The 57,671-nt window shown below is 41.5% G+C and carries 48 protein-coding genes, 1 tRNA gene, 1 other RNA gene and 1 pseudogene; 25 read left to right on the forward strand and 26 right to left on the reverse strand.

The genetic code is table 11. The annotated features are described in order from the left end of the window. Positions 1-12: 12 nt before the first annotated feature. On the reverse strand, positions 13-177 hold the full coding sequence (locus DW103_RS09235; RefSeq protein WP_233545655.1) for a histidine phosphatase family protein: 165 nt from the start codon (positions 175-177) through the stop codon (positions 13-15). A gap of 326 nt (positions 178-503) precedes the next feature. Here DW103_RS09235 and DW103_RS09240 point away from each other — a divergent pair, with 326 nt between their 5' ends. Next, positions 504-1,385: an alpha/beta hydrolase gene (locus tag DW103_RS09240; RefSeq protein ID WP_122275392.1), complete on the forward strand. Its 882-nt coding sequence runs from the start codon at positions 504-506 to the stop codon at positions 1,383-1,385. A 58-nt stretch (positions 1,386-1,443) separates the two neighbouring features. Then, positions 1,444-1,843: a transfer-messenger RNA gene (ssrA, locus tag DW103_RS09245) on the forward strand. A gap of 115 nt (positions 1,844-1,958) precedes the next feature. Here ssrA and DW103_RS09250 read toward each other — a convergent pair. Both DW103_RS09250 and DW103_RS09255 read right to left on the reverse strand, forming a co-directional pair. Continuing rightward, a complete protein-coding gene (locus DW103_RS09250; RefSeq protein WP_122275394.1) occupies positions 1,959-3,329 on the reverse strand; it encodes a DUF4270 domain-containing protein in 1,371 nt (456 codons plus the stop codon). Positions 3,330-3,339: 10 nt separating this feature from the next. Then, positions 3,340-4,158 (reverse strand): glycogen/starch synthase, encoded by an 819-nt coding sequence (locus DW103_RS09255; RefSeq protein WP_122275396.1) that lies wholly within the window; start codon positions 4,156-4,158, stop codon positions 3,340-3,342. Positions 4,159-4,257: 99 nt separating this feature from the next. Here DW103_RS09255 and panC point away from each other — a divergent pair, with 99 nt between their 5' ends. The 7 genes from panC (at position 4,258) to DW103_RS09290 (ending at position 10,640) form a co-directional block, all read left to right on the forward strand. Further along, positions 4,258-5,103 (forward strand): pantoate--beta-alanine ligase, encoded by an 846-nt coding sequence (panC, locus tag DW103_RS09260; RefSeq protein ID WP_122275398.1) that lies wholly within the window; start codon positions 4,258-4,260, stop codon positions 5,101-5,103. Positions 5,104-5,166: 63 nt separating this feature from the next. Then, on the forward strand, positions 5,167-5,517 hold the full coding sequence (panD, locus tag DW103_RS09265; RefSeq protein ID WP_122275400.1) for an aspartate 1-decarboxylase: 351 nt from the start codon (positions 5,167-5,169) through the stop codon (positions 5,515-5,517). 104 nt (positions 5,518-5,621) lie between these two features. Then, the gene (locus DW103_RS09270; RefSeq protein WP_122275535.1) at positions 5,622-6,944 is read left to right on the forward strand and encodes an MATE family efflux transporter; all 1,323 of its coding nucleotides are present in this window, start codon (positions 5,622-5,624) and stop codon (positions 6,942-6,944) included. A 108-nt stretch (positions 6,945-7,052) separates the two neighbouring features. Beyond that, the gene (gene ffh, locus DW103_RS09275) at positions 7,053-8,378 is read left to right on the forward strand and encodes a signal recognition particle protein (RefSeq protein ID WP_122275402.1); all 1,326 of its coding nucleotides are present in this window, start codon (positions 7,053-7,055) and stop codon (positions 8,376-8,378) included. 16 nt (positions 8,379-8,394) lie between these two features. Next, positions 8,395-9,291: a bifunctional methylenetetrahydrofolate dehydrogenase/methenyltetrahydrofolate cyclohydrolase FolD gene (folD, locus tag DW103_RS09280; RefSeq protein WP_122275404.1), complete on the forward strand. Its 897-nt coding sequence runs from the start codon at positions 8,395-8,397 to the stop codon at positions 9,289-9,291. Between the two features lie 25 nt (positions 9,292-9,316). After that, complete coding sequence (locus DW103_RS09285) at positions 9,317-10,468, forward strand: CapA family protein (protein ID WP_233545656.1); 1,152 nt, start codon at positions 9,317-9,319, stop codon at positions 10,466-10,468. Between the two features lie 96 nt (positions 10,469-10,564). Next, positions 10,565-10,640, forward strand: a tRNA-His gene (locus DW103_RS09290). Positions 10,641-10,760: 120 nt separating this feature from the next. Here DW103_RS09290 and bioD read toward each other — a convergent pair. The 13 genes from bioD to DW103_RS09355 form a co-directional block, all read right to left on the reverse strand. After that, a complete protein-coding gene (bioD, locus tag DW103_RS09295; RefSeq protein WP_122275406.1) occupies positions 10,761-11,441 on the reverse strand; it encodes a dethiobiotin synthase in 681 nt (226 codons plus the stop codon). 6 nt (positions 11,442-11,447) lie between these two features. Next, positions 11,448-12,221 (reverse strand): malonyl-ACP O-methyltransferase BioC, encoded by a 774-nt coding sequence (gene bioC, locus DW103_RS09300; RefSeq protein ID WP_233545657.1) that lies wholly within the window; start codon positions 12,219-12,221, stop codon positions 11,448-11,450. After that, a complete protein-coding gene (locus tag DW103_RS09305) occupies positions 12,200-12,856 on the reverse strand; it encodes a DUF452 family protein (protein ID WP_122275410.1) in 657 nt (218 codons plus the stop codon). Before DW103_RS09305 ends, bioC begins: the two co-directional genes overlap by 22 nt. 10 nt (positions 12,857-12,866) lie before the next feature. After that, a complete protein-coding gene (locus tag DW103_RS09310) occupies positions 12,867-14,006 on the reverse strand; it encodes an 8-amino-7-oxononanoate synthase (protein ID WP_122275412.1) in 1,140 nt (379 codons plus the stop codon). Continuing rightward, entirely contained in the window at positions 14,003-15,283 is a 1,281-nt protein-coding gene (gene bioA / locus DW103_RS09315) for an adenosylmethionine--8-amino-7-oxononanoate transaminase (protein ID WP_122275414.1), read from the reverse strand. Before bioA ends, DW103_RS09310 begins: the two co-directional genes overlap by 4 nt. Beyond that, on the reverse strand, positions 15,280-16,260 hold the full coding sequence (gene bioB / locus DW103_RS09320; RefSeq protein ID WP_122275416.1) for a biotin synthase BioB: 981 nt from the start codon (positions 16,258-16,260) through the stop codon (positions 15,280-15,282). Before bioB ends, bioA begins: the two co-directional genes overlap by 4 nt. Before the next feature lie 21 nt (positions 16,261-16,281). Beyond that, complete coding sequence (locus tag DW103_RS09325; RefSeq protein ID WP_122275418.1) at positions 16,282-16,671, reverse strand: hypothetical protein; 390 nt, start codon at positions 16,669-16,671, stop codon at positions 16,282-16,284. A 5-nt stretch (positions 16,672-16,676) separates the two neighbouring features. Then, entirely contained in the window at positions 16,677-18,203 is a 1,527-nt protein-coding gene (locus DW103_RS09330; protein ID WP_122275420.1) for a peptide MFS transporter, read from the reverse strand. Positions 18,204-18,230: 27 nt separating this feature from the next. Continuing rightward, a complete protein-coding gene (locus tag DW103_RS09335) occupies positions 18,231-19,298 on the reverse strand; it encodes a DUF4831 family protein (protein WP_122275422.1) in 1,068 nt (355 codons plus the stop codon). Between the two features lie 224 nt (positions 19,299-19,522). Continuing rightward, positions 19,523-19,888, reverse strand: coding sequence for a DUF3244 domain-containing protein (locus DW103_RS09340; protein WP_122275424.1), 366 nt, complete (start codon positions 19,886-19,888; stop codon positions 19,523-19,525). Between the two features lie 118 nt (positions 19,889-20,006). Next, positions 20,007-21,734 (reverse strand): tetratricopeptide repeat protein, encoded by a 1,728-nt coding sequence (locus tag DW103_RS09345; protein WP_233545658.1) that lies wholly within the window; start codon positions 21,732-21,734, stop codon positions 20,007-20,009. A gap of 194 nt (positions 21,735-21,928) precedes the next feature. Continuing rightward, positions 21,929-23,260: a PAS domain-containing sensor histidine kinase gene (locus DW103_RS09350; protein ID WP_122275426.1), complete on the reverse strand. Its 1,332-nt coding sequence runs from the start codon at positions 23,258-23,260 to the stop codon at positions 21,929-21,931. Beyond that, positions 23,257-24,624 (reverse strand): sigma-54 dependent transcriptional regulator, encoded by a 1,368-nt coding sequence (locus DW103_RS09355; protein ID WP_122275428.1) that lies wholly within the window; start codon positions 24,622-24,624, stop codon positions 23,257-23,259. The genes DW103_RS09350 and DW103_RS09355 overlap by 4 nt, the downstream gene beginning before the upstream one ends. Positions 24,625-24,887: 263 nt before the next feature. On the opposite strand from DW103_RS09355, the gene DW103_RS09360 reads away from it, so the two are divergent. The 3 genes from DW103_RS09360 to DW103_RS09370 are packed head-to-tail and all read left to right on the forward strand — an operon-like array spanning position 24,888 to position 30,419. Then, complete coding sequence (locus DW103_RS09360; RefSeq protein ID WP_122275430.1) at positions 24,888-27,272, forward strand: ABC transporter permease; 2,385 nt, start codon at positions 24,888-24,890, stop codon at positions 27,270-27,272. A 28-nt stretch (positions 27,273-27,300) separates the two neighbouring features. Further along, entirely contained in the window at positions 27,301-29,712 is a 2,412-nt protein-coding gene (locus DW103_RS09365) for an ABC transporter permease (protein WP_122275432.1), read from the forward strand. 29 nt (positions 29,713-29,741) lie between these two features. Continuing rightward, positions 29,742-30,419: an ABC transporter ATP-binding protein gene (locus DW103_RS09370; protein WP_122275434.1), complete on the forward strand. Its 678-nt coding sequence runs from the start codon at positions 29,742-29,744 to the stop codon at positions 30,417-30,419. 219 nt (positions 30,420-30,638) lie between these two features. Here the strand turns inward: DW103_RS09370 and DW103_RS09375 are convergent, their stop codons facing one another. After that, positions 30,639-32,150, reverse strand: a complete 1,512-nt coding sequence (locus tag DW103_RS09375; protein WP_122275436.1) for an NAD(P)H-hydrate dehydratase — start codon at positions 32,148-32,150, stop codon at positions 30,639-30,641. Positions 32,151-32,329: 179 nt separating this feature from the next. On the opposite strand from DW103_RS09375, the gene hpt reads away from it, so the two are divergent. From hpt to rny, 9 genes are all read left to right on the forward strand, one after another. Further along, the gene (hpt, locus tag DW103_RS09380; protein ID WP_122275541.1) at positions 32,330-32,869 is read left to right on the forward strand and encodes a hypoxanthine phosphoribosyltransferase; all 540 of its coding nucleotides are present in this window, start codon (positions 32,330-32,332) and stop codon (positions 32,867-32,869) included. 106 nt (positions 32,870-32,975) lie between these two features. Then, positions 32,976-33,548, forward strand: coding sequence for an adenylate kinase (locus tag DW103_RS09385; protein ID WP_122275438.1), 573 nt, complete (start codon positions 32,976-32,978; stop codon positions 33,546-33,548). A 74-nt stretch (positions 33,549-33,622) separates the two neighbouring features. Then, entirely contained in the window at positions 33,623-34,780 is a 1,158-nt protein-coding gene (gene obgE / locus DW103_RS09390; RefSeq protein WP_122275440.1) for a GTPase ObgE, read from the forward strand. Next, positions 34,737-35,579, forward strand: coding sequence for a peptidoglycan editing factor PgeF (pgeF, locus tag DW103_RS09395; RefSeq protein WP_199653000.1), 843 nt, complete (start codon positions 34,737-34,739; stop codon positions 35,577-35,579). Before obgE ends, pgeF begins: the two co-directional genes overlap by 44 nt. Before the next feature lie 6 nt (positions 35,580-35,585). Then, a complete protein-coding gene (locus DW103_RS09400; RefSeq protein ID WP_122275444.1) occupies positions 35,586-36,278 on the forward strand; it encodes a B3/4 domain-containing protein in 693 nt (230 codons plus the stop codon). Between the two features lie 130 nt (positions 36,279-36,408). Then, complete coding sequence (locus DW103_RS09405; protein WP_122275446.1) at positions 36,409-36,609, forward strand: winged helix-turn-helix domain-containing protein; 201 nt, start codon at positions 36,409-36,411, stop codon at positions 36,607-36,609. A gap of 146 nt (positions 36,610-36,755) precedes the next feature. Further along, a complete protein-coding gene (locus DW103_RS09410; protein ID WP_122275448.1) occupies positions 36,756-37,049 on the forward strand; it encodes a hypothetical protein in 294 nt (97 codons plus the stop codon). Positions 37,050-37,054: 5 nt separating this feature from the next. Next, entirely contained in the window at positions 37,055-37,351 is a 297-nt protein-coding gene (locus DW103_RS09415; protein WP_122275450.1) for a cell division protein ZapA, read from the forward strand. Between the two features lie 113 nt (positions 37,352-37,464). Further along, entirely contained in the window at positions 37,465-38,997 is a 1,533-nt protein-coding gene (gene rny, locus DW103_RS09420) for a ribonuclease Y (protein WP_199653002.1), read from the forward strand. Positions 38,998-39,103: 106 nt separating this feature from the next. On the opposite strand, the gene DW103_RS09425 is transcribed toward rny, so the two are convergent. The 6 genes from DW103_RS09425 to DW103_RS09450 all read right to left on the reverse strand — a co-directional run bounded on the left by DW103_RS09425 (position 39,104) and on the right by DW103_RS09450 (position 50,470). Continuing rightward, complete coding sequence (locus DW103_RS09425) at positions 39,104-41,134, reverse strand: beta-L-arabinofuranosidase domain-containing protein (RefSeq protein WP_122275454.1); 2,031 nt, start codon at positions 41,132-41,134, stop codon at positions 39,104-39,106. 61 nt (positions 41,135-41,195) lie between these two features. Then, a complete protein-coding gene (locus DW103_RS09430) occupies positions 41,196-44,468 on the reverse strand; it encodes a glycosyl hydrolase (RefSeq protein WP_122275456.1) in 3,273 nt (1,090 codons plus the stop codon). Positions 44,469-44,640: 172 nt separating this feature from the next. Beyond that, a complete protein-coding gene (locus DW103_RS09435) occupies positions 44,641-48,024 on the reverse strand; it encodes a glycoside hydrolase family 2 TIM barrel-domain containing protein (protein ID WP_122275458.1) in 3,384 nt (1,127 codons plus the stop codon). A 105-nt stretch (positions 48,025-48,129) separates the two neighbouring features. Next, the gene (locus DW103_RS09440; protein ID WP_122275460.1) at positions 48,130-48,684 is read right to left on the reverse strand and encodes a DUF3332 domain-containing protein; all 555 of its coding nucleotides are present in this window, start codon (positions 48,682-48,684) and stop codon (positions 48,130-48,132) included. A gap of 154 nt (positions 48,685-48,838) precedes the next feature. Beyond that, the gene (locus DW103_RS09445) at positions 48,839-49,591 is read right to left on the reverse strand and encodes a NigD-like protein (RefSeq protein WP_122275462.1); all 753 of its coding nucleotides are present in this window, start codon (positions 49,589-49,591) and stop codon (positions 48,839-48,841) included. Positions 49,592-50,035: 444 nt separating this feature from the next. After that, positions 50,036-50,470, reverse strand: coding sequence for a DUF6078 family protein (locus DW103_RS09450; protein ID WP_122275464.1), 435 nt, complete (start codon positions 50,468-50,470; stop codon positions 50,036-50,038). 378 nt (positions 50,471-50,848) lie between these two features. Here DW103_RS09450 and DW103_RS09455 point away from each other — a divergent pair, with 378 nt between their 5' ends. After that, positions 50,849-52,447 carry an ABC-F family ATP-binding cassette domain-containing protein gene (locus DW103_RS09455; RefSeq protein WP_122275466.1) on the forward strand — a complete coding sequence of 533 codons (1,599 nt, stop codon included), beginning with the start codon at positions 50,849-50,851 and terminating at the stop codon, positions 52,445-52,447. Between the two features lie 24 nt (positions 52,448-52,471). Here DW103_RS09455 and DW103_RS09460 read toward each other — a convergent pair whose 3' ends face one another. The 3 genes and pseudogenes from DW103_RS09460 to DW103_RS09470 all read right to left on the reverse strand — a co-directional run bounded on the left by DW103_RS09460 (position 52,472) and on the right by DW103_RS09470 (position 53,743). Continuing rightward, on the reverse strand, positions 52,472-52,747 hold the full coding sequence (locus DW103_RS09460; protein WP_122275543.1) for a zinc ribbon domain-containing protein: 276 nt from the start codon (positions 52,745-52,747) through the stop codon (positions 52,472-52,474). A gap of 39 nt (positions 52,748-52,786) precedes the next feature. Then, a pseudogene (locus DW103_RS09465) lies at positions 52,787-53,155 on the reverse strand (pyridoxamine 5'-phosphate oxidase family protein); the annotation flags it as partial. 75 nt (positions 53,156-53,230) lie between these two features. Beyond that, positions 53,231-53,743 carry a DUF6125 family protein gene (locus DW103_RS09470; RefSeq protein ID WP_122275468.1) on the reverse strand — a complete coding sequence of 171 codons (513 nt, stop codon included), beginning with the start codon at positions 53,741-53,743 and terminating at the stop codon, positions 53,231-53,233. Between the two features lie 727 nt (positions 53,744-54,470). Between DW103_RS09470 and DW103_RS09475 the strand changes: the two genes are divergently transcribed. From DW103_RS09475 to DW103_RS09485, 3 genes are all read left to right on the forward strand, one after another. Next, complete coding sequence (locus DW103_RS09475) at positions 54,471-54,764, forward strand: helix-turn-helix domain-containing protein (protein ID WP_122275545.1); 294 nt, start codon at positions 54,471-54,473, stop codon at positions 54,762-54,764. Continuing rightward, on the forward strand, positions 54,754-56,286 hold the full coding sequence (locus tag DW103_RS09480) for a type II toxin-antitoxin system HipA family toxin (protein WP_122275470.1): 1,533 nt from the start codon (positions 54,754-54,756) through the stop codon (positions 56,284-56,286). Before DW103_RS09475 ends, DW103_RS09480 begins: the two co-directional genes overlap by 11 nt. Before the next feature lie 126 nt (positions 56,287-56,412). Next, positions 56,413-57,450, forward strand: coding sequence for an AAA family ATPase (locus DW103_RS09485; protein WP_122275472.1), 1,038 nt, complete (start codon positions 56,413-56,415; stop codon positions 57,448-57,450). Positions 57,451-57,671 lie beyond the last annotated feature (221 nt).

A 57,671-nucleotide genomic window follows, 5' to 3' on the forward strand; every position in this document is an offset into this window, starting at 1 on the left:
GGGGATTTTATTCTAAAAGTCTAATTTAATAATCTCTCCATATGAAGGAATGTTGTTGAATGCTTCTTTCAAGCTATATGCTCCGGCATAGACACGTGCACAAGTCAATACGCCACCATGGGCAAAAACACAGACTTTTTGATAATGGCTATTTCTTACTTCATCCAGAAGCGACATCTTTGGTGGCTATGCTGATTATTCCACATAGGATGGAATTGTTTTTTCTATAGGTCTTTTTAGAGAATAAAAGCTTCTGTAGGTTTTCTCGCTTAATTATATTGGAATAATCAAATAAGATATATATCTTCGTTACCAAAATATGGTGATATTGGAAGGTCGTAAGTCTGGAAAGAGGACCTTTTCTTGTAATCATGACAGGGTGTAAGTACTATGATAAGTTCTATGCCAAAGAAGGAAATTATTTTTATGGCTAAACGTGTTTACAGTCCGAATTTCCCTGGAACGAAATGATACGTATAATTATTCATTAAACGATGTGTTGTATGATAAGAAAATGGAAACTCCTTTTTGTTGGAGTAAGTTGTTTGATGGGGACAGCTATGGCACAAGAAAATCCCATTCTCCTTTTTCCTAAAGGGGCACCTGGCGAAACAGTTAAGCTAATTGAAAAAGCCGACTCAGATGGTGGGAAGACTGGAGGTGAAACTGTTTTACGCATAACAAATGTCAGTGAGCCAACCATCACGATTTATCCTGCTCCGGACGAATCGGCTGGTGGTGCCGCAATGGTTGTTTGCCCTGGTGGTGGTTATAATATCTTAGCTTATGATTTGGAAGGTGATGAAGTATGCGAATGGCTCAATAACCTTGGTATTACAGCTGTTTTGCTGAAATATCGTGTTCCTCGCCGTGAAGGACGTGAGAAGCATGAAGCTCCTTTGCAGGATGTGCAACGTGCTATTGGTTATGTTCGTGCAAATGCTGAAAAACTGAATATTGACCCTCAACGTATAGGTGTTATGGGATTTTCAGCGGGTGGGCATCTTTCAGCTATGGCCAGTAATAACTTCGAGAAACGTGCTTATCCAACAGTAGATGCTGCAGATAAAGTGAGTTGCCGGCCTGATTTTTGTTTGCTGGTTTATCCTGCTTATCTTGATGGGGAGAATTTTCAACTTGCACCGGAATTGAAAGTAACTTCAGCCACTCCGCCTACTTTATTGATCCAGGCTGAAGATGACGATGCGTATATTAATAGTAGTCTTTTTTATTATTATGCTTTAAAAGAAGCTGGAGTTCCGGCTTGGATGCATTTATATAGTAAAGGAGGTCATGGTTATGGTTTGCGTGATACCGGTGCTGCCGTTAATGAATGGCCGGATCGTGCTGAAGACTGGTTTCGTGAAATAGGTGTGATTGAATAAAAAAATAAAAGGAGTATGAAGAAGCTTAATTTTTTGTATCTTTGTACCCACGAATCATGGGGCTGACCGGTTTTGACAGCGGGCAGAAGTGGTTTGTAAGCATGTAGTGCGTGGTCGGCTTGCACTTAAATCTCAGACGGCAAACAATTAACTGGCGAAAACAATTACGCTCTCGCTGCTTAATCGAAGTATAGTAGATTGAAGCTTAATCCCTGCAAAAGTTGCGGGGACGTGACATCACCCGGATGCTGTGGCTCCGAAGCGTTCCGATCAGGTGGTGCAGCAATATCGGAGATAGTCTGAAACAAGCCTCGGGTTTTAGGCGAAACTTTAGAGGATAAGGTTTAAGTGGGTGGCTTCGGTCTTGCTTAATCCCGACAATGAAGGCGAAGATAAACATGTAGAAAGCAGATTAGTTCCTCGTTTGGACGAGAGTTCGAATCTCTCCAGCTCCACAAAAGAACAGGTTATCAATTGATAATCTGTTCTTTTTTTATTGTGTAATATCAAATATAATAAAACCGGGGTGGAATGCCCCGGTTTATTAATATAGTTTCTATCTAAATGCTGTCTTTATTTGTACTTGATAGTTACAATTCTCATTTCCATAGCTTCTTTATCAATACGCAATTTAACTCCTGACGGTTTCAAGTAGTTATTGATGGCTGTCGTATAAGAGCTTGTCTGTCCCCAATAATTCGAACTTTCTCCTTTTCTGCGTTCTACTGGAATTACACTGATTCTCAAGTCCGTGCCAGGAGCTTTCTCCAAATGGTTTTTAAGCATATTGGATATGTTTCCAAATGAATAAGTACGTGTTGATGCTACATAATCTCCACGAAAAGAGGTAATATTGTTTTCAATCATATTATTCTTAAAGAAAGTATCAACAGAGTCACTTGGAAGTATCAATATATTAGCGGGAGCCTCAAAAGCATATACCCAATTTTCTTGCGGAAGTGCTTTTAATGTAAGAGACATAGTGCTGAGAATACGATCTTCAACAAGAGGTGCTAATTCTTTAGCCGGAATAGTCAACTCAGTATAAACACCAGCCGGACTCTTGAGATAAGCAATACTATCGTTAGGTTTCAGTAAATCATCCATGTCCGTATTCTTAAAGCGATTCAACTGAATAACTTCAGTCGTTACACTGAAATATTCACTGGCTTTGACAATAGAGTCCTGACCGGCAGAGCCTTCTACTGTGTATTTATAATAGATAGACATTCCGGATGCGTCTATGTTTAAAATATTCCCCGTACCAAATGTGTTTGTAACATAAATACCGGGAAAGAACTGGTTGAATGCATTCTGGTCTTTAAAAGAAGCCGGGTTATTGATAGTTTCCTCGTAGAAACGTTGCCCTAATTCTTTCGGCATTCGGATTCTGACACTTGGCTGGAATACGTAGACATTATTTATCTTTTCATATCTGACTGAGTCAGGTACAGTCATATCGAAAGAAGTATAAGTCTGTGTACCCAATGTCGTCTGCATATCGCAATATTTCAGCGGATCTACGTTTGTATAAAAATCTCTTGGCAGTGCTTCGGTGATTTTATATAATTGTACGCGCATCGGTGTTAATGAGTCACCTGTCCAGCTACTGTACAGAATCTTAAAATCTACCGAGTCGATTTTCCCATCAAGAGGAGTATGTTTAAACGTGAATCCTTCGGGGCAATAGAATTGGCAGAGGTAGTCTGATTTCAAATTACCGTATAGAGGATCGTATATTTCACCCAGTGAACCGTAAGTTGTTCTAGCATAAACAGAATCGGTCTTTAGGGTTCTGGCTTTCATATAAAATGTATCGGCACGGACATTAACTCCGTCTGTATCAGGCATGGTATTGATTCCTACCTGTGTCAATTCATCATTACACCCGCTCAGAATAGATATTCCGAGACTCAGGCCAAGTACAAAAAGCTTGATTTTCATTTCTCTAAATTTATTTTGAACCTAATACGACATCGTAAAACTTATTAAATTCGTCCATATAAACATCCGGCGATTGGTAAGGTAAGAACGGTGTGTTCTTTTTAGTTGCAATATAATCCAGTATATCCTGATTAATTGTTTCACTGCCTTGTATGACACCATCAGCAAAATCGACGGCTAATTTGGTTAGTCCTATAAAGCTGGTATCAGCTTTTATACCTTTCAAATCGCTGTCTTTGGCTCCATCCATCTTTAACTTACCGGCAAATTCTTTTCGAAACGGAGTTTTAAAATCGTCGTTATAAATAGAATAGACAATTTTAGCATTACGCAAACAAGGGTCGTCTGCATACATTCGCTTGATATAAAGAGCTGTTAACGCTGACATCCATCCATGACAATGAATCACATCCGGTATCCAACGTAATTTCTTTACTGTTTCCAATACGCCGCGGACATAGAAAATAGAACGATCATCATTATCTTCGTATTCGTTCCCTTCTTCATCGCTAATACAGTGTTTTCTCTGGAAAAAATCTTCATTATCGATGAAATACACTTGCATGCGTGCCGCCTGAATGGATGCTACCTTAATGATAAGCGGATGATCTGTGTCGTCAATAATAAGATTCATGCCGGAAAGACGGATTACTTCGTGTAATTGATTACGTCGTTCGTTGATGCTTCCGAATTTTGGCATAAATGTTCTGATTTCTCGACCACGCTCTTGTATGCCTTGCGGCAAATTTCTGCATATCGTTGCAATCTCAGATTCGGGAAGGTAGGGTGTTATTTCTTGGGCTATAAACAAGATTTTTTTTGCATCCATTCTGTAAATTAGTTTTATAAAGACGCTACAAAGATAATAAATTTCTTTCATTTACGGTAATTATTTAGTTGCTTTGCACCGTCAATAAGCATCTAAGGGATGAAAATAGTAAATAGCATTAAGGAATTGAAGCGTTATCTTGCTGAAGAAAAGCAGAATAACAAGCAAATAGGCTTAGTCCCCACTATGGGAGCACTACACGAAGGACATTTGAGCCTGGTAAAACGTTGTGTGTCGGAAAACGATGTCTGTGTAGTCAGTATCTTTGTGAATCCGACTCAGTTTAATGATAAAAATGATTTGGCTACGTATCCGCGCACGTTGGAAAAAGATTGTGCATTGTTGGAACCTGCTGGTTGTACCTATGTATTTGCCCCTACGGAACAGGAAATGTATCCGGAACCGGATACTCGTACTTTTGATTTCGGTATCGTTTCGGCTGTTATGGAAGGTGCACGGCGTCCCGGTCATTTTAATGGAGTAGCTCAGATTGTAAGTAAGCTTTTTTATGCGGTAGAGCCGGACAATGCTTATTTCGGTGAAAAAGATTTTCAGCAAATTGCTGTTATTCGTGCAATGGTAAAACAATTGAATATACCGGTTAGAATCAAGGATTGTCCGATTTTGAGGGAAGCTGACGGCTTGGCTCTTAGTAGCCGGAATGTTCGTTTGACCCCAGAGCAACGTCAAAAAGCACCTTTGATTGCTCGTACGTTGAAAGAAAGTACTAACTTTGTCCCCGAAAAGAGTGTACAGGAGGTGATAGATTATGTTGTGAATACAATAAATTCTGATTCTGTCATGCGTGTCGAATATTTTGAAATCGTGGATGGCAACACAATGGAGTCTATTCGTGATTGGTCGGATACCGCTTACCCGGTAGGTTGTATTACTGTTTATTGTGGAGAAGTTCGTTTGATAGACAATATAAAGTATAACAGATAAACTATGAATTATGGATTGTGAGTTATTCTCAACCTATTCATAATTATAAATTTATAATATCGTATGTTTATAGAAGTAGTAAAATCAAAGATTCATCGTGTTACGGTAACAGAGGCCAATCTGAATTATATCGGCAGTATTACTGTGGACGAGGATTTACTTGATGCCGCAAACCTTATTGCTAACGAAAAGGTCGCTATTGTGAATAACAATAACGGTGAACGTTTTGAAACCTATATCATTAAAGGGAAACGGGGCTCCGGTGTAGTCTGTTTAAATGGTGCAGCTGCGCGTAAGGTTCAGCCTGGTGATATAATCATCATTATGTCGTATGCGTTGATGGATTTTGAAGAGGCTAAAACATTTAAGCCCTCTGTTGTGTTTCCTGATACGGCGACGAATAAACTGATATGAAGCATCGATAGCTCAGAAATCTAATAGAATAGAAGTTGAAAAGCTCGTCAGATGTGGCGGGCTTTTTTTCATTGTCACTTACCTGTCTGTAAAGAATGATATTTATGTATACAAACAAGCAAATCTGGAATGTAAGTTATCCTATTTTTTTGAGTCTTTTGGCTCAAAATATTATAAACGTGACTGATACGGCTTTTCTGGGAAGGGTCGGCGAAGTAGAGTTGGGTGCTTCTGCAATGGGAGGGCTTTATTATATTTGTGCTTTTACAATAGCTTTCGGATTTAGTACCGGTTCTCAGATTGTGATAGCTCGCCGTAACGGGGAACAAAGTTATAAGGATGTGGGCCCTGTGATGATTCAAGGGGTAGTGTTTTTGTTGGTACTGGCTGCTGTACTATTTGTCTTTTCCCGTTTTTTTGCAGGCGATATTATGAGACTCTTGATTTCTTCGGATGCTATTTTGAATGCTACAGAAGAATTTTTAGATTGGCGTGTATTTGGCTTTTTCTTTTCGTTCATGAGTGTGATGTTCCGCGCTTTATTTATTGGAATAACACGGACGAAAGTGCTGACTTTGAATGCGATTGTGATGGCTTTGACAAATGTGTTGCTGGATTATCTGTTGATATTCGGGCATGCTGGATTTCCGGAAATGGGAATTAAGGGTGCTGCCATCGCTTCGGTAATTGCAGAAGCTGTCTCGATAGTTTTTTATCTGGTTTATACACGTTTGACAGTGGATATAAAGAAATATGCGCTGAACCAACTGCGCTCGTTTGATTTGAAGTTATTGAAACGGGTTTTGGACATCTCTGTTTTTACGATGTTGCAGTATTTTATCTCGTTGAGCACATATTTTATGTTGTTTGTGGCTGTTGAACATTTGGGGCAGCGGGAACTGGCAATCGCCAACATCGTACGAAGTGTTTATATTGTAATGTTGATACCGATAAATTCGTTATCTACAGCAACCAATACGTTTGTGAGTAATAGTATCGGTGCCGGTCATAAGGAACAAGTAATCCCGATTATCCGGCGGATAGTTTGGATTTCCATGAGCATAATGGTTGTATTTGTGTTGTTGCTCTGTTTGGCACCAGCCTCTATTTTGTCGGTTTATACGAATGATACTTCTTTGATACAGGCTTCTATCCCCTCTCTTTATGTTATTTCAGGGGCATTATTGATAGGGGCGGCTGCCAATATTGTATTTAATGGTGTGACTGGAACCGGGAATACCCGTGCGGCATTTACGATGGAACTGGTTACATTGGTATTTTATACTCTTTTTATATATATCGCAGGAATGCGTTTACACATGCCGGTTGCTATATGTTTCCTGACGGAGATTGTTTATTATACTGGATTATTGGTTTCCAGTATTATTTATTTGAAGAAGGCTTCTTGGCAAAATAAAAAGATTTGAGTAACTATTGGTTATGTAAAATAGCTTGATAGGCAAATATTCATCTCTTTTTTGTACATTTGCACCTTATTAAAAAAGTAGAAGATAAAATAAATACACATACGAATTATGTTTGAGAATTTAAGCGAAAGGTTAGACAGGTCGTTTAAACTGTTGAAAGGCGAAGGTAAGATTACCGAAATCAATGTGGCGGAAACATTGAAAGATGTACGAAAAGCATTACTGGATGCCGATGTAAACTATAAAGTGGCTAAAAACTTTACCGACACGGTGAAGGAAAAGGCTTTAGGACAAAATGTGCTTACTTCTGTTAAACCCAGCCAGCTGATGGTTAAGATTGTTCACGACGAACTTGCCAGCTTGATGGGGGGTACAGCGATAGAGTTGGAATTGAAAGGCGCTCCGGCAATCATCTTGATGTCTGGTTTGCAAGGTTCCGGTAAGACAACATTCTCCGGTAAACTGGCTAATCTGCTGAAAACAAAGAAAAATAAAAAACCGATGCTGGCAGCTTGCGACGTTTACCGTCCGGCAGCTATCGAGCAGTTGCGTGTAGTCGGTGAACAAGTAGGTGTTCCTGTCTACATGGAACTGGAAAATAAAAATCCGGTGGAGATTGCCATGAATGCTATCCGCGAAGCACGTGTCAAAGGTTGCGATGTCCTGATTGTCGATACTGCCGGCCGTCTGGCTATCGACGAGCAGATGATGAAGGAAATCGCAGCAATCAAGAGTGCGATTCAGCCGGATGAAACGTTGTTTGTCGTAGACGCGATGACAGGTCAGGATGCCGTAAATACGGCAAAGGAGTTTAATGAACGTCTGAACTTTGATGGTGTTGTTCTGACAAAACTGGATGGTGATACTCGCGGTGGTGCCGCTCTTTCTATCCGTACGGTTGTAGACAAACCGATTAAGTTTGTCGGTACGGGAGAAAAGATGGATGCACTGGATGTTTTCCATCCGGAACGTATGGCCGACCGTATTTTAGGCATGGGCGATATTGTTTCGTTGGTAGAACGTGCACAGGAACAATACGATGAAGAAGAAGCGAAACGTCTACAAAAGAAAATTGCCAAGAACCAGTTCGACTTCAACGACTTCATTTCCCAGATACAGCAAATCAAGAAGATGGGTAACCTGAAAGAGTTGGCCTCTATGATACCAGGCGTAGGAAAAGCCCTGAAGGATGTGGATATCGATGATAATGCATTCAAAAGTATTGAAGCTATCATCTATTCAATGACTCCGGTAGAACGTTCTAATCCGGCTATACTGAATGGCTCGCGTCGTCAGCGTATAGCTAAGGGAAGTGGTACAACCATTCAAGAAGTAAATAAACTTATCAAGCAGTTTGACGAAACACGTAAGATGATGCGTATGTTGACGGCTGCAAAACCGGGAAGTAAGAAATTCCCTTCATTCAAAAGATAAACCAGGGAGGAAAGATATGGAAGAACAACAGTATCAATTATTGGACGGAAAAGCTGTTTCTGCCCAGATGAAGAAAGAAATGGCTGAAGAGGTGGCACAGATTAAAGCTGCGGGTGGTAAAATTCCTCATCTGGCTGCTATTTTGGTCGGCCACGATGGTGGTAGCGAAACTTATGTTGCCAGCAAAGTAAAAACTTGTAACGAAATTGGTTTCAAATCCACTTTGATTCGTTATGAAGACGATGTTACAGAGGAAGAACTTCTTCGTAAAGTAGATGAACTGAACAATGATGCGGATGTAGATGGCTTTATTGTACAGCTCCCGCTTCCGAAGCATATCTCCGAACAGAAAATTATTGAAGCAATCGATTACCGGAAAGATGTGGATGGTTTCCACCCGATTAACGTAGGACGTATGTCTATTGGCCTTCCTTGTTTTGTTTCGGCTACTCCTGCCGGTATTCTCGAATTGTTAAAACGTTATGAAATTCCGACACGCGGTAAGCATTGTGTCGTATTGGGACGTAGTAATATCGTGGGTAAGCCAATGGCTACTTTGATGATGCAGAAATCTTATCCGGGCGATTGTACGGTAACTGTATGTCATAGCCGTTCTGAAAACTTGAAAGAAATGTGCTTGAGTGCAGATATCATTATTGTAGCTTTAGGAGTTCCCGAATTCCTGAAAGCAGATATGGTGAAGAAAGGTGCTGTAATTGTGGATGTCGGAACAACCCGTATGCCGAGCAGCGTAACCAAAAGTGGCTTTAAGTTGACTGGCGATGTGAAATTTGATGAAGTTGCACCGAAGTGTTCTTATATAACTCCTGTTCCGGGGGGAGTAGGTCCGATGACAATTATTTCATTGATGCGGAATACTCTTTTAGCCGGAAAGAAAGCTATTTATAAATAAGAACCCGTTAATAATATAGAGACATATGCCAATGTGCCAGTCTTGGAAATATACATTCTTCAGAAACTTAATGCATAATCCGATTGGCAGATTGGCATTTTGTTTGGTAGGACTATTATTGTCCGCCTCTTTGTCCGCTCAGGGTAATGATACGTTGACAATCCTTTTTGCCGGTGATGCTATTATGCATCAGACCCAAATTGATAATACCCGCCGGGGAGACACTTTTGACTTGAGCGGCTATTTTCCTCTTCTTGAGCGTGAAATAAAAGCTGCTGATATTTCTGTTGTAAATATGGAGGTTCCTTTGGGGGGGAAGCCTTACAGTGGTTATCCGGTTTTCAGTGCTCCTACTGATTTTGCTGTTGCTTTGCAAAGAGCAGGGTTTAATTTTTTTCTTTTGGCTAACAATCATTGTCTCGATAAAAGGACGAATGGTCTTGTCCGTACCATTCAGATATTAGACTCGCTTGGTATCCGCCATACCGGTACTTATCTCGACCAAGCTCATCGCGCTCATACTTATCCGATGTTACTGCGTAAGAATGGTTTTCGTATAATCATGCTGAATTACACATACAGTACCAACGGGTTTCAGGTAGAAGCCCCTCGGATTGTGAACTATATTGATAAGAAACAGATGGAGATTGATATTGCTGAAGCTAAACTTTTTAATCCCGATTTTATTATTGCGAATATGCATTGGGGGGTGGAATACAACCAATTACCTTCCGCCGAACAACGAGATTTAGCTGATTGGCTGATAGAACAGGGCGTGGATTTGGTAATGGGGGGTCATCCACATGTCATTCAACCGATGGAAATCAGGAAAGACAAAGATGGGACACCTACTCACCTTGTTGTCTATTCATTGGGGAATTTAGTTTCGAATATGAGTTTGATAAATACGGATGGAGGGGCTTTGCTTAAGGTTACTTTGGCACGGAAAGGCTTGAAAAGATATATTGTTTCGGCAGAATACGCCCTTGTTTTTAACGAGCGGTATCAAAATGATCGGGGCAAAAAGGATATGCATATTCTTCCTGCTCCTAGACCGGTTGACGGAACGGGTAATATATTGCCAGTTCATAACCCTGTTTGGGAACGCTTTTTGAAAAGCTCCCGCTCTTTATTGCAAAAGCATAATATAGGGGTGGAAGAATATTTTATAGAATAGTATTGTATAAAAATGTGTGCAAAATATTTGCAAGATAAAAGAAAATATCTATCTTTGCACCGTCTTAAAGAAAACGATATTCGATAAGGCTTACATGGTGAATGTAGCTCAGTTGGTTAGAGCATTGGATTGTGGTTCCAAGGGTCGTGGGTTCGAACCCCATCTTTCACCCTAAAAAAGGTCATCTAAGTAATTGGATGACCTTTTTTAGTATACAGTATTGAACATAAGTTCCTTGAATACAGCAATAGTGAAGTGCAACCTTTTGACTTTTAAAGTCAAAAAATCGTTATTATAATAAGCATTGGATGTCAATACATGTCGTATGCTTTTCGGAAATTTCCGGCAGTAAGATGATGCCTGTGTCCGGAAAATCTTTTTTCAGGTATTGAGTCAGATACTCCATTGTATTGACTGTAATCAATTCATCTGTAGGAGGATAAAGATTATAAATAATAGCTTTTACCTGTATGCCGTACTGTTTGCAAGCATACAGGCTGAGCAATGTATGGTTGATACTTCCTAATTCCCCGGAAGTAACAAGTAAAACCGGATAAGTTTGTTCCCGAATGTAATCGATGGTAAGGGAGTTGAAATCGTTCGGAACCATCAGCCCTCCGGCTCCTTCCAATAAGATGTATTCGTATTTTTCCTGTAATTGACGGGTGGCCTTGCTGATAACGGAGAGGTCGATGGTACGCCCGTCTTTTTCAGCAGCCATATGCGGGGAGCAAGGATAGGTAAAAATGTAGGGACAAGTCAATCCGGCTTTATCCTCTTCCGTAAATGGAATACCTTGAAGTTTGCGGTGCATCTCAATATCTTCCGAAACTTCTTCGCATCCGGTTTGTATCATCTTTTGGGTGATAACCTTTTTCCCATTTTCAGCCAATGCACGTGCCAGAATACCAGTTGCAAAAGTCTTTCCGATATTTGTATCGATACCGGTGATAAATAATACTTTACTTTTCATATTTGTTTATTTTTTTATTGCCAGCATATAAAGCGGGCGATAGGTGAGTTTTACTTGTTTTTTGCCGGTTGAGAATAACAATGTATAACGGTTGCAAAACTCTTCCTGCATGCCACGTGTCCAAGTATTTCCTCCGGTAGCTGTCACACCTGTTGCTTTCAGATGCCTTAAAACATCCAGCGGACCGGTAAAGGTGAGTACTATTTCCTCTTCTTCACAGTGAAGTAGACGGAAATCGGAAGAAAGCCATTCCTGTATTTTTGTGGCGGGGGGATAGTCGAGTCCTCTATTTGTCAGTTCCCTTATTTCGTACAGGTTTCCAGGTGCAAAAGTACTGAACAGGAGTGTTCCTTGCGGGACCAACAATCCGGCAAGTTTACGATAGAATGTTTCCGGCTGTTTTATCCACTGAAAGACGGAGGCCGAGGCTATTAAATCGAACTTACCTGCAAAAGTAATTTGTTCGGCATCGCCGATAATAAAAGTCGGAAACTGCTCCGGGAAAAGTTTATTTACCGGTTTTTTACAAACTTCGCACAAATCGTTTAAGGTCCAGTCACGGATACGGCAGGAACTTTTCAGACAGCTTGTGAACCCTCCCGTACCACAACCGATTTCCAAGGCCCGGTCATAATGAGTGCCGGTGTAGCGAGGAAGCAGGGAAATCAGTTTCCGGCTGATACGATGTTGAGCATCAGCATTTTTGTCGTAACTGGATAATGCACGTGTGAAGCAGTTACGGATACGTTCGGTTTCTATCATTCCCATATTTCGTTCCATTGTTTCCATAGATAAAAAGGATAATGCGGTGCATTTATTTCTTTTACCGGACAGCGTCCGGACCAATACCTTTTCAGATTTTCAGAAGGAAAGATACGGTCCGAAACCGAGAGAATAGCCTGTGTCCAAAAGTCGGATACCGGAGTTCTGGAAAGAATTTCCTGATACAAATATTGCAGTTCTTTCCGGATTTCTTCCAAAGGGCGGGCCGGATATTTTTCATGTATGCGAAGTATTTCCCTGCTTCCGTACATTCGGCGGTTAAAGCGAGACATCCCTTCTTCCGTTACATTTTCCAGTGTCCCCCGGAAAGTGGCTTCCGGAATGCCTTCCAAGTCATGGACAGGAGAGGGAGTCCCGTTGATTGCAATTGCTCGGGCCGGTGTGAAAAGTTTTTCTTTTTCAGTCAGCAATACGGAAGCTACCCATACTCCTAACGACCAGGCTATCAGGTCGATTTCCTGATATGTACCTGTCTGTTCCTTGAATTCCAAGCCTCTGTAATCATAACAAATCCACAAATCATAGTCTTTTCCCGGTTGGATAGTCCGGAACCATTCGGGAGAAGCGGACCATCCGGCAAAGAAAAGAATTAATTTGCGGTTATTGTTGTTTACCAATTTATAGATTTTCATTCTTTTGTTTTTAAAGTAGCATGATTAATTCGTTTATTTCTTCGTCTGTAATATTGGCTGTCAGCGAGAAACGTATTCGGGAAGTCCCTTTTGGAACTGTTGGAGGGCGTACCGGCAGGCAATAAAATCCTTTTCGTTGTAGTTCGAGCGCCTTTTGAATACATGCTTCGTTTTCTCCGATAATAAAGGGAATGATATGGCTATTGCTGATTTCTCCACCTTTCCCGTTCAGCTTTTCAGAAAGCTTACGGCTTTTCCGGAAAAGTTGCCGACGTTCTGACGAAAAGTCTGGCAGCTTTTCGAAAAGAAACCGACTCCATGCTATTTGAACCGGCGGTAAGGCGGTACTGAAAATGAGCGGACGCATGGTATTAATCAGGTAATCCCGGATTACCCGGCTGCACAACAGGTAGGCTCCCATTGATGCCAATGCTTTTCCGAAAGTTCCGACCAGCAGGTCGATGTCGCCGATACAATGCTGTTCTTCTGCAATACCTAATCCGTCAGACCCATAAACGCCAATGGCATGAGCTTCATCCACATAGAGTAAAGTGTCTTTGTATTTCTTTTTCAGAGCGACTAAATGCGGGAGGTCTGCAACGTCCCCATCCATACTGAATACGCTCTCTGTTACGATAATAACCTGTTCATATTGTCCGGATGCTTTTGCCAATAGTCGTTCCAGTTGCTCATAATCATTATGCTTGTAACGGGTAAAAGGCGCCCCGCTTAGCAGAATACCGTCTATGATGCTGGCATGGACTAGTTTATCTGCGATAATCAGTGTCTGTTTGTCGGCAAGAGCCGGAAGAATACCGGTATTTGCATGGTAACCGCTGTTGAATAATAGCGCACTTTCTCGTCCGAAACGTTCCGATATAAGTTTCTCCAAGTCCTTGTAAATAGCAAAATTACCGGTGAGAAGACGGGAGGAGGAGGAGGAAAACGGCAAGTCTGTATCGGCCAATTGCTCCATAAAAGTTGCTCGTAAATCCTGACGGGTTGCCAATCCCAGATAGTCGTTCGAGGATAGGTTGAGCATTCGGTGTCCCTCTTTTTCTATCCATTTCCCGGAATGGGTGACTTCCGGAAATTGGCGGAAATTGCCGTTTATTTTCAGTTCTTCTAATAAGCAGGTATAGTCTTTCATCTTTCTTTCAGTATTTTGAGCAAGCTACCGGTTAATTTTGAAAGTTCTTGCGAGGTGATGATAAATGGGGGCATCAGATAAACCAGACGGCCGAATGGACGAACCCAGATACCCTCTTCTACAAAACGTTTTTGGAGAAAAGCCATCCGGACTGGTTCTTTCATTTCGATAACTCCGATAGCTCCTAAAACCCGTACTTCTTTTACTGTCTCGAAAGTGGTAGCCGGAGCCAGCTCTTCGGACAATTGTTTTTCAATTTTCTTCACCTTTTCTTGCCATCCGCTTTCCAGAAGCAGGGAGACGGACGCCGAGGCGATTGCACAAGCTAACGGGTTTCCCATAAAAGTAGGGCCGTGCATAAAACAACCGGCTTCACCGGAACAGATTATATCGGCAATTCGGGTATGCGTGATTGTTGCGGAAAGTGTCAGGTAGCCTCCGGTCAAGGCTTTGCCGATACACATAATATCGGGGATTGTTCCGGTATGTTCCCAGGCAAAGAGCTTTCCTGTACGTCCGAATCCGGTTGCAATTTCATCGAAAATCAATAAAACATGATACCGATTGCACAGTTCGCGTGCCCGGACCAGAAAGTCCGGTGAGTAGAAATACATGCCACCGGCTCCCTGAACTATTGGCTCCAATATCAAGGCTGCTATTTCATCCGCCTGTTTTTCTAATAACTCATGGAGTGGTATTATGGCTTCTTCCTTCCATTCTTCTCCGAATTTGACGGAGGGCTGAGGTATGAAATATTGTACCGGAAGGCTACCGGAGAATATTCCGTGCATCCCGGTTTCAGGGTCACATACCGACATGGCATGCCAGGTATCTCCGTGGTAGCCGCTACGGATGGTTGCGAATTTACATTTCTTCGGCTTTTTCTGCGACTGCCAATACTGGATAGCCATTTTCAGGGCTACTTCTACGGCCACGGAACCACTGTCGGCAAAGAATATTTTCTCCATGCCGGGAGGAAGGAGCGGGAGCAGTTTGACTGCCAGTTCTACTGCCGGTTCGTGTGTGAAACCGCCGAACATGATATGGCTCATTTTGTTTAATTGTTCCTTTGCCGCTGCATTTAATACCGGATGGTTGTATCCATGTACGGCTGCCCACCAGGACGACATGCCGTCAATCAACTTACGTCCGTCTTTTAATGTGATGGTGACACCTTCGGCATTGGCTACCGGATACACCGGAAGCGGGTCGATTGTTGATGTATAAGGATGCCAGATATGCTCCCTGTCGTATTGTAAAAGTTCTGTTGTTGTCATTTTTCCCAATCTGTATTTTCCGTTAATGAATATCCTTCCGAGGTGAATAGTATTTTATCTTCGGCTACACGGCTGCCGATTGTAGTCAGCAAATCACCGATAATAGCAGAATTGATACCGATATATAAGGCTTTTTGTTGAGCCGTTTCGCTTAGTTGGGCACGACCGCCTGAGAAACGCAAAAAAGCGTTCGGGTTGATAAAGCGGAACAGGGCGATTGTTGTTAAAAACTCTTCTTCCGAAAGTGGGGGTGTTTCACTTAAAGGTGTACCGGGAATGGGTTGCAGCAGGTTTAACGGGATGGAGAGTATGCCTTCTTTTTGTAGGAACAAAGCCATTTCAATCCGTTGTTCCATGGTTTCCCCCATACCGATAATACCGCCGGAACAGATACGGAAACCGATTTCGCGTGCGGTCCGGATGGTTTGTACCTTTTCTTCCGTTGTATGAGTGGTACAGAGTGTGCGGAAATAGGAGGGAGCGGTTTCTATATTGCAATGGTAATTTTCCACTCCGCTGTCGTAAAGTGCTTGTAGTTGTTTCCGGTCGAGCAGGCCCATTGAAGCACAACATTTGATACCACATGCTTGCTTGATGCCGCGTATGATTTCTGTTATTTCCGTCATATCTTGGTTCGACACCTTTTTTCCGCTGGTTACTAAGGCAAAACGGCCGATGCCTTGTTGATAGTTGTGCTTTGCATGGCGGATACATTCTTCGGCAGGAAGTAACGGATAAAGTGTCACATTGGTGTTATAGTGGCCTGATTGTGCACACCATTTACAATTCTCACTGCAATTTCCGCTTTTGGCATTGATTATCGAACAGGTGTCAAACTTATTTCCCATAAAATGTCGGGTGATTTCATGGGCTGCTTTGTATAAAGCCTCCTTGTCCGATGTATAAGCTAGTTTTCTTGCTTGTTCTTCAGTAATTAATTCTCCGGCAAGAACCTGTTGTTTAAGTGTTTCAACCATTTTTTGAATTATATTATGCTGTTAAAATGAAAAAGCGGAAGGACTCAGCATTATACTGAATCCTTCCGCTTTTTCGGAGATATTATTTTTATATATGTATAGATGTGCGGCTACAACCGGCTGTTGAACGGTCGGAATAAGCCATGATGCGGACAATAGGGGGTGCGGAATATCCGTATTTAGCCAATTGTCGGGCTTCGCTTCCTCTTCGCATTCGTCCTTTTCTCCCTGTTCGGATAGTAGGACGCGTGCATGTGTCGAGCCATTTTTTATCTGGAACCGTTCGGACACATTTGCCGACAGGTTCCCGATGGTTACAGCCTGTTTTATGCTGATAAAAGCAGCATACTTCTTCCGGCTCCATCTTTTAAAACGGAGTACAACCGGTTTGTATGTATACTGCTTTTTCATTTATTTTATGCTACTTTTTCCAGTTTCTTCATGACTGAGAATATGAATATAGCAGAAACCAAACATACTCCGACCAATACTCCCCATACAATCCATAGAGGCATATCACCCCAAATCCATGCTGCTACGGCCGTCAAGTAATTACCGATAGCAGTAGCCACAAACCATCCTCCCATCATCATACCTTTATATTTTGGAGGAGCTACTTTGGAAACAAAAGAAATACCCATCGGTGAAAGCAATAATTCTCCGAATGTCAGCACTAGGTAGGTTGAAACTAACCAGTTTGGGGAAACGAAAGAGGCACTTCCGGCCTTGACAGCTTCTGCTTGTGCATCTGGAGTTAGCAAACCAAATGATGAAAACATCATTATAATAAAACCGCAAGCTGCGACTAACATTCCAATACCAATTTTGCGGGGAGCGGATGGCTCTTTTCCTTTTCGTGCCAAAGCTCCAAAGATAGCCATGGATACAGGGGTTAAAGCTACTACAAAGAAAGGATTAAATTGTTGAAAAATAGGAGCGTTGATTGCTATGGAATTATCAAGTGTTGTATATCGATATCCTAAAAAGGCAAGTGCAAGTAGTATTACGATACCTCCAATAGCTTTTCCTTTACCGGATACAGATTGGAATAGTGAGAAAGAACCGTAAACGATAAAGATGATGGCTACCAGATTCCAAACATCAAACATCATACTCTCTAAGCCGCTAGAACTTTTTGCAGTGAATTCATCAGCGAAATAGGTTAGCGTTAGTCCGTTCTGGTGGAAAGCCATCCAAAAAAAGATAACAACAGCAAATACTAAGCATAGTGCAACAATACGGTCTTTTGTTTCGCGTGAAGAAAGCTCTTCTACTGCAACTGTTGTTTTATTGTCATTGGTCAGTTTTGTATTTCCTTCAACGTGTTTGAATGTGCGACGAAAACTATAATAAATAACCATTGAAACAATCAGCGATATACAGGCCACGGCAAATGCAAAATGATAAGAGTCATTTACGCTTACACCGAATCGAGTTTGTGCATATTCCATAATTGTGACAGCAGCTGTAGGAGCAAATAATGCTCCGATATTGATTGCCATGTAAAAAATACTAAATGCGGAATTACGCTTGGATGCATATTCAGGTGTATCGTATAAGTTACCTACCATTACTTGCAAATTCCCTTTAAAAAGCCCTGTACCTGTACTTATCACAAATAATGCTAAAAACATACAAGCCAAGGCAATCGTTCCGCTACCTAATGGTAACGCAAGCAATACATAGCCAAAGAACATGGCAATAATACCTATGGTGACCATCTTTCCATATCCGAATTTATCAGCCAAGATACCGCCAATGAATGGTAAAAAATAGACAAAGGCTAAGAAGGTAGAGTAAATAGTACCTGCAAAACCTGGAGATAAGCCAAAATTCGCTTTTAAGAAAAGCACAAAAATCGCGAGCATGGTATAATAACCGAAACGCTCGCCGGTATTCGCTAAGGCTAACGCATATAAACCTTTAGGTTGTCCTTCAAACATAAAAATTAGAATAATATAGATTAGTAATTATTGAATTATCTGCTTTATAGCACCTGTCTCAGGATAGAATAAAACTTTCACCGGTGCTTTCTTATCTTCAAACATCACAGGGGCCAGTCCTTCACGTGAACCGAATTGTGTAATTTGGACTTCTCCTTTATAGAGTGATTTCTTATTCATGCTGATTTCGATACTAGCTTTCCCCGGAACATTATAGACAATGCCTTTCATCATTTTTTCTTTCTTTTCGGCTTCTTTCGGGTCCAGCTCAGGCGCGCGTTCTGTAGCTTTCAGGTCCATATAAACCGGAGCACCACCCAAATCATCGGCGTCAACTATTCCCAATTGGTCGGAGAAGCGGAACAGAACTTCTTTTTCGAGATTGTCAAAGGGCACGAGTGAGACCTCATAATCGCTTGTTTCTTTAGTTTTTACACCAACGAAAAGATTGGTTAATGCTTTTTCCTGTTCTTCCAGTTGTTGGATAACAAGTTTCATTGCTTCACCGTCGGGAGGAAGATTATCCGCTTCACCGGTAAGTATGTTCAATCGACTTTCACGGATACGATAGATTTGTTTTGCGGCAACTTCCGCTTGTTTGGCAGTGGAACCGGCCATCAATAATTCTTCGGAGAATACGGATGCGTCTGTTGCCTTAGCTGGAGCTTGTCCCTTTTTTCTGGCGGCTTCGGTGGCCGACTCTTCCGGAGTATATTCTGCATTAATGGAACAAAGCAATCCCTCTTCTGTCAAATAAGCATAAGGAGCTACCGTACCACCTTTGAATTCAACGATGTACGTGTTGTCTGTATCGGGTATTCCTTTGTTATCAAGTGTGATTTTACCTAACTCATAATATACTTTATCTTCTGTGATAACGTCTTTCACGCCCAGATACTTTTCAGCGTATTTATAGTAGGGACCTGCTTTACAAGTAACTTTGGTTACTTCAGCATTGATTATTAGAGACGTTTTAGGAAGAGAGTAAGTAATGCCGAAATTATTAGCTTTGACGGCATTTTTCTTTACAACTTTTGTCTGAGCCAAGATTGGAAGGCTGAGCAGCAGACTTGCTATAATGATTAAATTCTTCATATTCTATATTTAGGTTTAATCTACTAAATGATTGCACAAAACTATGAAATATTTTGTTAGAAACCAACCGGAAACTACTCTTTTACCTAAGTAAGAACAAAGAAGATAATAAAAACAGCAATCCATAGGTGATGGAAAAGGAGATCGAGATATTTGGGTCTGGTTAAATCATCACCCAGGATTGCTCTCTCTGGTCACGTATACAAATTCGCGTACCTAATTAACTATTCTATAGTAAAGATACCTGTTAAATATCCTAACGCGTGAGTAAATGTTAATGTGTAGTTCCCATTTTCCACATTACTCAATGTGATTGGATAGTTAGCAGCTGTAGCAGAAGATATAGTTTCGTTATAAATAACTTGACCTGTTTGATTGTCTGTTATCTGAACTGTCAGGTCAGCTAGAGGATTAATAAAATGAACTGTTAAAACATTTCCTTCAATGGATGCCTTAGGGGGTGCGGGTACAAAAGAACGTACATCTTGTGTACTCCATTGTCCTTTTGTTAACACATAGTCTGCAAAAATCATTTGTGAGCAAAACATGCCACACATAACTAAAATTAAAGTACAAGTAAAATGTCTCATAATATTAAATAAAAAGTTTATACTAAAAAGTCAAAATTGAGATTTCGACAAAGGTAGTATTCCTCTTACCCTTTGTGAGACATTTTTTGTTGACAATTTGTTGACAATTTATAAGTATCTAAAAATCAGCTATAAATTTGTCGAAATTCTCAGTGCTTTCAGGCTCATTTGTGAATTTCTTATATAATCTGCGGCGACATTGAGAAACCCCTGAAACTGAAATGTGCATGATAGAAGATATTTTTTTGCAGGGAACTTTCATTTTTACGAGATAGCAGATGCGTATTTCATCAATAGTGATTTTATTGTATTCTTTGATAAGTCGGCTGGTGAAACCGGAATAGGTGGAATCTATCAAATTTTGAAGTTCAACCCATTCTCCAGATGTTAATTGAATGTTTTCTTCTCGATGTATTCTTAAATAGAGATTTGAGTTCTGGAAATCTTTTTCCAATACTTGAATAACTCCCTGTTTTTGGATGATTTGTATGTTTTCTATTTCGAGCATGGCTTTCCTTGCCTCGAATAGTTGTTTGGTGACTTCATCTTTTTGAACTTGTTCTGAGGAAAGATTTTTCTCTAGTTGAGCTATTTGTCGTTTATTGTCCTCAATGTATTGTTGACTTCTTTTGTATTGTTGTCCTTTTACTTCTAATTGCCGTTTCTTTCTCTTTTGTTCTCTTTTAAAAAAGATGATACAGATGATAAATATTATTACAGAAAAAATTGTTATTTGATAAATAAGAATCTTTCTTTCAGAAGCTTTTTTCTCATACATGTTTCTCTCTTTAGCTATACGTTGATAGTCAAACATGCTTTGAGTTATTCGGATATTTTCAAAATGAGAACAATTAATTATAGAGTCTCGTAGTGCTTCATGTTGTTCTGAGAATTTTGCATAATCAATGTATTTTTCTTCTTTTAGGGAGATTTGTGCTAGTCGGCGGAAACTCGCGGACTTTGTATAAATATTTTCACTTTGAGAACTTAATGCTAAATAGTATTTGGCTGAGTCTAATTCTCCCTTTTCTATCAGAATGCGTCCTTTGGAAAGGTAAATAGGAAGTAATGTGTTTTTTATGTTTGTTAATTTTTCCGCGTTGTTTATATACTTTTCTGCTTCAATGAAGTTGTTCTTATCATAATATAAGTTTCCAAGATCTACTAAAATAGAGGATATGTTTATTGGTACGGAGTATTTTATTGCTTTTTTATAATATAAAATGGCACTATCTAATTGTTGGGTTTGTGAGAATGTGCGTGCAATATTTCGATATATAAATGAAATATTTAAGGAATCCGGCATTTGCTCTTGTTCTGCACAACGTAGTGCCTGTTTATACATTGGCAAAGCCATGTCGTTAATATCCTGATAAGCATATAAGGTTCCTAAATTACTATAGATTTTAACAAGCAAATGATTATTCTTTGAATTTTCACCTAATTCCAAAGCCTTCAGATAGCATTCTTGAGCCTGCAACGCATCCTGCAAATCGGTGTTCACGCGTCCCATGCTGTAATAGGCAAGCATGGCGTATTCATGCTCTTTATGTTTTTCAAAATACTTTGTTGCAATTTGTATCAATGAATCCGATTGGTGAGTCACATAGTTTTTATCCTGAGCAAGAGTCAGTAACAAACAATAAAGAGCATGTTCTCTTTCTGATAATTTGTCTGGATTTTCAATTCCTTCCAGTATTATGAGTGAACTATCAGGTTTTTGTTCCATCAACTGTTCGGCCAAAGTTAGTTCCGGGGTTGTATGAAGATGAGCACAACAAGAAAGTATGATTAATATAAATACGATACTTACTTGTAATATAATTTGTTGTAAATGTCTTTTCATTTCTATCTCCTTATAATTGTACGAATATACTTATTTTTGAGAAGAATAGATAAACTTTCACTTAAAAAGTGAGTGTTTTTACTTTATTCGCGATATGCCAGTCTGTTTTAATATATATATAAATTTAGGCTGGAATAGCGGAGAAATGGAAAATCAAACGCTAAACAATAATTTTATTCATTCTCTCTTGTCGCTCAATGAAAGGTTAATATAAAACGGCTCCCTTTACCCATTTCTGAAGTTGCGGTTAAACTTCCTTTGTGCATGTGCATAATTTGTCGGGAAAGGCTTAATCCGATTCCTGAGCCGGCCGGTTTTGTCGTAAAAAATGGGACAAAGATACGTTCCAATACATCTGATGGAATGCCTGAGCCATTGTCGCTCACCTGTATGAAGGTACGGCCTTCCGAATTAATGCCGGCACTCAGTTCGATGGAGGGATAAAGAGTCTCTGATGTCGCTTCCTTTGCGTTTTTGATTAAGTTAATCAAAACTTGTTCTATTTGCCCTTTGTCGGCAATCACTTGCAGATGAACGGATATCGGCAAAACTCTCAATCCTTCAGCTTCCGTTTTCATTAATTGCAGCACACTATCGAGTAAATCCGATACAGGAATCACTTGCAGCACAGGACTGGGTATGCCTATTACTTTCCGGTAGTTTTCCACAAAACGTAATAATCCATTACTTCTCCGATGAATTGTTTCGAGCGCTTGTTGTGTCTCTTCTTTTTCCTCTTCTTCCTTATTTTCCATGTTTTTTCCTGTCCGGTAATTATCTTTCAATAATTCGGAAAGTGAAACGATTGGGGTCATCGAATTCATGATTTCATGGGTAAGTACGCGGATTAGTTTCTGCCAGGCCTCCGTCTCTTTATTTTCCAATACGGTGCGAATGTTTTTCATGCTGACTACTGTAAGCGTTTTACCTAATACGGCAAATGACATAGCCGACAATGCCAGTTGGAAACATTCATCTCCCCGCACAACTTGCAGGATGGAAATATCGCCGGGGTGCAAAGACCTTAGCCGGGCAGGCAATTCAGGATGAAAATCGACTAAATCATCAATCATCTTAGGCGCTTGTAATCCGGTTTGGAAACGGGCAGCCAAGTTCATCCATTCTATCTCTCCGTTTTTAGTCAAAACAAAGACTGAAAGGTCGATATGGTCGGCAAGTGCTTGAAAATATTGCAGTTGACTTTCTTTCTGTTGTAAATGCTTTTTGTATTGTTGCAGGGCTTTTTCCATAGTATCGGATAAATCGGAAGGATATTTTTCTTTTTCAATTGGATTGCCGGGACGGCCCACCTGAAAGTCCGAGTATTGGATAGCCCAGATGAATTGTTTCAGCCGCTTAGTATTTTTATTCATCGACCGGAACAGGTAGATTATCTGGAGGGCTAAGAGTAAAACCATCACGAAAGCCGAAATATAGAACTGATAAGCAACCAAAAAGGCAAAAAGCAGACTGGACGCTAACAGCAAAAAAATATGAATGGCTATTATCTTTGCATCTTTTTTCATAGCCCGTATTTTTCGAGTCGTCTATATAATGATGTACGCGTAATGCCTAAAAGTTCAGCAGCCTGTGTCATGTTTCCGGTGCACTGGCGCAGAACGGCTTGGATGGTTGATTTCTCTAATTCCTCCAGATTGTAGTTTTTCTTTTGCTTTTCGCGCGAAGTATCTGTTATATGCAGCATAAAGTCGTCATATTGCAGTTTGTTCTGACTGGAAAGGATAACTGCGCGTTCGATGGCATGTTGCAGTTCGCGGACATTTCCCGGCCAGCAGTATTGTTTTAATAATTGTGATGCCTCGCGTGAAAAGCCGGTTACCTCTTTTTGGTATTTTAGTGAATAGACTTTCAGAAAATAGTCGGCTAGCAGAACGATGTCGTTTCCTCTCTCTCGCAAGGGTGGAATGTGGATTTCAATCGTATTGATGCGATAAAGCAAATCCTGACGAAAGTCCCCGGTCCGGACAGCCTGATATAAATCCGTATTAGTGGCTGATATCAATCGAACATCAATCCTTCTTTCCCGGGTGGAACCTAGGCGGCAGAGACGTTGTTGTTCGATAACTGTCAGTAGTTTAGCCTGTAAGGTTGGTGACAAGTTCCCAATCTCATTTAAGAATAAGGTTCCTCCGGAAGCAATTTCAAAACGTCCGGGTTTCTCTTTCTGCGCATCGGTAAAGGCTCCTTTTTCATATCCGAACAGTTCGCTTTCAAACAGTTCGTTCGGGATACTGCCAAGGTCGATAGTTACATACGGTTCGTTAGCGCGGTTCGATTGTTGGTAAAGCATTCCCGCAATCAAATCTTTCCCGGTTCCGTTTTCACCTAAAAGAAGAATATTCGCATCTGCTCCCTGAAGTTTGTCTACTGTCTGGAAAACCGCTTGCATGGCGGGTGACTCTCCAATTATCTCTTCCTGTGTGACCGACGTGGTGAGGGCAGACTTCTGCTCTTTCAATTCTTTGATTTCCGTCCGGCTGAAACTGAGTTCCAAGGCTGAAGAAACAGTTGCCAGCATTTTTTCATTCTGCCAGGGCTTCGGAATAAAATCGGTGGCTCCGGCTTTGATGGCGCGAACTGCTTTTTCCGTATCCGAATAAGCGGTTATCAGGATAACTACAGTCTCCGGCGATATCTCCCGGATGCGTTCCATCCAATAGAAACCTTCTTTTCCGCTTACGGCATCAGCTGTGAAATTCATATCCAGTAATACTACATTATACCTGTTCCGTGAAACGAGACGGTTGATTTCCACCGGATTATTACAAGTCGTAATGCTTTCGGCCATTGGGCGCAACAGCATTTTCAACGTGAATAGAATATCCTCGTTATCATCTACTACCAGTATTTTTCCTTGCCGGATTGCCATAATAAAATGAGATTTTGAGTTCAAACATAGATAAAATACTGATAGGACGAAAAGATTTTGAAGATTAATTCGTTTCGCCGGAAAAGTTTAGCATACTAAATGCCCGACCTGTGCGAATTTGCAATATAGGTGTACGATATCGTACACTTGTTGGTCGCTTTGATGTGTTTTATAACCTTGATATTTACGTGTTTAAGAAAATGGTATGAATGTTGTTTATGATAGAACTGAAATGATTTGTATAAAGAAATAAAGATGTAACTATGTTTAAGCACTATGTGAAAGTTGCCCTCCGGTTGATAAAACGGAGTTTCTTGTTCTCTTCCATTAATATGTTCGGATTTGTGCTGGGCATGACCGCGGCCTTCCTGATTTATCTTTGGGTAATGGATGAATGGACGTTTGAGGATTTCAATAAGAATCGGGATTCGATTTATCGGGTACTTGCCGTGGAAAACAAAACTGATGGAACGGTTGAGAAGTCCGCTTCTACCGTTGCTCCACTGAGTAAAGCGTTCAGGGAAGAGTTTCCGCAGGTGGAAAATTCGACTTTTATTAAATATTTCACCAAGCTCGATTTACATTCCGGAAATAATTTGGTTGAGGTAAAATATGCCTATGTAGATACTACTTTCTTTGATGTTTTTGATTTTCCGGTTGTGGCCGGTAATCCGAAGCTGATGAAAAACGATCCGCAACAGATTGTATTATCCGAAATTATTGCAGAAAAACTATTTGGAAAAACGTCGGCTATCGGAAAAGATGTAGAATGCAGGTTTTTCGGGATGCCACTCCGGTATAAGGTTGCGGCAGTCCTGAAAGTTCCGCGTAAAAGTCATATACAGTTTGAAACATTGTTGAGTGAACAAGCTTACTTCGAGCCGATGGGCTGGGATTATCTAGAGGGCATACATGTGTATGTTCAGCTTAAGAAAGGGATGGCGCTATCGGAAAAAGAAAGGGAGGCTATGAGCCGTGTATGGACTGACCATCTGGATAAAGGAAAAACGTTGGCTTTTCAGCCTTTGGATGATATTCATTTGTACACGGATTTCAAAGATCCGGGAATTGATAATTATGGAAATATTTCCCAAATTTATTTGTTTCTGGCGCTAGCTGTCCTGATTATCTTTATGGGAGCGTTTAATTTTACGACGTTGTCTACTGCCCGTTCTTCCTTGCGTTTCAGGGAAGTGGGTGTCAGAAAAGTGACAGGGGCCAAACGTAAAGTGCTGGTAGTGCAGTTTTTGTCGGAGAGCCTTGTGCAGGCCTTTCTTTCCTTGTTGTTGGCACTTGCTATTACAGAGTTATTACTACCTTCTTTTAATACTTTTACCGGAAAAGATATTGTGCTGCGATTTGACTGGCAGACCTTATTGTTTATCTTGTTCGGAATTGTGGGAGTAGGTTGCCTGGCAGGGGCTTTCCCGGCATTTTACATGTCGTCGTTCAATCCCTTGCTGGCCTTCAAGGGAGGAAAAGTTACCGGTAAGAAAGGAACCGGTATCAAAGCAATGGTTTGTGTGCAGTTTGTAATAGCGATTACGATGATTTTCTGTACATCTGTTGTATTCCGGCAACTTCATTATTTGCAGAATGCCGATTTGGGATTTGATAAAGAGAACGTAGTGGTGGCCGAGTGCCGGTATTTTGTATATAGCGGGCTGGATGAATACAAACAGGAAATAATCAAAAATCCTTATGTACAAAAAGTGACGGCGGGTGTGGAGCTTTCGGATTTTATTCAGGGATATGAAGGGGAAGAGAGTGCATTTTCTTGGGTAAATAAAGCCGGACAGGTCGATTCTCTGCGAATGGTTGGAATTGGTGGTGACAAGGATTTTATGAATACGTTGGGACTGAAGCTTTTGCTGGGAGAAATGTTTGGTGCGGATCCGGATGCCATGGAGGCATATAGCAAAGAAAGCCCGATTGTTATCAACGAAACAGCCCGGAAGATGTTGAATATGGATAATCCGATTGGCATGATCTTGCAGAATAAAGGCTGGTTCGGTGAGACGTCCCGGATTGTCGGAGTGGTGAAAGATTTCAATTACCAGCCGTTGCGCGAGCAAATAAAACCGGCCTATCTTTTCTATGCCAATCAATTATTGAGCACTCTTTATATTCGGATTTCACCGGAAAATAAGACGGAGACATTGAAGTTTCTGAAAACGAAATATGAAGAGATGCGTCCTAACAATGTTTTTTCATATCAGTTCTTTACCGATGTGTTGAACCATAAATATGAGCGCGAACGACAGCAGAGCCGGATGTTTCTGATTTTTACGATACTGGCGATTTTGATTGCCATGATGGGAGTATTCGGGTTGGTAGCCCTCTCCACAGCCCGGCGGACAAAGGAAATAGGTGTCCGCAAAGTGAACGGGGCACATTCGGACCGGATTGTCCGGATGTTTTGCCTGGAATATATGCGATGGGTCGGGATTGCATTTGTGATAGCTTGTCCGCTTGGCTATTTGTTTATGGACAGCTGGTTAAACAATTTTGCCTATCAGACCTCGATTGGCTGGTGGATGTTACCGATAGCCGGTTTTTTAGTAGCCTTGATTACAATCCTGACGGTGGTTGTCCAGACTTGGCGTGCCGCTTCCCGCAATCCGGTTAAGTCGCTACGATATGAATAAAAATAAAAATTGCAAATAAAATGTCAGTATGCTAAAACATTACATTAAAGTAGCGTTCCGCTTAATAAAACGAAGTTTTTTGTTCTCGTCTATCAATATGCTGGGCTTTGTACTGGGGATGACTGCGGCCTTTCTGATTTATCTGTGGATTGTGGATGAATTGACATTTGAAGATTTTCATAAGAATAAAGATACTATTTATCGGGTGATAAGGGCGGAAAGTTCCACAGGTCGGATGGCAAAAGAAGTACCTTCTACTGTAACTCCGCTTAGCGCTGTGTTTCGGAAGGATTTTCCAAAGATAGAAAATGCCACTTTTATTAAATATGGTTCCCGGCTAGACCTGCATAGGGGGAATGTCTTTATAGAGGCGAAGTATAGTTATGTGGATACGACTTTCTTCGATGTCTTTAGTTTTCCGGTGGTGGAAGGCAATCCGAACCTGTTGAAACAAGACCCGCAACAAGTGGTTTTGTCGGAAGCGACAGCACGGAAGTTATTTGGCGAAACTTCGGCAATCGGTAAAGAGGTGTCTTGCCATTTTTTCCGTGAACCCCAATATTATAAAGTGGCAGCTGTTGTAAAAGTTCCACGCAAAAGTCATATTCAGTTTGATGTGTTGTTAAATTGGGAACTGTATATTTCCAGAAACAAGGAACTATTTCAGGATGGATTTTGGTCTTTTTCCGAACGGATGCATGTATATGTTCAACTGAAAAAGGGGGCTACTTTATCAGAGGCGGATAGGGTGGCTATCAGTAAAACTTGGCAGAGACATGAGGAGAAAGGACTCCGGCTGGCCTTGCAGCCTTTGACGGATATCCATCTGCATACGTCGTTTAAAGAACCGGAGGATGTTAATAATCATGGGAATATGTCGCAAATTTATCTGTTTACGGCATTGGCTGCTCTGATTATCTTTATGGGAGCCTTTAATTTCACGACTTTGTCGACTGCCCGTGCTTCCCAACGCTTCAAAGAGATTGGTGTCCGGAAAGTAACCGGGGCTAAACGAAAAGTACTGGTTGTGCAGTTCCTTTCCGAAAGTCTGGTGCAAGCCTTCTTGTCGCTTCTGTTGGCACTTGCTTTGGCGGAATTGTTGTTGCCGCTTTTCAATTCTTTTGTCGGCAAGGATATCGGATTGCAGTTCAATTGGCAAACCTTGCTGTTTGTTTTGGTTGGAATAGTCGGTGTAGGCTGTCTGGCTGGTAGCTTTCCTGCTTTTTACATGTCGTCCGTCAATCCGTTGCTGGCTTTTAAGGGAGGGCAGATAACAGGCAAGAAAGGTATGTTCATCAAAGCACTGGTTTGTGTACAGTTTGTGATTGCCATCCTCATGATTATCGCCACTACAATCGTATTCCGGCAACTTCATTATCTGCAGAATGCCCAGTTGGGGTTGGACAAGGAAAACCTGGTAGTCGTCAATGTACGCGACTGGCGCAGAGGAGTGGACGAGTTCAGGCAGGAGGTGTTCAAGAACCCGCATGTGAAAAGCCTGACGGTCGGTGTGGATGTCTCCGATTACCTTCAGGGAAGTTGGGCTGAGGAATGTATGTTCAGCTGGCAAAACGAAACGGGTGGAACCGATTCGTTGAAGATGGTGGGCATGGTAGGCGATTACGATTTTATGAATACGCTTGGACTGAAGCTGCTCAAGGGAGAAACTTTCGGGGCAAATCCGGATGGATACTGGGATGGTTCTTACAGTGAGGAGTCTCCTATCGTTATCAATGAGACCGCCTGGAAAATGCTGAAAGTGGAGAATCCGGTTGGTATGTTATTGCAAGGTGGAATGTTCGGCATACGGAATTCGAGGATAGTCGGGGTGGTAAAAGACTTCAACTTCCAACCGTTGCGCGAGAAGATAAGGCCGGCTTATCTCTATTATACTGTTCAGATGTTCGAGTATCTTTATATAAAAATAGATCCGGAAAATCAGGCCGAGACATTAAAGTTCCTGAAATCGGAGTATGAAAAGATGCGTCCGGGTATGCTTTTCAATTATCAAATGTTTACCGATGTGTTGAACTTGAAATATGCCCGTGAGCAGCAATTGGGACAGATGTTCCTGATTTTTACAATTCTGGCTATTGTCATAGCGATGATGGGGGTATTTGGTCTGGTTGCTCTCTCCACAGCCCGGCGGACAAAGGAAATAGGTGTCCGCAAAGTGAACGGGGCACATTCGGACCGGATTGTCCGGATGTTTTGCCTGGAATATATGCGTTGGGTCGGGATTGCGTTCGTGATAGCTTGTCCATTGGGCTATCTTTTTATTGATAGCTGGTTGAGTAATTTTGCCTATCAGGTATCGATAGGTTGGTGGATTTTCCCGGTGGCCGGTCTGCTTGTCCTGCTGATAACGGTACTGACGGTTATCGCCCAGACTTGGCGTGCCGCTTCCCGCAATCCGGTTAAATCGTTACGGTATGAATAAAAGAAATGACTAAATAGAAATAGATAATTATGATAAAAACGATTAATTTGACGAAAGTATTCCGTACGGAAAGTGTGGAGACGACAGCATTAAACGGTATCAACCTGGAAATAAATGAAGGTGAATTTCTTGCCATTATGGGACCTTCCGGTTGTGGAAAGTCCACCTTGCTGAATTTGTTAGGATTGTTGGATAATCCGACGGAAGGAGAACTTTGGTTTATGGAGCAGGAAGTTTCTAAATTTACGGAGAATAACCGGACAGACCTGCGTAGCGGGAATATCGGCTTTGTGTTCCAGAGTTTTAATCTGATAGACGAATTGACGGTATTCGAGAATGTTGAACTTCCGCTGCTTTATGCAGGTATTCCGGCCAAAGAGCGTGTAGAACGGGTAAATGCCGCTCTCGACCGTATGCAGATTGCGCACCGTTCGGAACATTATCCGCAACAACTTTCCGGCGGACAACAACAACGTGTTGCCATTGCCCGTGCTATCGTCACGAATCCTCATATCGTACTGGCGGATGAGCCGACCGGTAATTTGGATTCTGTCAACGGTAATGAAGTTATGAATTTGTTGTTGGAACTGAACCGGGAAGGAACAACTGTCGTAATGGTTACTCACTCCGAAGAGAATGCCCGGATGGCCGGTCGCCTAATCCGTATGATGGACGGCAGTATCCTGACGGAAAGCCGGAAAGGATAAAAGGAATAGTTTCCCATCAGATATAATTGAGTATTTTCATAGGAACGAATGTGATTTTATTAGGGTAGTAATTGTGATTCGCTCGGCTACTAATTGCCTTTCGACAATTGTGGTAAGGCCTTTCGATAACTGTCGCAAGACCTTTTGATAATTGTTGCAAGGCCTTTCGATAATTATCGTAAGGCAAATTGTTCGGTGACTTTTTGATGAAAGTCCCTGTTATTTAACCTGTTTGAATGCTTTCCCTAACATATCGGTAATGTCGCTTGCAATCATACTTTCTTCCGAACTGTAAACAGCTGCCAAGTCGCCGGCTGTTCCGTGTAGGAAAACACCGGATACAGCTGCAGTTTCCGGTTCCAGTCCTTGTGCCAGCAAACCGAGAATAATGCCGGTCAGCACATCTCCGCTTCCTGCCGTTGCCATGCCGGGATTACCGCTATCATTGAAATAGACGTTTCCGGAAGTGGTACAGGTTGCGGTATAAGCACCTTTCAGGACAATACATACTTTGTGTTCGATAGCAAAAGCCTGTGCTTTTATCAATCGTTCGTACGAGTTGTTGCTTTCTCCGGCGATACGGTCAAATTCCTTCGGATGCGGAGTCAGGATACTGCGCGACGGAATGCGAGCCAGTAAATCGTTGTTGGAGGCAATCAGGTTGAGGGCATCAGCGTCTAATACGACAGGTCTGCCGGTTGGTTGAAGTAAACGCTCCAGGGCGGCTCCCGACTCTAAATGTTGTCCCAGCCCCGGACCTACGCCGATGGCGGAATAGATAGTCGTGTCGGGAACTGTTGTGAAGTATTCCTGATGAGGGTCAAAACTAAGCATTGCCTCAGGGAAAGCGGTCTGCATGATTTGTTCGCCGCATTGGGGGATATGTACGGTAAGTAATCCGGATCCACTTCGTAAGCAGGATTTGGCAGCCAGTAAAGCCGCTCCCATCTTTCCGTGGCTTCCGGCAATTAACAATGCGTGCCCGAATGTTCCTTTATGGGCGAAACGGTCGCGGGGGTGGAATACGGCGGCAATGTCTTCTTCTGTCACTAAAGTGAATGGAGTAGGCGTGTTTTCTACGATGTATGGATGCAGTCCGATGTCCAATACTTTCCATTCTCCCACGTAGGGCGCATTTTCCGGCAACAAAAATGCCAGTTTCGGAAAGCCGAATGTCAGTGTGAGGTCGGCACGGATAATGGCATCGTTGTCATTGCTTCGATTGTCTTCACCAAACAAGCCGGAAGGAATATCGATAGCCACTACATCTGCTTCCGATTGATTGATATAATTGACCATGGCGGCAAAACCGCCGGTGAGCGGACGGTTCAGGCCGGAACCGAACAAGCCGTCTATTACGATATCGCGTTCACCGAGTACGGGCGGAACGAAGTCGGCTATCACTTCCGTAAATTCCACATTCTCCATGTCAAGCAGGCGTTGCTTGTTTAGCTCGCAATCGTATGAGAGATGCTCGGTCGGATTAAACAGATAAGTTTCTATCCGGTAACCTTCGTCTTTCAGCAGGCGGGCAATAGCCAGAGCGTCGGCTCCGTTATTCCCTTGTCCGGCAAAGATGATGATACGGGTTTGCTTGGAATAGCGTCGGCAAAATTCGTGCATGAATACCGTCGCGGCACGTTCTACTAAATCGATGGAACTGATGGGTTCATTCAAAATGGTGTATTGGTCGAGTTCCTTGACTTTGTCTGTTGCGAATATCTTAATCATAACTGTTTCCCTTTTTTGTGCATACAAATGTATAACAAACTTTGCTATCTTGCTACACTTTCTTTTATGTGCTTTTTCTTGCGCGTTTGTAAATAGATGAAATGTTCCTGATAAAACATATTTATTTGTGCTTCGCTGAAAAAGTTGTACCTTTGTTCCCTCGAAAATCAGACGGCTTTATGGATAAAATCCGATTAAATGATAAAGAATTTGAACTTTTTATCCCGGAAGAGGAAATAAAAAAGGCTATTGCGAAAATGGCTGAACAAATCAGGGAAGATGTAAAAGGTACAAACCCGTTGTTCGTGGGTATCCTGAACGGTGCTTTTATGTTTACCGCAGAATTGATGCGGCAATTGGATGAACCGTATGAAATTACTTTTGCCCGTTATTCTTCTTATAAAGGGACCAGTACGACAGGGGTTGTACGCGAGATTATGCCTGTGCAGGCCGATGTAAAAGGAAGAACGCTGATTTTGATAGAAGACATTATCGATACCGGGTTTACCATGCAATACGTTATGGATAAACTCCGTAAGGATGGTGCTGCCGATGTCAGACTGGCAACCATGTTGTTCAAACCGGATTCTTTGAAATGTGATTTGAAACCGGATTATGTAGGTATCCGGATACCGAGCGACTTTATTGTCGGTTACGGATTGGATTATGATGAAAAAGGACGTGCCTATCGGAATATTTATAAAATAATCGGAGGCTGATAGTCATAAAGAGAGTTTTAATAAATAATGTATAATACAGATGGTCGTTAGTTGAAAACAGATGTTTTTTAATTCCCGATTATCCATTAAAAAAGCAAACTTTTTTATGTTGAACGTTGTTATTTTTGGTGCTCCCGGATCAGGAAAGGGTACACAGAGCGAATTGATTATTAAGGAATATGGTTTGGACCATATTTCGACAGGTGATGTTTTGCGTGCAGAAATGAAAGCTGAGACAGAACTTGGTAAGATTGCTAAGGATTACATTGAAAAAGGCCAGTTGGTTCCGGACGAGTTGATTGTTGACATGCTTGCAAAAGTATTGGATGGCAAGAAAGATTCGAAAGGTGTTATCTTTGACGGTTTTCCTCGTACAATTCCGCAGGCCAAAGCGCTGAAAGAAATGTTGAACAAACGGGGTACGGATGTATCTGTTATGCTGAACCTGCAGGTTGAAGAGGAAGAATTGATTAAGCGTTTGTTGGAACGTGGAAAAGTTTCGGGTCGTTCGGACGATAATCTGGAGACAATCAAATCGAGATTGGATGTTTATCATACGCAGACTGCTCCTTTGGCAGACTATTATATCGGTGAAGGTAAACATGTGGGTATCGAAGGCATGGGAACAATCGAAGAAATCTTCGGCCGTATTAAAGATGCTGTAAATAGCATAAAATAAATAAGCATATTCGAATCATGAATGATACATGACTGTATTATTCATGTTCATTTTTCAACTTATAATTCAAGAAAATGGCTGAATCAAACTTTGTAGATTATGTAAAGATCTATTGCCGCTCGGGGAAGGGCGGGAGAGGGTCTTCTCACTTTCGCCGCGAGAAATATATTCCGAAAGGAGGTCCCGACGGAGGCGATGGAGGACGAGGAGGCCATGTGTATCTTCGGGGTAACCGGAATTATTGGACTCTTCTGCATCTGAAATACGAACGGCATATCATGGCTACGAACGGCGAAAGCGGAGGAGCTAAGCGCAGTTTCGGGAAAGATGGTGAAGACCGGATTATAGAAGTGCCCTGCGGAACGGTTGTATATGATGCCGATACCGGTGAATTTATTTGTGATGTAACGGAAGACGGACAGCAGGTGATGCTGCTGAAAGGAGGCCGTGGCGGTTTGGGTAACTGGAATTTTAAAACAGCTACCAATCAGGCTCCGCGTTATGCACAACCGGGTGAACCGGCTCAGGAAAGAATGGTCATTCTGCAATTGAAATTGTTGGCTGATGTCGGTCTGGTAGGTTTCCCGAATGCCGGTAAATCAACTTTATTGTCGGTTGTTTCGGCTGCCAAACCTAAAATTGCCAATTATCCGTTTACGACGCTTGAACCCAATTTGGGCATTGTAAGTTATCGCGACAATCGTTCGTTTGTGATGGCCGATATTCCCGGAATTATTGAAGGGGCCAGTGAAGGAAAAGGACTGGGGTTGCGTTTTCTCCGTCATATAGAACGAAATTCGCTGCTTCTGTTTATGGTACCGGCTGATGCGGATGATATAAAGAAGGAATATGAAATCCTACTTGGCGAATTGGTTAAATATAATCCGGAATTGCAGGATAAACATCGCGTGTTGGCTATTACCAAAAGCGATATGCTGGACGAAGAGCTGATTCAGGCTTTGTCGGAAGAGCTGCCGGAAGGTATTCCGTCAGTCTTCATCTCCTCGATAACCGGAATGGGGATTATGGAGCTAAAGGATTTGTTGTGGAAAGAATTGAATAAGGAAAATTTCCATGAGGTAGAGCGTATTGTCCATAAAAATATAGACATCAATGCCCTTCAGCTGGATGATGACGAAGATTTTGTTATCCCCGTGGAGGAAGACGATCCGGATGATGAGGAGGATTATGAGGAATATGATTGGGATGATGATGAAGATATTTCCAAATGATACAGTAAAGATGTTGCAATTTCCCGGGTTAGGAGGGGATTGCAACATCTCTCATTTTATAACGACCCGCTATGGAGGAGTCAGTACCGGGAATTATGCCTCTTTCAATCCCGGAGCATATAGCGGAGATGATTCGATTTGTATTCGAACGAACCGGGAAATCTTATCGGATGCAATCGGTATTTCTTCGGAAAAGATTTTTACGCCCTTTCAGGTGCATGGGGCGGAAGTGCGTGCGTTGACTTCTTCCTTTCTGTCGCTTACGACGGCGGAACAGGAAAAGTACATCTATGGTGCGGATGCTTTGGTGACGGATATTCCGGGTGTGTGTATAGCGGTTGCCACGGCCGACTGTGTTCCGGTGTTACTGTATGCTCCCGACAAAAAGGTTGTAGCAGTTGTACATGCCGGGTGGCGGGGAACCGTACAATATATCGTAGAGAAAACGGTTCGTTTTATAGTAGGCCGTTATAAGGCGAATCCCGCTCTAATACAGGCCGGTATAGGGCCATCTATCTGTAAAGACGCGTTTGAAGTCGGAGAAGAAGTCGTGGAGGCTTTTCGGAATGCCGGAATGGATTTGTCGCTTATTATGGAACGTGATGAAACGACCGGGAAAGCTCATATTGACCTTTGGGAGGCGAATAGAAATCAATTGTTGGTTGCCGGAGTTTTATCTGGAAATGTAGAAATGGCTGGTATTTGTACTTATAGCCAGTGTGATGATTTCTTTTCAGCTCGTCGTCTTGGAATAAATAGCGGACGTATTTTGTCCGGCATTGTAATACTTGAAAATTGAGAATTTATGATTCATGTTTCACTTTCTGAAGAAATAACAAATCTCTGTCCGGATTTGCATGTGTTGGCAATAGCCTGTGAGGTGAAGAATTCGGAATCGGATGAACAATTATGGAGAGAGATTGCGTCTGAAGAAGAAGCTGTCCGTTCTTCTATGAAGTTGGAAGAGATAAATAAATGGCCACCTATTCAGGCAACCCGTCAGGCTTATAAACGTTGTGGGAAGGATCCGAATCGCTACCGCCCTTCCGCCGAGGCACTTCGAAGGCGTATCCTTCGGGAATTACCTTTATATAAGGTCGATACTTTAGTGGATTTGATAAATCTGTTATCTATTCGCAGCGGATATTCGATAGGGGGATTTGATGCGGATAAAATTGAAGGTAATGAATTAGTCTTGGGAGTTGGCCGGGAAGGTGAGTTGTACCATGGAATTGGCCGGGGGGAATTGAATATAGCAGGGCTTCCGGTGTATCGGGATGCCGTTGGGGGAATTGGAACACCTACTAGTGACGAAGAGCGAACCAAACTGGACTTGAATACTTCTCGCCTGTTAATGATTATAAATGGTTACTCCGGGAAAGGGGGATTAGAAGTTGCCGGAGCTTTTGGTGTAGCACTTTTAAAGAGGTATGGTTCAGCTACAAATTTGGAGGCTGAACTTATTTCAGCAACAAATAGAACTGATTTATTGTTGTAATAATGTTAATTATTCTTTTGAAAGATAAAAAGTAACGATTTTTATGCTAAAAAACATCTATTCCCTTTTGTATTAATCTATTAATCTCTAAATTTGCCCCTGTTAACGAATTAACAAAACAAAAAGAAACATGATCGAATTGATTGGAACAAATGCCGGCCTTGTTTGGAATACTTTGAATGAAGGCGGTAAAATGAATGTGAAAGCAGTAAAAAAGGCGACAAAAATCAAAGCAGACAAAGATATGTATGCTGCATTTGGTTGGTTGGCTAAAGAAGGTAAGTTGGCTTTCGAAGAAGTTGAAGGTGAATTATTCGTTGCGTTAGTTTAATATACGTAACTGAGATTGTTAAAGAGGGCTGTTCGGATTTTATTTGAACGGCCTTTTGTGTATCCTGACCTTTTCTGTCAAAAAAATGGATTGACTGTTGTTTTATTCAATTCTAAAGTATACTTTTGTATAGAATTTGGCGTGAAATGACCGAAGATCATAAAAGATTGTTGGCAGTATTGGATGTCAGAGTTCGTGATTTAATAGCGTTTTGTGATAAGCAGAAGGTGAAAATCAACGGACTGGAGAGTGCTTTGGCACAAAAGGAGAGTGAACTTCAGCAGGCAATACGGAAAATTGAGGAGTTGAATGCCAAATGTGATAATATGCTGACGGCGCGTGTTATTTCTGTAAATGAAGGGGAAATGAAGAGCGCCCGGATGCGATTATCGAAGTTAGTGCGGGAAGTAGACAAGTGCATTGCACTATTAAACGAATAGAGGCGATGGACGATAAGTTTCTTATACATGTAGAAATAGCCGATAAGAGTTATGGGTTATGGATAGACCGGAAAGATGAACAGCTTGCGCGGGATGCCGCCAAACAAATCCGGACGAAAATAAACCAGTATCGGTTGAATTTTGCACAATCCGAAGTGGATGTAAAAGATTTGTTAGCCATGGTTGCTTTTCAGTTGTCCATGCATAATTTGCAACTGGAAGAAAAGAATGACACAAGTCCCTTTACTGAAAAGATACAAGAGCTGACAGTACAGCTGGAAAGCTATTTGAAGGATAAGTAGTTAATAGGATTGTAAGAATGTTTTCCGCACTGCTTTGCGTGGTTTTTCCATGTAAGGGTGGTGCTTTTTTTGTATATATAATATAATGAATTTAAACTATAAGTAAAATGGGAATGTATATAATCATATCAATAGCGACTTCCTTCATCATTGGTGGTTTGCTTACATGGTTTGTCCTGCGATTCCTTTTGAAGTCGAGGTATGACTCTGTTCTGCGTGAGGCTGAAAAAGAATCTGAAGTTATGAAGCAGAAGAAATTGCTGGAAGTTAAAGAGAAATTTCTTCATTTGAAAGCGGACTTGGAAAAACAAGTTTCAGCCCGTAATTCGAAAATCCAGTCTGTGGAGGCTAAACTGAAACAACGTGAACTCACACTGAATCAGCGCCAGGAAGACCTGCAACGGAAGAATTGTGAAGTGGATGCAGTTAAGGAAAACTTGGCTACCCAGCTTGAACTTGTCGATAAAAAGAAACAGGATTTGGAAAAACTTCATCAGAGAGAAGTCGAACATTTGGAAACTTTATCCGGTTTGTCGGCTGAAGAAGCAAAAGAGCGTTTAATCGAATCGTTGAAAGACGAAGCGAAATCGGAGGCAACTTCTTATATAAATGAAATCATGGAAGAGGCGAAGATGACGGCTAACAAAGAAGCAAAGAAAATCGTTATCCAATCTATCCAGCGTGTTGCTACCGAAACAGCTATTGAGAATTCAATTACAGTTTTCCATATCGAGTCAGACGAAATTAAAGGACGTATTATCGGACGTGAAGGTCGTAATATTCGCGCATTGGAAGCAGCTACCGGCATTGAAATTGTTGTAGACGATACGCCTGAAGCCATCGTACTTTCCGGTTTTGACCCTGTCCGTCGCGAGATAGCTCGTTTGGCTCTGCATCAGTTGGTACAGGACGGACGTATTCATCCGGCCCGTATTGAGGAAGTAGTGACGAAAGTAAGAAAACAAGTGGAAGACGAAGTCGTAGAGACGGGTAAGCGCACTGTGATAGATTTGGGTGTACATGGTCTGCATCCGGAACTTATTCGTATGATTGGTAAGATGAAATATCGTTCATCTTATGGTCAGAACCTGTTGCAGCATGCTCGTGAAACGGCAAATCTGTGTGCCGTTATGGCTTCTGAGCTGGGATTGAATCCGAAAAAAGCGAAACGTGCCGGTTTACTGCACGATATAGGCAAAGTGCCTGATGATGAACCGGAATTGCCGCACGCTATTTTGGGTATGAAGCTTTGTGAGAAATATAAGGAGAAACCGGATATTTGTAATGCAGTGGGAGCTCACCATGATGAAGTGGAGATGCAGACTTTGCTGGCTCCGATTGTGCAGGTGTGTGATGCTATTTCCGGTGCTCGTCCGGGTGCCCGTCGTGAAATTGTAGAGGCTTATATCAAACGTCTGAATGATCTTGAACAATTGGCTCTTTCTTATCCGGGGGTAGTGAAGACTTATGCTATTCAGGCCGGTCGTGAGCTGCGTGTAATTGTGGGAGCTGATAAGATTGATGATAAAGATACAGAAAACTTGTCGAATGAAATTGCAAAGAAAATACAAGATGAAATGACCTATCCAGGTCAGGTGAAGATTACAGTTATTCGTGAAACGCGTGCTGTAAGCTACGCAAAATAGGTTTTTTATGGTTTTAAAGCGGGTATGTCGTGAGGACATACCCGCTTTTTTTTATTTGTCAGTTTTTCAACTTTTGTAAGATTAGTTTTTGTCCTAGTGAAAAGATTTACCAGACCAAAGGAAATTCTGAAATTCTCAGTGTTGTACAACCATAGGGAATGAGTGTTATCTCCTCTACCGATTGATTGCTATTGTTGACAGAGAATGGTAATGGACCGGCCATTTCATTGTATGACTGCCAGGAAGGAATTTCTTTCGCTTTAGCCTTGATTTGGATTGGAGCATTTTCTACATTCCAGAAATAAGTACCTGCTTGTTTATCCTTATCGATAGTTACCTGGAAGTTTTCCTGCATTTTTCCGAGAGTGGAAGCTAATATTCCATAATTCCATTTTGTAGGGGAAGTCACTTCATAATAGTCTTTTCCAAATTGGGTGATTTCATTGCCTTTGAACTCTTTCTTTACCCAATTCTCTTCCATCTTTAGTCCATATACCAACGGACCTCGCTCTATGGCTATGGAGTTTTCATACCACCTGCTTGTACTAACTTCCATCGGCAAATGTAATACAATTTGGTCTCCGCTTTTCCATGTACGGCGAATAACGGCAACACTATTCCCTTTTGCTGTTGTTTCTGCTATGCCATTGATGGTTACAGTAGCTTCCTTGCACCATCCCGGTATGCGTAAATGGAGCGGGAATGTTACTTCTTTCACTTTTTTGTCAAGTAATTGAATAGCCAACTGGATTTTGTCATCCATCGGATAATATGTATCTTCTGTAATTTTAATCTTATTTCCATTTCCAACCAAAGCTGTTACTTCTGACGGGGAATAAACTAAAGCAGCAATACCATTATCCGGTGTAGCATACCAAAGACTTTGTACAAACTTAGGCCAGCCTTGGTGCATATTGGAAAAGCAGCAAGGGTATCCTGTCCTTGTTCCATATATAATATCTGTTTCCGCATGGCTATTATTTTCATAGAAATTATGAGCATGACGAGTTATCATAACCTGATTAGCCTGCTGAAAGTATTGTTTATCCATAAAATCATCGGTAATCTGGGTCGGGAGAGCATTGAATGCAATACGTTCCAAATGGTCTGTAAAAGCTAAATCCCCTGTTATCTCCATCATTTTTTCCAACGAATACATCAATTCGACGGCGGAACATAATTCGGAACCCTGAGTCGGGTTATTTCCATGCAGCCCTTCATCTCCACCATACATACCTTGAGGTTGTCCGTTATATTGCCGGATGTCTGCGAAGCCTTTCTTTACGGCATCGATATATTTTCTTTCCGGATTTTGTTGATAGTAAATAATAGGTTCTTTTATCCCTTGTGCCAAATTTACACAATGGATGGTATTAAAGCGAGTTAAATCGTTGCGATTGAGGAACATGTCAACAAAATCATAACTTTGTTCGTGCAATAAATTACCTAAATCAAGCAGGAAATTATCACCGGTTATATTGTACAACCAGTAAACTGCCTGAAGATTATCGCATGCACGATATTCAGCCCAGAAAGTCCAGCGACCGAGCGGGGTGGAAGGAAGTGTTTCCAATTGGTATTGAAAATAGCGGGTCATGAAATCAATCACTCGTTTGTCGCCTGTAGCCGAATAATATTGTTGCATGATTTTCAACATTACCATCCGGGGCCACCAATCGGCAGAGTTATCCCGCTGAATGCCAGGTTCGGGACCATAATCTTTAGCAGGGCCAAAGAACCCGTCTGCACGCTGACTTTTTAATGTCCATTCTATCCAGGGTTGCACTTTCTGTTTTAATTCTTTGTCGTCGAGGATATAAGCTAGTGGCAATAAACCATCTATCCAATACGGTCCTCTTTCCCATTGGTCGCCGTCACCACCTAACCAGCCGTTTCGGGGACCCATTACTTCCGGATATAAGATGTCCATTTGGCTGGAAGCTCCTTTTTTCTGCCGTTCAAGCATTTCAAGAAGCCATCCTTGGGGTTTGATGTTGCCTAATGGCAGCTCCATATAGGGCTTTTGAATTAAAGGATACCTGTTATTTGAATAAAGAGGGTTGTCGGCTGTCCCTTTTTGTGGGAAGCTGAATAAAAAGCTCATAATTAGTAGAGACAAAATGACTTTACACTTCATTGTTGTAAATTTAAAATTAAAAATATTTATTGGTCTATAAGATTACAAACATTCATTCATTTTATTTCTTAACAGTAATGGCCACAGGTCCGAGAAGTCCGCTTTCTCTTAACGGCTCATTTTTATCCGGCCATCTTAAAACCCATGTTTTCCGTTCGGCTTCAGGCTGAGCCGCATCGTAGACAAGCCGGTTGAACCAAGTACTTGTTACTTTTACGGTCAGTGAGTTTTCCCCGGATTGAACGGCCTTTGTTATGTCTACCTGATAAGGTGAAGTCCAGACTGTTTGGACCGGTTTACCGTTTAGGATTACTTCTGCAATCATATCCACTTTTCCTAAATTGAGGATGAATTGAGCATCCGGAAGCTTATCCACATTGAATGTGGAGGAATATTCTACCGTACCCGAAAATGCCTTTGCTTCTGCGGAAACATCCAACTCTTTCCACGGCTTCAATTCCGATATTTGGATACTGGCAGGTGCTCCCCATCCGGCCGGGAATTTAAGCTCCCAAGGTTGGTCGAGAGAAATTGTACCTGTGACTTTCTTCTCCATTGCGCTTTTTACCCCGTTTTCCGGTTTGTCTTTACGGAATACGACAAAGTAAGACCCCGCTTGTGGCAAGTCTATCTTAACAGAGGTACGGTCGCCTCTTTTTTCAGATATGGCAGGAGATACTTCGCCTGTCATCGGATCCCATATTTCGACTGAGCCGTTGTTACGGAAATCCAGTTCTCCCCGGAAACTTTCGTTTTGGGGAACTGTAACAAAATACCAGTCGGCATTGTTTGTTTTTCTATGTAACCATAAAGCTTTTGAACCTTTCACATCCGGTTCGATATTCAATTGTTTTAAAGCTTCCGCCAAACTGATACCGGAGACAATTCGGCCTTTTCCTACTTGGCGAATACCTGTTTTAGAAGTATTTCCCCATATACTTTTCACAGCCTTATCAAAGCGTTTTTGTGCACTTTTTCCCCCTGAAAGAGTGGCCAGTCCGAATGGAGCTTCTCCAATTACGGTAGCTCCTTCTTGGATAAGTGCTTGCAATTTCTCTATTGTTTCCGGACGCATACGCGGTACTTCCGGCAACCAAAGAACCCGGTAACGGAGACCTTCCGGTGTCACCAAATCGCCATTATCTACAGTAAGCCGGTTCAGCAATACGTCCGGATTACAATAATCATATTTAAAACCTTCCGGGAACGGAGCCTTTTGGTCCGGTTTATGATTTATTTCATCTCCCAAATACCAAAGCACATCCGATACAGGAATACCTCTTTCTTGCAGATAACTGCAACGAGCCAGGTAAGTAGTAAATTCAGGCATATATTTCCACCAAGTCTGTCCGCGTAGAAACGGTGTGCCTATTCCGGCGCCGGAAAAAGAGGTTCCGGGCTGCAGGAATCCTACCTGCGGATTATGTGTATAGGTGTGGAATACCAAATGTGTAACCCCCTCTATACAATTAATATTAGCGACCTCTTTCAACATTTGCCAATGTTCGTCCCAAGTATGATTGAAGGAGGTGAATGCTTCTGCCGCTATACGGGGTTTGCCGTATATACGAGCAGCCGAAGTTGTTGGTTTAATAGGCTTGAAATTAAGTGAACCTACGAAATTTTCCATCAAAGGTTGCCAAAACTCACACATCGGGACATCGGCAAACTTGAAATATTCCAGAATATCGGCGGGGAAAACATCTCCGGCTGCTGTTTCATACGTAATGGACAAACCATTCTCTTTCGCCAATTTCGCCATATTCCCATAAAAATTGTAGGCAAAAAGCTTATTGATAACCATGCGCCAGTCGCATAAAAAGCGGAAAGTACTTTCCTCGTCATCTACTACATAACCGAAAATAGCGGGAAGCCATTTCTGTAACGGATAGCCTGTCATTTGTTCGAATTCTTTATCCAGACCGGCAGTCCACGTCTGTGTACGGCATTCCCAACTATCCATCAGCATTCCTTTCAGCAATCCATTTGCCAGCGGACCGTTTTTGCCGGAAAGACGGCCGATATATCCGGCAAAATGAGCATTGGAGCCTTCTGTGGAAAGTTTGTTGCATTCCCATCCTGTCCCTTCGGGAGGAGCGGGGGAGTTGCGTTGACCGGTGTTGACATGTCCGATACGTAAAACCGTCCATTTACCTTTGGGCGCTTTCCATTTTAAATTCCCTTGCTTATCCATCGAGGCTGTAATATCCATCATTTGTGCCGATTTCAAGAATGTTTCGGGAGCACGTTGTCTGGAATCTCCGCTTCTTTCGATACTTCTCAAAAGCCATCCGGCTTCTGCTTCCCAGTTGTTTTTCCGCGAGGCGGTAAATAAACGAAGTGATCTAAGTGAAATATCATGTTGGTTAATAATGGAAATCTTGTATTTTTTAGCTCCTTTAGTCTCCGAACAAGCTAACGAAATCGGATAATTTTCTTGCCAGTCACTTTGAGGCAAATCCGTATTTAATATTTCCTGAATAGTTCCGTTTGCCAAATAAGCTTCCACCTTGACCCTGATTCCCGGTTCAAAACACCAAGGATGACTTGCTTCGTTGATGGAGGGAAATTCCAGTGTACGAATTGTAACTTCCTGTGGGAATTCCACTTCCAGCCAATTCGGATTTTTATCTGTAGCGGGAGACAAATGCATAGATTTGTCAGACTTCCCCAATAGGTAATTTTCCCAGTTCTCTCCCTCCTTATTGCTTTTGAATGAAACCGGTTTCAACGGTTGCTCATCATCGTCCATGGGAGTAGGGAAGGCTATGACCATTAAGTCGTTATAATCTCTCCAATCTTCATTACTGGGTTGGGGGGTAGGAAGGCTTTTACTTATTTCGCTGCCTCCCGTTATATCTGTCCGGCTCCAGACCAGATGCCGCATAGCATTGGACGGTTCTATCCAAGGCCCGCCGGACATGGCCCATCCCGGGCAATTTTGCATTGTGAATCGTAATCCTAACCGCCGGCATTCTTGCGCCGTATGTTTGACCATATCATCCCACATCGGGCTGAGACAGGCTATTTGGGGGTCGACTCCGGGCCAAGGGCCGCCAAATTGCCCGTGAAATAAATGAATTCCGGCGAATCCTGCATTGGCAATCGCCTCCAAATCGGTAGTAATACCTTTAATAGAAACGTTTCCTCCGATGTAATGGAACCAGGTTTCCGGATAGAATACTTTGCCGGGTGTCTTAAATTTGTTTATATCCGAATCATTAAAAGGACAATACAGTTCATCCTTAGAAGGGGTGATGGGTACTTGTGCTTCTAAAACTTGATTGCAGGTAACAATGCAAATCAATAATAAAGAAAATATTACGTGCTTCATGGTCTAAATAACTTATAAGTTTACAAATATAATAGGATTTTAGTGAAATGATAGATAAAACCGGAAAAATGCGTTGAATTTGTCAATTTGCCGATAAGTTCGTATAAAAAGAGAAGGGCTGCTCCTTTTTCCATTGGAACGGCCCTTCTACATAAATCCTATCAGGTTTTACTTAATAGCTATAACCTGTTTTTCCTTGTACACTACTTTCGCTATTGATGGGGATTAAAGTGAAGCCCCAGTTGTATTCGCGATTTGCCGGAAGCGAATAAGCCGGTTCCGGACGTGAGCCCCAACTGTCGTAACCGGCCAGGCCTTCTTGTTTCAAATCTACACAAACTTCAACAAAGTCGCGTGGCACGATGTCGTTTACATGATGTTGACGGCGAAGTGTGTTCTTCGCACTTTCTTCATCGTGATTGGCAACCTCAGCAGGAGAGAAATTATTCCATTGGCGCGGGAGGTTCACCTGTTCTTCATCATCGAAATCTTCGATTGAGTTGCGCAGGGCATTAAAGCCTATCACATTGTCTGCTTCGATGAGCAAACCTTTGCCTTTCCCAGCTGTTAGAGATACCCAGCGAGTGTCGCCATGATGACCGTTTTCCTGCGGACGAACGTATGGATAATACATCTCATCGGCAGTTGTTTTATAGAGGCCGACTAATGTTCCGGCTTGACGGTCCCAATAGTTCTCTTCCGGTCCGCGTCCGAAATACTGCACACTGTTCATGTTGGCAGGCAGACGGAAACGTACGCCGATACGTGGAACATTCAGCTTGGAGGCTGCTTTTCGCGCTTCTTCTTTCCCTGGTGTGAATGTTGCCATGCGGGTCGCTTCGGAAACTTCTGTTTCTGCGGCATTCATATCTGTGGAAGTGAAACGGGCTGATACGTTAACTGTGCCGTTCGGATAAATCTTATAGTTTACGATATAAAGGTTTCCTGCCGGTAACAGATAATTTACATTGATAATGGCATTATTGCCGTCCATTTGAACATTTGCGTCTGTCACATTGAAGTTCTTACTGCTCTGTTTCCAGATTTGTTCACGTTTAGGAGCACCGTTACCATAATCATTATCGGTCGGAGCACGCCAGAAGTTAGGCTGGATACCGAAACCTTCGTTGAAATATTCCGTGCCATCTACCTTGTAGGAGGTTACGATACCTGATTTTTTGTCGAATACAAAGTTCACTTTGGAAGAAGAAACTGTCAAGTTATCACCTTCTGTCGAAACATTCAGTTTCGGGCCGTTGGCCTTATAGGCTTTCTTATCGGCTGTAACAGGCAATAGGAACTGGTCGTGGGCAATATCGTATCCGGCAGGGACAACTCCTTCCGGCTTGATTGTCGTCACCGCGAAATCAACGAAATACTCAACTCCGGCCTGCGGCTTCAACCCGGCTATAGGAACGGTTATTTCGGTTGTTGCCTGTGGAGCCAAGTCGAGAGACATTTTATTGCTTTTCACAATCTTATTGTTCGCTTTGACTGTGTAGCTCAACATATAATCTTTCAAATTCAGGAAGTAGAAGCGGTTGGTTATTTTGAACACTCCTTTATCCAAGTCTACAGCCTCGAAACCCACATTTTGGTGCGCATATTTCACTTCAGCCATTGCCGGATGCGGATTACGGTCCGGATTTATGATACCGTTGCACAGGAAGTTACCATCACTCGGAGTATTGACACCGAAATCGCCTCCATAAGCCCAGAACTCGCGGCCATTCTTGTCCTTTTGCAGAATGCCTTGGTCTACCCAATCCCAGATAAATCCGCCTTGCAGGTTCGGATATTTATAGATTGCTTTCCACTGGTCCCAGAGGTTACCGTTGGAATTACCCATCGCATGTGAATATTCGGAAGGAGCTACCGGGCGGTCAGTGCCTTCTTTTCCGATTGCTTCCAACCATCCGGCACTTGGATATTGCGGAACATACATGTCGGTATTCCATTCCCAGAGTGCGCGTTCGTAATTGACCGGACGATTCATCATCGTTTTCTCTTTTTCTTTCAGGAAGAGATAAGTCTGATAGAAATTGTACCCGTTGCCGGCTTCATTACCTAATGACCAGAAGGTTACGGACGGATGGTTTTTGTTTCGTTCATACATGTTTACGGTGCGGTCCATGTGCGGTACCAGCCATTCCGGATTGTTGCCCAGCGTACCTCCTTTTCGCAAGTCGTAGTACATACCGTGCGACTCGATATTTGCCTCATCGTAGACATACAAACCGTATTCATCGCACAATTCATAGAATTTACGGTCTTGCGGATAATGGCATAAACGAACAGCATTGATGTTATTCTTCTTCATGATTTCGAAGTCTTTGCGCATCAACTCTTCTGTCATATAATGGCCGGTTTCCGGATTGTGTTCGTGGATATTCACGCCTTTAAATTTAACAGGTTGCCCATTGAACAACATGACGACATAAGGTTTGCCATTGCCGGCAATCTGGTCGATTTCTTTAATTTCCATCCGGCGGAAACCTACGTTCTGCGGGATTACTTCCGTTACTTTGCCATCTTCTTTGACTGTCATCAGAAGTTTATAAAGGTTCGGGGATTCCGCACTCCAGGCGGCAACCTCGTTCAGGTCTTTATCGAAAGAGGCTGTGGCTTGGCTGTTGGCGCTAACCCAAAGTTTGTTTTCAGCAGAAGCAACAACTTTTCCTTGTGCGTCCAGCAGTTCGTAGGAAACGTCAACGTCTTTTGCTTTGTCCGTATGGTTTTTAATATCTACAGCCAGACGGAAAATACCATTTTTGTAAGTATCGTCCAATGTAGAAACGACACGATAATCGTTGATACCTATTTTGGGTTGCGACCATAAATAAACATCGCGTTCAATTCCGCTTATCCGCCAGAAATCCTGGCATTCCAAATAAGAACCGGTACTCCAGCGGAATATTTTTAATGTAAGAACATTTTTCCCCGGTTGCAGATATTTATTAATCAGAAATTCCGCAGGGTTTTTAGAGTCCTCGCTGTAACCAACTTCTTTTCCGTTTACATATACATATAATCCGGATTTTGCTCCTGCTATGTGCAGATAGACATCGCGCCCATCCCAACCTGCCGGTACTTCAAAGTCGCGACGGTATACACCTACCGGATTTGCTTCCGGCAAAAGCGGAGGTTGCGGATTACGCGGCTTAAACTCGTAACCATGATTTGTATAGATAGCGACGCCATGACCTTGTACTTCCCAGTTTCCGGGAACAGAAATATCGTCCCACGAGGCTGTACTGACAGAAGGCTCTGTGATGTTAGCCGGAAGGTCTTTGTAGGAATCGACAAAATAGAATTTCCATGTACCGTTCAGTAAAGAATAGAACGGACTTTTTTCATATCGGGAAGAAAGTGCCGTCGCACGGTCTCCGTAAGTCATAAAAGAGGTACGGGGTAATTCTTTGTTTACCGCAACAACCTGTACATCCTGCCAGTAAGGTTTTTGAGGAGAGTTTGCCGGATTGTCGGCCAGCACTGTTCCAAGTACGAAGCAGCCCAACATTCCGGAGATTACAGTTTTTTGAATCTTGTGTTTCATATGTATTGTTTTTATTTAGATTAGCACATTGTTCGTTGAATAGTGAAGAGGATGCTGCTGATGTTTCATTAGCAACACCCTCTTTTCCCATTATTCAATATCCAATTATCTTGCTGCGTAGTATGAATAACCTTCGGCAACCTGCTTGAAAGCAAGCACACCTGCCTTGTTTAATTCTACATTCATTTCTTTGCCGTCCGGAAGGAACATTACTACTTCGTCTTTTCCGTTGAACTTCAGCAGCTTGGTTGCTTCGCCTTCTGCTTCTACACTCCAGCTTTTATCCGTTTCGTCAAATACGAGGTCGATAGCTTTTTCTTCCCCTTCTTTCTGAATATGATAACCGTCTTTCTTGGTTTCTACGGTATAGACACCGTCTTTAGTATCGATAGTCTTGACATTTCCGGCATCGGCAACAGGGTTGTCGCCGCTCCAGAACTCGATGGAGTTCAATACCAAGACATCGGCAAGTGCGGATATTTCATAAACCGGAACAATCCAGAATGCAATGAAAACTAATTCGTTCACAAATTTACTGTCAATGTTTCTATTCCAATCCAGCAATTTGTTTGTCAATCCGAAAGAACCGATACAGGAAGAGAATAAGACACTGCTGGCTAAAGTCGTAGCCACTAATAATGTTAAACTTTTTTTCTTCATAAATTATTCAATATTTGTAGTTAATCTGTGAGCGAAGATAATAACTTTTTGATAATTGATTGTTATGTTAGGACATAAAGAACAAAAAAAATACAGGTGGATGATGTTTCCCATCAGTCTCACCCGTATTTTGAATGAATATATGTAATGTAGTTTACTGTAGTTTTAAAACGCTTCTTTCGGCTGCAATCTCGGCAGTAGCCGGAGTCGACTTGCGTGTGCAATAATTAAAATCCACTGATTTGTTGCCGCTGAATGATTTCCATTTTAATTTCAGCTTGACGGTTTTGCCTTGCGTATCGGGGAGAGCGTCCAGTTTGAAAGCAACCAGTCCGTCTGCCGGCTTGCCGTATACATCCCCGTATGCATTGTGGCGGAATTCCACTTCGTAAGGATTGTTCGGGTCTTGGCTTGCCAATAAGTTGACGTAATGGGGCTTGCTGTTTTGGCCTCCCCATCTGGTTCTGAAACGGAGGGTCAGATAACCGTCTTCGGCGATAGTCACCCAATCGTTGACTATTTCCACCGGGTCGTTGCCGTATACCGAGTCGTTGTTCAAGTCCAAGTCGGGAGCAATCGTTTTTGTCAGAATACTGTCAATCCAGTTGATATGTACCGCCTTGTCGTAGCCTTCGGATGGTTCGTTTACCAATTGGCAATTCACCAAAGCTCTCACTTCCCTGTCTCCATAAGGGGAAGAGGTTACGTTTACCGGCAGCAACGTTGTGCTGTCGTCCAATTGCAAGAAGAAGGATTTGTTGTCTATCGGTTTGACGGTTACCAGCGCGTTGGGAAATACCATCGCGTAATTGTAGCCATCGTCGTCCGAACAAGACTGGAACATCATCAACCCCGCAACCATCATCACCGAGGCAAACATTTTATTGAAACTAAAAAGCCCTTTCATAAAGCGTCCTATTTTTTATTAGTTGTTTAACAGATTATTTTTGATTCACATTAATACAAATGCAATTTTAGCGGAAAAAGCTGCATACGGGAATGTTAATTAAACAAAATGATAGGGGAAATGGGCCATTTGTTCCTGAATTGTGCCTGTGAAAGCTTGTTGAGCTGACGAATGCCAATAGGGTGGCACTGGAGTGCCAATACTGTGGCACAGGAGTGTCACCTTATTGGCACTCTTGTGCCATCGGCATGGCACTATGAAGAGGCTGTATGTTAACGATTATCGTTGACTACTATCCGTCTTATATATAAGTCAGGTTGACTCGGTTAAAACTAAAACATAATAAAGGTTGACCTTTGTGTGTTAACGATTTTCGTTGACTACTTTCCGTCTTATATGTAAGGCAGGTTGACTCGGTTAAAAACCGTCAAATAAAAAAGTAAACTACCAGTCGTAATCTTCCAAGTAGGCATCAAATACCACGGGAATGCTAACGCCACACTCCCGGCAGGTGTCCGCTACAATTTGTTGTTCGGCAGGCGAGAGCAAGCGTTCTCCTTTGCGGACGCGGAAATAGGTCCGGCGATTGAAGCAGGCTATCAGGGTGTTGCTGACTTGTAGCATTTGCCTGTGCGGCAGTTTTTCCAGAAATCCGATAAAACCTTTTGCGTATTGTATTTTGTTATCGGAGCGGAAGTAGGGGCAATCGCCTTCTAAAGTGGCAAGATGCCGGGGATTGACTATGTAGCAATATGCGGTACTGTCCGGCATGTGCCGCTCGGCTATCTGTCTCAGGCAGTTAGCGGCTTTCGGACATTGTCGGTTGAGGCATAACGGGTATTGGTAGGGAACTGTAGAGAAATCAAAATCTTTTTCCATAATATGATATTCTTTGTTTTGGGGGCTAATTTAAGAATGTTCTTCGATAAAACGGTTCTTTTTCATATAAAAATTAGGCTGTAATGCTTCTGGCCCTTGCTGTAGCGGAAAAAAGGATAAGCAGTGTTAATCCCTGGATGTTATGACGAAATATGAAACGGGCGTGTGGGTGATAAACACAGGATTTTCAGAAAACATTAAAGAATATTTGGCGGATTGAAGCAGAACTGTTACGTTTGTACTCGAATTTAAAAGTACTCCGATGAGAATAAACAATTAATAGTTGGTTTTTTAATTATACCGACGCCACAAGTTTTTAAAATATATTTCGGTTTAATTGGTCTTGATATAAGACCCTTCTTATTAATTGTCTACATTATGAGTATTATCCTTAGTGGTGTATCTTATCACTACTATAATCAACAAGCATTATTTGAGTGTGTAAATCTATCTGTGGCAACAGGTGGAAAAGTATCTGTTATTGGAAATAACGGGACCGGTAAATCTACACTTTTAAAACTGATAGCCGGAGAATTAAAGGTTTCTTCGGGCAGTATCCGTTGCGCATCCACTCCTTATTATATTCCGCAACAAATAGGCATAACGGGAATATCCATAACCCAGGCATTAGGTGTGTCTGATAAGATAGAGGCATTACATGCAATTTGCAACGGTAGCGATAAGCATGAACTTTACGATATATTGGCTGATGATTGGAATATCGAATCCCGTTGCCGCATTGCCCTTGATGCTTGGGGATTGTCGGATATGGAATTGAATGCACCTATTGATTCATTGAGCGGCGGCGAGAAAACGAAATTATTTCTTGCCGGAATAGCCATTCATAATCCGGGTATTATCTTGCTTGATGAGCCGACTAATCATCTCGATTATACGAGTCGTCGGAAACTTTATGAATTTATAGCCGGTAGTAAAGCTGCAATCATAATTGTAAGTCATGATATCGCATTGTTGAATTTGCTTGAAGAGACATACGAACTCTCCCCGAAAGGTTTGAAATTATATGGAGGTAATTACGATTTCTATAAAGCACAAAAGGAGATAGAGACACAAGCCTTAATTAATCAAATCGATGCCGGAGAAACAGCATTGCGATTGGCCCGTAAAAAAGCACAAAAAGTAAAAGAAAACCAAGAGCGAAGGGTGAATCGAGGAGCAAAAGAGACTTCAGGCCAACCTCGCATCATTCTTAAAGGCAGGCAGGATAAGGGTGAAAATACAGAAGCTAAATTAAAGAGTAAGCAGGCTGATATAATCGACCGGAATTGTCGGAATTTGAATGATTTGCGCCAGAAGCAAAATGCGGAAAGTGAATTGAAATTTGATTTCAATCATGCACAATTGCATAATGGAAAGCTGTTGGTTTCGGCTCATGAAATTAATTTTAAATATGAAAGAAAGGGACTGCTTTGGCATGTTCCACTTGATGTTGAAATCCGTAGTGGTGAACGGATTCATATTATAGGTGATAACGGTAGCGGTAAGACGACACTTCTGAAACTGCTGATAGGTGAATTGTCCCCAAGCATTGGAAAGATTATAAGGAACGATTTCTCGTTTGTCTATCTTGACCAAGAGTATAGTAAAGTCAAGACTTCACAAACTGTATTGGAATTGGCACAGGAATATAATCGTTCGAATCTTTTAGACCACGAAATAAAGCTCAGGCTTCATCGGGCCTTGTTCCCGAAGCAGATGTGGGATAAGCCTTGTCATGTGTTAAGCGGAGGGGAGAGGATGAGGCTATATCTTTGTTGCTTAATGATTTCCAATCATATGCCGGATACTTTTATTCTTGATGAACCGACAAACAATCTTGATTTGTCGAGCTTCGAAATACTGGCTACCACCATTAAAAATTATCAAGGGACATTGTTGATTATTTCTCATGATAAAAGATTTATCGAAGAGGTCGATATTACAAAGGTAATATACGTAAATAACAAAGTCCCTTGATATGAATTTATAGCCCTCTATGTCTTATTCTTTTTTAGCCCACCGTTTGAGTGTCGGGAAATATTTTTTCATTTGAGCAATAGCTTCTTCTTTTGTGAATTGGGTATCGCTACCTCCGTTGAACTCGTCAAGGAACTTGATGCAATGTTCAATCATTCCGTCCATTGTACAATCTTGTACAAATTCTCCGTCTTTATAGCAATAGCAACAATATTCCTGATTGGCGGAACCGTCTTTGTTTGTCCCGAATTGTTCAGGAGTCTGCATCGGCATTCCGCAACTCTGACAATATAGGTTCATGTATTTCCCGTCTTTCATAAATTCGTTGTCAATCCAATAAGTAGTCGATTTCGGAGTGAATTTCAACACGCAGTATTCCGGGTCTTCCACTCCTCCTGGGAAATGCTCGAGCATCCAGTCGCTCCAAAGAGAACGTTTTACGGCTTCATCCGTTATAATTTCCATTTCTCCCGTATAGACAATGCTGCTACTGCCTTTCACGATAGAAACGCCGGCTTTGGGATTGGCTTTGAAGTGAGCTGTTTTTGCCGAACTCGTTCCCGTCGAAACATAAATCGCCCCGTTTTCATCTTTGAGTTTCACCATCGCCACTGGACGCGGATAACCGTTTTCGTCGATAGACGCTACTGTAATAACTTGTGCAGCAGCGACCATTTGCGCGGCTTTTTCTTCTATTGTTCGGTTCATAGGTTTATTTATTATGTTTTCTTGATTATTTCACAAAGATAAGAAAATTTGTATCGGTCTGAACTGACGCTCGGATTATTTTAATGTGAATTTCCAGCAACAGGCGCATCCCTGCTCGGTAACGTCCGGATAACAACTTATCATTTCGGTAACGATTCTTTCATCTATAACACGTGCAAATCCTTCATGTTCGATAAAACCAACCGGGGCACAAGGATGGAGCGGCATGCCTTTGGCTTTTCGGGCAGACTGTACCCTGCATTCATTTATACGATATATAAGCGTATCTCCTTCCCTAAAAATGCTGACTGAAGGATTCGACAAAGCGGAGAACCTGATGGCTAATGCTTTCTCTAAGCCTTCAAGGCCTGCCATATCCGGAAGATTCAGGAATTTCTTAATCCTTTTGGCTTCCGTACGGGTAAATTTTATCCATGCGTTCCCATCATGTAACATTGCTTTATCCATCCCGCTCTTTTCTTCCACTGATTGAAACCACACCCCGTCAAGCGCATAGATGTTTTTTGCGTATATCCTTACTAAATCTTTAAGTTCCTCTTTTGATAATAAGTCCAGTTTGTCAGTCATGATTTTTATTATGTTATCTTTTTACTTTTCTTTTATTCTATGTCTCGGTTTGCCTTAACATAACCCTCTAATAAATACAAAAATAAGAAGATTTGATGTGTTCTTTTATTTGCCGATGCAGTTAATTTACTCCTTGTTTAAATTGTTGATAATCAGTAGTTAATATTTTGTTAGATACAAATAGGATACAAGGAATATCAGCGTTAAATGTTTGATAATTAATGTTTTGTGAATTTCTACAACTTCTGGGAATTCCTAAAATGTGATAACTATATAGAATATAGTATTATGTAAACTGCTGTAAATCTATATGTTATATTTTTGAGGAAATCCATTCTTTTGTATCTCTTTTTCTCTCAAGCGCAAATGTAGTAATTAAATAGTTTGTATGCAAATTAGTTGAAAGTTAATTTGTTAAGAAGTTGAAGCGTTGTTTTTGGGAACACGATTCTCTTTGCTTTATAGGAAAGTTGGCACAATATATCGCTAGCATACAGCGTGCGGAACAACCGCCGGTCATTTTTGATTACTGAGATTCTAAAATAGAATACTCAGATAAGATGTTCAAGTAGCGGAATGATGCTAAAATAAACTCTGAAGAATTGGTCATGAAGCGGGAAGTATGAAGTTATAAAAGTGAATATATTTATTTTTATCTCTTATAAATTGCTTTAAGAGATAATTTATTTATCTTTGTGATATGAATGTGATTAACAACATAACAGGGATGTCTAACTCAGAAATTATAATGGAGTTAGGCCGACGATTTAAGGAATATAGGTTGTCGTACCAACTTACTCAGAAAGAAGTTGCTGAGAAAGCTGGCATAAGCCTTATCACAGTTCGTCAATTTGAGAATGGTAAAGCGTACAATATCACAATGGGTAACTTCTTGGCACTTCTGAGAGTGCTGGATTGCTTGGAGCAAGTAAATGGTTTGCTACCGGAGATTCCTATATCCTCTTATGTGATGGAGAAGATTATGAGAAAGAAACCTAAACGAGTGAGACATGCAAAATAATATTGTAAAAGTAATGCTTTGGGGTGATGAAGTAGGACGATTATATTGGGATGACAGAAGCAATTGCGCTATTTTCAATTATAACCCTGTTTTCGTAAAGAAGGGACTCGATATTGCTCCGCTGAAAGCTTCTATTAAAGGTCCTGCAGGGAAAGGTATGCCCGTTACCGGTAATAAAGACTCTTTGTATAAAGGTCTGCCGGAATTCCTCGCAGATTCTTTGCCTGATAGGTGGGGGAATCAACTGTTCGACTATTGGGCAGCACAAAACCATATTTCTCTCCGTAGTTTGTCGGCAGTGGACAGATTGTCATTTATTGGGAAAAGAGGTATGGGAGCGTTTGAGTTCATACCTGCTACTTCAAATTTAGACCATCCTACAGATATTCAGATTAATAGTTTATATCTGTTGGCGAAACAGATATTCGAAGAAAGAGAACAAGCCGTAGTATTACCAGAAGAGTCTCTAACGCTTCAAAGTTTATATGAAGTGGGTACATCTGCCGGAGGGCAACATCCGAAGGCGATTGTGGCTATCAATGAAGAAACCCATGATATTCGTTCAGGGCAAGTGGAGTTACCTGAGGGATACACTTACTATATCTTGAAGTTTGCCGAAGGAAATGATTTCCCATTTACAAATGTGGAAATGACCTATTATGAGATGGCGATAGAGGCTGGTATAAATATGATGCCTTCAAGGTTGATTGAGGTAGATGGTAAATTTCATTTCTTGACAGAGCGATACGACCGGGTGGGGGGAACAAAGATACATACTCAAACCCTGGCTGCCATGAATCCTGGTTCTGATAGTTATGAAGATTTATTTGAAGTATGCCGTAAATTAAATATATCTGTAACCGAACAGACGGAGTTGTTTCGTAGAGTGGTTTTTAATGTTTTGGGCGCCAACGTGGACGATCATACGAAAAATTTTTCTTTTATGATGAATAAGGATGGAGATTGGCATATAACACCTGCATATGACTTGACTTTCACTATCAATCTTGATGGAATGGCCTACGAAAATGTGCATTCGCTGACTTTATTAGGGAAAAACAAAGATATTACTGTAGCCGACCTTACTCAATTCGCTAAAATGAATAGCATTAAGAACGGGAAATCTATCATTAATCAGGTGTCTACAGCTATTAGCCACTTCCATCGTCTTGCGCAAAAATATGGTGTGAATGAGTATTGGGCTGACCGTATAGAGCAGCACTTGTCAGAACTAGTACCGGATTCTTTTTCTGAATCCATGCAAAATTATAGACCTACGGTTGTCGAGCCGTATGTCACTTCTGATAATTTCAGGGTTTCGGATGTTCATATAATTGAAACATCCAAACATGATTTTAGAATTGTAGCGACTATTGATGGCAAACAGCAGAGATATATTGCAGGCCATAAAGGTGAGTTAGCTCGTGAAATCATAGAAAAGGGAAGAAATAAGATGAATATAGAGCAGAAGAAAGAGCTTGTGGCAAGGTATCTTCTTCCATTGGTGAGAAGAGACAAATAACAGGTATTTAATAGTATTATATGGGGAAATATGATAGGGATAAATACCACAAAGAGTTAGATGAGAATTTTATAATATTTTGTTTTGTGTGTTATCGCATAACTTTGCAATTTTAATAATAAATATATGAAGATAAAGCATGTCCATATTAACGCATATAAAGTTTTTCGAGATTTTGATATAGACTTTTGTCATGATGGTAATACTCTGAATTTAGTAGTGATTATTGGTACTAATGGCACTGGTAAAACAATTATACTTAGAGATATAATTTTCGGGAATAATTTAGCTAATATAGAAGGATATATAGTTGTTGATGATAATGGAGAATCGAAAGTGATTACATTTCCTATTTCTCCCAGCGATGAAGCATACAGGGAAATATTTTCTAAGATAATTTTCTATAATACAAAGGACAAGAATACTATAAGTAATCTTCAAAAGGAAATAATTCAGTATGTTGATAATTCTGTGCGTGTACAAGGAAAAACTAGTTTTGAGGCATATCTTAATATTCAGACTTTTATTGATAACATCTTTTCGGATTTCGATATACAAATACGATTTAAAGGGATAAATGAAGATAAGCAAGTTATCTTTACTAATCTGAATAATGAAGAGTTTGGGATTGAAGGTTTGTCTAGTGGTGAACAACTGGTTTTGTCCAAGTTTTTCCCCTTTTTTATAAATAGTATGACAGGACGAGTTCTTTTGATTGATGAACCGGAGGAATCTTTGCATCCAGATTGGCAGGCTAGTTATAGTTCGGTTCTTCGTCGGTATTCCCAGAATAATAATTGTCAATTTATACTTGCAACTCACTCTCCACAGATAATATTTGCTACATATAAAGAGGAGATTCGTTCTTTTGTGCGTGACGAAAAAGGATATATTCAGGTTGAAAAATGCTGGGAAAGTCCTTATGGGTGGACTGTAGGAAAAGTATTAAGTGAGATACAAAGGGTGAGATATCAGAGATTGCCAGAAATTGAAAGTAGGCTTGCTAAATTACGTGATATGGTACTGCAGGATTTAGAAAAATCAGACGAATTTAAGATTGAATTGGCAGAGATGGAGGCTTTGTTAGGATATTCAGATTCTGATTTGATATTAATTCGAATGGAAGCTATCCGTAGGAATAGAATAGTAAAAAAACGTCTGTAAAATGGAAATATTGAATCTCTTTTTAAATCCCTTGCGCATGAGTAAATGGAAATAATCGGGGAGTCCGAATCTGGATGTTTTTTTGTTACTAACCTCTATCCTATTAGCGGCTTCTCTTTCATCAATAACATTTGGTATAGAAGATACGAGGTGTAGCTCTTCAGATATCAAGAATATTTTATTGCTGAAATACAGGGAAAATAGCAAACTACGAATAAAGG

The sequence above is a fragment of the Parabacteroides sp. AM08-6 genome, from assembly GCF_003473295.1.
Taxonomy (GTDB): domain Bacteria; phylum Bacteroidota; class Bacteroidia; order Bacteroidales; family Tannerellaceae; genus Parabacteroides.

What these genes read in the sequence shown, in the direction of transcription:
- DW103_RS09235 (WP_233545655.1), bottom strand. Translation starts at nt 177, where the DNA reads ATGTCGCTTCTGGATGAAGTAAGAAATAGCCATTATCAAAAAGTCTGT.
- DW103_RS09240 (WP_122275392.1), top strand. Translation starts at nt 504, where the DNA reads ATGATAAGAAAATGGAAACTCCTTTTTGTTGGAGTAAGTTGTTTGATG.
- DW103_RS09250 (WP_122275394.1), bottom strand. Translation starts at nt 3,329, where the DNA reads ATGAAAATCAAGCTTTTTGTACTTGGCCTGAGTCTCGGAATATCTATT.
- DW103_RS09255 (WP_122275396.1), bottom strand. Translation starts at nt 4,158, where the DNA reads ATGGATGCAAAAAAAATCTTGTTTATAGCCCAAGAAATAACACCCTAC.
- panC (WP_122275398.1), top strand. Translation starts at nt 4,258, where the DNA reads ATGAAAATAGTAAATAGCATTAAGGAATTGAAGCGTTATCTTGCTGAA.
- panD (WP_122275400.1), top strand. Translation starts at nt 5,167, where the DNA reads ATGTTTATAGAAGTAGTAAAATCAAAGATTCATCGTGTTACGGTAACA.
- DW103_RS09270 (WP_122275535.1), top strand. Translation starts at nt 5,622, where the DNA reads ATGTATACAAACAAGCAAATCTGGAATGTAAGTTATCCTATTTTTTTG.
- ffh (WP_122275402.1), top strand. Translation starts at nt 7,053, where the DNA reads ATGTTTGAGAATTTAAGCGAAAGGTTAGACAGGTCGTTTAAACTGTTG.
- folD (WP_122275404.1), top strand. Translation starts at nt 8,395, where the DNA reads ATGGAAGAACAACAGTATCAATTATTGGACGGAAAAGCTGTTTCTGCC.
- DW103_RS09285 (WP_233545656.1), top strand. Translation starts at nt 9,317, where the DNA reads ATGCCAATGTGCCAGTCTTGGAAATATACATTCTTCAGAAACTTAATG.
- bioD (WP_122275406.1), bottom strand. Translation starts at nt 11,441, where the DNA reads ATGAAAAGTAAAGTATTATTTATCACCGGTATCGATACAAATATCGGA.
- bioC (WP_233545657.1), bottom strand. Translation starts at nt 12,221, where the DNA reads ATGGAACGAAATATGGGAATGATAGAAACCGAACGTATCCGTAACTGC.
- DW103_RS09305 (WP_122275410.1), bottom strand. Translation starts at nt 12,856, where the DNA reads ATGAAAATCTATAAATTGGTAAACAACAATAACCGCAAATTAATTCTT.
- DW103_RS09310 (WP_122275412.1), bottom strand. Translation starts at nt 14,006, where the DNA reads ATGAAAGACTATACCTGCTTATTAGAAGAACTGAAAATAAACGGCAAT.
- bioA (WP_122275414.1), bottom strand. Translation starts at nt 15,283, where the DNA reads ATGACAACAACAGAACTTTTACAATACGACAGGGAGCATATCTGGCAT.
- bioB (WP_122275416.1), bottom strand. Translation starts at nt 16,260, where the DNA reads ATGGTTGAAACACTTAAACAACAGGTTCTTGCCGGAGAATTAATTACT.
- DW103_RS09325 (WP_122275418.1), bottom strand. Translation starts at nt 16,671, where the DNA reads ATGAAAAAGCAGTATACATACAAACCGGTTGTACTCCGTTTTAAAAGA.
- DW103_RS09330 (WP_122275420.1), bottom strand. Translation starts at nt 18,203, where the DNA reads ATGTTTGAAGGACAACCTAAAGGTTTATATGCGTTAGCCTTAGCGAAT.
- DW103_RS09335 (WP_122275422.1), bottom strand. Translation starts at nt 19,298, where the DNA reads ATGAAGAATTTAATCATTATAGCAAGTCTGCTGCTCAGCCTTCCAATC.
- DW103_RS09340 (WP_122275424.1), bottom strand. Translation starts at nt 19,888, where the DNA reads ATGAGACATTTTACTTGTACTTTAATTTTAGTTATGTGTGGCATGTTT.
- DW103_RS09345 (WP_233545658.1), bottom strand. Translation starts at nt 21,734, where the DNA reads ATGAAAAGACATTTACAACAAATTATATTACAAGTAAGTATCGTATTT.
- DW103_RS09350 (WP_122275426.1), bottom strand. Translation starts at nt 23,260, where the DNA reads ATGAAAAAAGATGCAAAGATAATAGCCATTCATATTTTTTTGCTGTTA.
- DW103_RS09355 (WP_122275428.1), bottom strand. Translation starts at nt 24,624, where the DNA reads ATGGCAATCCGGCAAGGAAAAATACTGGTAGTAGATGATAACGAGGAT.
- DW103_RS09360 (WP_122275430.1), top strand. Translation starts at nt 24,888, where the DNA reads ATGTTTAAGCACTATGTGAAAGTTGCCCTCCGGTTGATAAAACGGAGT.
- DW103_RS09365 (WP_122275432.1), top strand. Translation starts at nt 27,301, where the DNA reads ATGCTAAAACATTACATTAAAGTAGCGTTCCGCTTAATAAAACGAAGT.
- DW103_RS09370 (WP_122275434.1), top strand. Translation starts at nt 29,742, where the DNA reads ATGATAAAAACGATTAATTTGACGAAAGTATTCCGTACGGAAAGTGTG.
- DW103_RS09375 (WP_122275436.1), bottom strand. Translation starts at nt 32,150, where the DNA reads ATGATTAAGATATTCGCAACAGACAAAGTCAAGGAACTCGACCAATAC.
- hpt (WP_122275541.1), top strand. Translation starts at nt 32,330, where the DNA reads ATGGATAAAATCCGATTAAATGATAAAGAATTTGAACTTTTTATCCCG.
- DW103_RS09385 (WP_122275438.1), top strand. Translation starts at nt 32,976, where the DNA reads ATGTTGAACGTTGTTATTTTTGGTGCTCCCGGATCAGGAAAGGGTACA.
- obgE (WP_122275440.1), top strand. Translation starts at nt 33,623, where the DNA reads ATGGCTGAATCAAACTTTGTAGATTATGTAAAGATCTATTGCCGCTCG.
- pgeF (WP_199653000.1), top strand. Translation starts at nt 34,737, where the DNA reads ATGAGGAATATGATTGGGATGATGATGAAGATATTTCCAAATGATACA.
- DW103_RS09400 (WP_122275444.1), top strand. Translation starts at nt 35,586, where the DNA reads ATGATTCATGTTTCACTTTCTGAAGAAATAACAAATCTCTGTCCGGAT.
- DW103_RS09405 (WP_122275446.1), top strand. Translation starts at nt 36,409, where the DNA reads ATGATCGAATTGATTGGAACAAATGCCGGCCTTGTTTGGAATACTTTG.
- DW103_RS09410 (WP_122275448.1), top strand. Translation starts at nt 36,756, where the DNA reads ATGACCGAAGATCATAAAAGATTGTTGGCAGTATTGGATGTCAGAGTT.
- DW103_RS09415 (WP_122275450.1), top strand. Translation starts at nt 37,055, where the DNA reads ATGGACGATAAGTTTCTTATACATGTAGAAATAGCCGATAAGAGTTAT.
- rny (WP_199653002.1), top strand. Translation starts at nt 37,465, where the DNA reads ATGTATATAATCATATCAATAGCGACTTCCTTCATCATTGGTGGTTTG.
- DW103_RS09425 (WP_122275454.1), bottom strand. Translation starts at nt 41,134, where the DNA reads ATGAAGTGTAAAGTCATTTTGTCTCTACTAATTATGAGCTTTTTATTC.
- DW103_RS09430 (WP_122275456.1), bottom strand. Translation starts at nt 44,468, where the DNA reads ATGAAGCACGTAATATTTTCTTTATTATTGATTTGCATTGTTACCTGC.
- DW103_RS09435 (WP_122275458.1), bottom strand. Translation starts at nt 48,024, where the DNA reads ATGAAACACAAGATTCAAAAAACTGTAATCTCCGGAATGTTGGGCTGC.
- DW103_RS09440 (WP_122275460.1), bottom strand. Translation starts at nt 48,684, where the DNA reads ATGAAGAAAAAAAGTTTAACATTATTAGTGGCTACGACTTTAGCCAGC.
- DW103_RS09445 (WP_122275462.1), bottom strand. Translation starts at nt 49,591, where the DNA reads ATGAAAGGGCTTTTTAGTTTCAATAAAATGTTTGCCTCGGTGATGATG.
- DW103_RS09450 (WP_122275464.1), bottom strand. Translation starts at nt 50,470, where the DNA reads ATGGAAAAAGATTTTGATTTCTCTACAGTTCCCTACCAATACCCGTTA.
- DW103_RS09455 (WP_122275466.1), top strand. Translation starts at nt 50,849, where the DNA reads ATGAGTATTATCCTTAGTGGTGTATCTTATCACTACTATAATCAACAA.
- DW103_RS09460 (WP_122275543.1), bottom strand. Translation starts at nt 52,747, where the DNA reads ATGAACCTATATTGTCAGAGTTGCGGAATGCCGATGCAGACTCCTGAA.
- DW103_RS09470 (WP_122275468.1), bottom strand. Translation starts at nt 53,743, where the DNA reads ATGACTGACAAACTGGACTTATTATCAAAAGAGGAACTTAAAGATTTA.
- DW103_RS09475 (WP_122275545.1), top strand. Translation starts at nt 54,471, where the DNA reads ATGTCTAACTCAGAAATTATAATGGAGTTAGGCCGACGATTTAAGGAA.
- DW103_RS09480 (WP_122275470.1), top strand. Translation starts at nt 54,754, where the DNA reads ATGCAAAATAATATTGTAAAAGTAATGCTTTGGGGTGATGAAGTAGGA.
- DW103_RS09485 (WP_122275472.1), top strand. Translation starts at nt 56,413, where the DNA reads ATGAAGATAAAGCATGTCCATATTAACGCATATAAAGTTTTTCGAGAT.